The sequence below is a fragment of the Burkholderiaceae bacterium DAT-1 genome, from assembly GCA_019084025.1.
GTDB lineage: Bacteria > Pseudomonadota > Gammaproteobacteria > Burkholderiales > Chitinimonadaceae > DAT-1.
On sequence record JAHRBI010000004.1, the window covers coordinates 452,255 to 495,187 of the forward strand.

General features: G+C 54.1%; 37 protein-coding genes (1 of these 37 running past the window's edge). 15 read left to right on the forward strand and 22 right to left on the reverse strand.

Annotated features, from left to right (window positions below; translation table 11 throughout):
* Positions 1-209, reverse strand: partial view of an ATP-dependent helicase gene (locus KSF73_10770; protein ID MBV1776193.1) — the 5' portion only. The gene continues 1,846 nt to the left of window position 1, outside the view; only the first 209 of its 2,055 coding nucleotides appear in the window; it begins with the start codon at positions 207-209; its stop codon lies off the left edge, out of view.
* 97 nt (positions 210-306) lie between these two features.
* Here KSF73_10770 and KSF73_10775 point away from each other — a divergent pair, with 97 nt between their 5' ends.
* The 5 genes from KSF73_10775 (at position 307) to KSF73_10795 (ending at position 4,017) form a co-directional block, all read left to right on the forward strand.
* The gene (locus tag KSF73_10775; GenBank protein ID MBV1776194.1) at positions 307-1,833 is read left to right on the forward strand and encodes a fumarate hydratase; all 1,527 of its coding nucleotides are present in this window, start codon (positions 307-309) and stop codon (positions 1,831-1,833) included.
* 69 nt (positions 1,834-1,902) lie between these two features.
* Entirely contained in the window at positions 1,903-2,469 is a 567-nt protein-coding gene (locus tag KSF73_10780) for a DUF1415 domain-containing protein (protein ID MBV1776195.1), read from the forward strand.
* 49 nt (positions 2,470-2,518) lie between these two features.
* Positions 2,519-3,004, forward strand: coding sequence for a hypothetical protein (locus KSF73_10785; GenBank protein MBV1776196.1), 486 nt, complete (start codon positions 2,519-2,521; stop codon positions 3,002-3,004).
* A gap of 130 nt (positions 3,005-3,134) precedes the next feature.
* Positions 3,135-3,521, forward strand: coding sequence for a hypothetical protein (locus KSF73_10790; GenBank protein MBV1776197.1), 387 nt, complete (start codon positions 3,135-3,137; stop codon positions 3,519-3,521).
* 229 nt (positions 3,522-3,750) lie between these two features.
* A complete protein-coding gene (locus KSF73_10795; protein MBV1776198.1) occupies positions 3,751-4,017 on the forward strand; it encodes a hypothetical protein in 267 nt (88 codons plus the stop codon).
* On the opposite strand, the gene KSF73_10800 is transcribed toward KSF73_10795, so the two are convergent.
* Positions 3,994-4,476, reverse strand: coding sequence for a DUF1857 family protein (locus tag KSF73_10800; protein MBV1776199.1), 483 nt, complete (start codon positions 4,474-4,476; stop codon positions 3,994-3,996). The genes KSF73_10795 and KSF73_10800 overlap by 24 nt on opposite strands.
* Positions 4,477-4,494: 18 nt before the next feature.
* Positions 4,495-5,361 (reverse strand): EamA family transporter RarD, encoded by an 867-nt coding sequence (gene rarD, locus KSF73_10805; GenBank protein MBV1776200.1) that lies wholly within the window; start codon positions 5,359-5,361, stop codon positions 4,495-4,497.
* A 171-nt stretch (positions 5,362-5,532) separates the two neighbouring features.
* On the opposite strand from rarD, the gene KSF73_10810 reads away from it, so the two are divergent.
* Positions 5,533-6,330, forward strand: coding sequence for an alpha/beta hydrolase (locus KSF73_10810; GenBank protein ID MBV1776201.1), 798 nt, complete (start codon positions 5,533-5,535; stop codon positions 6,328-6,330).
* Between the two features lie 23 nt (positions 6,331-6,353).
* Here KSF73_10810 and prmB read toward each other — a convergent pair whose 3' ends face one another.
* Positions 6,354-7,259, reverse strand: coding sequence for a 50S ribosomal protein L3 N(5)-glutamine methyltransferase (gene prmB / locus KSF73_10815; protein MBV1776202.1), 906 nt, complete (start codon positions 7,257-7,259; stop codon positions 6,354-6,356).
* Positions 7,260-7,503: 244 nt separating this feature from the next.
* Between prmB and KSF73_10820 the strand changes: the two genes are divergently transcribed.
* From KSF73_10820 to KSF73_10835, 4 genes are all read left to right on the forward strand, one after another.
* Positions 7,504-8,832, forward strand: a complete 1,329-nt coding sequence (locus tag KSF73_10820) for a DEAD/DEAH box helicase (GenBank protein ID MBV1776203.1) — start codon at positions 7,504-7,506, stop codon at positions 8,830-8,832.
* Between the two features lie 506 nt (positions 8,833-9,338).
* Positions 9,339-10,136 (forward strand): HEAT repeat domain-containing protein, encoded by a 798-nt coding sequence (locus tag KSF73_10825; protein ID MBV1776204.1) that lies wholly within the window; start codon positions 9,339-9,341, stop codon positions 10,134-10,136.
* Positions 10,133-10,933 carry a hypothetical protein gene (locus KSF73_10830; protein ID MBV1776205.1) on the forward strand — a complete coding sequence of 267 codons (801 nt, stop codon included), beginning with the start codon at positions 10,133-10,135 and terminating at the stop codon, positions 10,931-10,933. The genes KSF73_10825 and KSF73_10830 overlap by 4 nt, the downstream gene beginning before the upstream one ends.
* Positions 10,926-11,738, forward strand: a complete 813-nt coding sequence (locus KSF73_10835; GenBank protein MBV1776206.1) for an SDR family NAD(P)-dependent oxidoreductase — start codon at positions 10,926-10,928, stop codon at positions 11,736-11,738. The genes KSF73_10830 and KSF73_10835 overlap by 8 nt, the downstream gene beginning before the upstream one ends.
* Before the next feature lie 95 nt (positions 11,739-11,833).
* Here the strand turns inward: KSF73_10835 and KSF73_10840 are convergent, their stop codons facing one another.
* From KSF73_10840 to KSF73_10850, 3 genes are all read right to left on the reverse strand, one after another.
* On the reverse strand, positions 11,834-12,169 hold the full coding sequence (locus KSF73_10840; GenBank protein ID MBV1776207.1) for a hypothetical protein: 336 nt from the start codon (positions 12,167-12,169) through the stop codon (positions 11,834-11,836).
* 77 nt (positions 12,170-12,246) lie between these two features.
* Entirely contained in the window at positions 12,247-13,485 is a 1,239-nt protein-coding gene (locus tag KSF73_10845; protein MBV1776208.1) for a hypothetical protein, read from the reverse strand.
* A 227-nt stretch (positions 13,486-13,712) separates the two neighbouring features.
* Complete coding sequence (locus KSF73_10850; GenBank protein ID MBV1776209.1) at positions 13,713-15,755, reverse strand: S9 family peptidase; 2,043 nt, start codon at positions 15,753-15,755, stop codon at positions 13,713-13,715.
* A 943-nt stretch (positions 15,756-16,698) separates the two neighbouring features.
* Between KSF73_10850 and KSF73_10855 the strand changes: the two genes are divergently transcribed.
* Positions 16,699-18,033, forward strand: a complete 1,335-nt coding sequence (locus KSF73_10855; GenBank protein ID MBV1776210.1) for an aldehyde dehydrogenase family protein — start codon at positions 16,699-16,701, stop codon at positions 18,031-18,033.
* An 84-nt stretch (positions 18,034-18,117) separates the two neighbouring features.
* A complete protein-coding gene (locus KSF73_10860) occupies positions 18,118-20,922 on the forward strand; it encodes an insulinase family protein (protein MBV1776211.1) in 2,805 nt (934 codons plus the stop codon).
* Between the two features lie 66 nt (positions 20,923-20,988).
* Here the strand turns inward: KSF73_10860 and KSF73_10865 are convergent, their stop codons facing one another.
* The 4 genes from KSF73_10865 to KSF73_10880 form a co-directional block, all read right to left on the reverse strand.
* Positions 20,989-21,579, reverse strand: coding sequence for an outer membrane beta-barrel protein (locus KSF73_10865; GenBank protein ID MBV1776212.1), 591 nt, complete (start codon positions 21,577-21,579; stop codon positions 20,989-20,991).
* 174 nt (positions 21,580-21,753) lie between these two features.
* Entirely contained in the window at positions 21,754-25,341 is a 3,588-nt protein-coding gene (locus KSF73_10870; GenBank protein MBV1776213.1) for a hypothetical protein, read from the reverse strand.
* Positions 25,342-25,351: 10 nt separating this feature from the next.
* Positions 25,352-26,242, reverse strand: coding sequence for an ABC transporter ATP-binding protein (locus KSF73_10875; protein ID MBV1776214.1), 891 nt, complete (start codon positions 26,240-26,242; stop codon positions 25,352-25,354).
* A gap of 276 nt (positions 26,243-26,518) precedes the next feature.
* Positions 26,519-26,833: a DUF3579 domain-containing protein gene (locus tag KSF73_10880; protein ID MBV1776215.1), complete on the reverse strand. Its 315-nt coding sequence runs from the start codon at positions 26,831-26,833 to the stop codon at positions 26,519-26,521.
* Between the two features lie 298 nt (positions 26,834-27,131).
* Here KSF73_10880 and KSF73_10885 point away from each other — a divergent pair, with 298 nt between their 5' ends.
* The 3 genes from KSF73_10885 (at position 27,132) to KSF73_10895 (ending at position 31,536) form a co-directional block, all read left to right on the forward strand.
* Entirely contained in the window at positions 27,132-29,132 is a 2,001-nt protein-coding gene (locus KSF73_10885; protein ID MBV1776216.1) for an aminotransferase class I/II-fold pyridoxal phosphate-dependent enzyme, read from the forward strand.
* A gap of 184 nt (positions 29,133-29,316) precedes the next feature.
* Entirely contained in the window at positions 29,317-30,237 is a 921-nt protein-coding gene (gene argF / locus KSF73_10890) for an ornithine carbamoyltransferase (GenBank protein MBV1776217.1), read from the forward strand.
* A gap of 81 nt (positions 30,238-30,318) precedes the next feature.
* Positions 30,319-31,536, forward strand: coding sequence for an argininosuccinate synthase (locus KSF73_10895; GenBank protein ID MBV1776218.1), 1,218 nt, complete (start codon positions 30,319-30,321; stop codon positions 31,534-31,536).
* A 106-nt stretch (positions 31,537-31,642) separates the two neighbouring features.
* Here KSF73_10895 and KSF73_10900 read toward each other — a convergent pair whose 3' ends face one another.
* The 11 genes from KSF73_10900 to KSF73_10950 all read right to left on the reverse strand — a co-directional run.
* Positions 31,643-32,440 carry an amino acid ABC transporter permease gene (locus KSF73_10900; GenBank protein ID MBV1776219.1) on the reverse strand — a complete coding sequence of 266 codons (798 nt, stop codon included), beginning with the start codon at positions 32,438-32,440 and terminating at the stop codon, positions 31,643-31,645.
* Positions 32,441-32,458: 18 nt separating this feature from the next.
* Positions 32,459-33,241, reverse strand: a complete 783-nt coding sequence (locus KSF73_10905) for a basic amino acid ABC transporter substrate-binding protein (GenBank protein ID MBV1776220.1) — start codon at positions 33,239-33,241, stop codon at positions 32,459-32,461.
* A 92-nt stretch (positions 33,242-33,333) separates the two neighbouring features.
* Positions 33,334-34,971, reverse strand: a complete 1,638-nt coding sequence (locus KSF73_10910; GenBank protein ID MBV1776221.1) for a sel1 repeat family protein — start codon at positions 34,969-34,971, stop codon at positions 33,334-33,336.
* 241 nt (positions 34,972-35,212) lie between these two features.
* A complete protein-coding gene (gene minE / locus KSF73_10915) occupies positions 35,213-35,473 on the reverse strand; it encodes a cell division topological specificity factor MinE (GenBank protein MBV1776222.1) in 261 nt (86 codons plus the stop codon).
* 1 nt (position 35,474) lies between these two features.
* Positions 35,475-36,281, reverse strand: a complete 807-nt coding sequence (gene minD / locus KSF73_10920) for a septum site-determining protein MinD (GenBank protein MBV1776223.1) — start codon at positions 36,279-36,281, stop codon at positions 35,475-35,477.
* Between the two features lie 81 nt (positions 36,282-36,362).
* A complete protein-coding gene (gene minC / locus KSF73_10925) occupies positions 36,363-37,088 on the reverse strand; it encodes a septum site-determining protein MinC (protein ID MBV1776224.1) in 726 nt (241 codons plus the stop codon).
* 137 nt (positions 37,089-37,225) lie between these two features.
* Positions 37,226-37,831, reverse strand: a complete 606-nt coding sequence (gene recR / locus KSF73_10930; protein MBV1776225.1) for a recombination mediator RecR — start codon at positions 37,829-37,831, stop codon at positions 37,226-37,228.
* Between the two features lie 83 nt (positions 37,832-37,914).
* On the reverse strand, positions 37,915-38,244 hold the full coding sequence (locus tag KSF73_10935) for a YbaB/EbfC family nucleoid-associated protein (GenBank protein ID MBV1776226.1): 330 nt from the start codon (positions 38,242-38,244) through the stop codon (positions 37,915-37,917).
* A 43-nt stretch (positions 38,245-38,287) separates the two neighbouring features.
* A complete protein-coding gene (gene dnaX, locus KSF73_10940; GenBank protein MBV1776227.1) occupies positions 38,288-40,090 on the reverse strand; it encodes a DNA polymerase III subunit gamma/tau in 1,803 nt (600 codons plus the stop codon).
* A gap of 33 nt (positions 40,091-40,123) precedes the next feature.
* Entirely contained in the window at positions 40,124-42,610 is a 2,487-nt protein-coding gene (locus KSF73_10945; protein ID MBV1776228.1) for a hypothetical protein, read from the reverse strand.
* A 126-nt stretch (positions 42,611-42,736) separates the two neighbouring features.
* The coding region (locus KSF73_10950) for a hypothetical protein (protein MBV1776229.1) at positions 42,737-42,933 on the reverse strand (197 nt) is incomplete at its 5' end.

A 42,933-nucleotide genomic window follows, 5' to 3' on the forward strand; every position in this document is an offset into this window, starting at 1 on the left:
AGTTGATTCAGCCGCCTGCGTCCGGGCTGGCTGTGCGTGAGCACCAGCATGCGATTGGGCTCGATGCCATCGCGTAACCGCTGCAGGATGGCATGCGCGAGCGTGGTGCTCTTGCCCGAGCCTGCGGTGGCAAAGACCAGCTGGGAGCGTTGTGATTCAGCGATGATGTCGCGTTGTTCGTGCGTCAGGTGGGTAGGGGAGATCAGCATGGGCGAAAGTGTACGCGATCAGCTACCGGCATGCTCGGATGTTGCGCTGCGATCTGATAAGATTGAGTGTTGCCCCGACAAACCGGAGTTAAGCCCCATGACTGTCATCCGTCAGCAGGATTTCATCGACAGCATTGCCGATGCCTTCCAGTTCATCAGTTATTACCATCCCAAAGACTTCATCGACGCCGTTTATGCCGCGTACCAGCGTGAGGAAAGCCCCGCTGCCCGCGATGCGATGGCGCAGATTCTGATCAATTCGCGCATGTGTGCCGAAGGTCGTCGCCCGATCTGTCAGGACACCGGTATCGCCGTCGTGTTCATTAAGGTGGGCATGAACGTTCAGTGGGATGCCACTTTGAGCGTGCAGGAGATGATCAACGAAGGCGTACGCCGCGCCTACAACCATCCGGATAACAAGCTGCGCGCCTCAGTGCTGCTCGATCCGGCTGGTGGCCGCAAGAATTCGAAGGACAACACGCCTGCCGTGGTTCACTACGAAATCGTGGCCGGTGATAAGGTCGAAGTGACCTGCGCAGCCAAGGGCGGCGGTTCGGAAAACAAGTCCAAGTTCGCTGCACTGAATCCGTCCGATTCTCTGGTCGACTGGATCATCAAGACAGTCCCGACCATGGGTGCAGGCTGGTGTCCGCCCGGTATTCTTGGTGTGGGCATTGGCGGCACACCGGAAAAGGCGATGCTGCTGGCCAAGGAATCGCTGATGTCGCATATCGACATTCAGGATCTGAAAGACAAGGCCGCCAGCGGTGCCGAGCTCTCCACCGTGGAAAAGCTGCGTCTGGAGCTGTTTGAAAAGGTGAATGCACTCGGTATCGGCGCACAGGGTCTGGGCGGTCTGACCACCGTGCTGGATGTGAAGATTCTCGATTACCCGACCCATGCAGCCAGCCTGCCGGTCGCCATCATTCCGAATTGCGCCGCCACCCGCCACGTGCATTTCGAGCTGGATGGCTCGGGCCCGGCCAAGCTGGATGCCCCGTCGCTGGACGACTGGCCGAAGCTGGAATACGACATGAGCGGCGGCAAGCGCGTCAACCTCGATGCGATTACCCGCGAAGAAGTCGCTAGCTGGAAGCCGGGTGATGTACTGCTCTTGAACGGCAAGATCCTCACCGGTCGCGATGCCGCACACAAGCGCATGACCGACATGCTCAACAAGGGCGAAAAGCTGCCGGTGGATTTCACCAACCGTTTCATTTACTACGTCGGCCCGGTTGATCCGGTGCGTGACGAAGTAGTGGGCCCGGCAGGTCCTACGACCGCCACCCGTATGGACAAGTTCACCCGCCAGATGCTGGAAGAAACCGGTCTGCTGGGCATGATCGGCAAATCCGAACGTGGCCCGGCTGCCATCGATGCCATTCGCGACAACAAGGCTGTTTATCTGATGGCCGTGGGTGGTTCAGCTTACCTTGTCTCCAAGGCGATCAAGGCCAGCCGCGTCATGGCCTTCGAAGACCTCGGCATGGAAGCCATTTACGAGTTCGAAGTGAAAGATATGCCGGTGACCGTGGCCGTGGATTCCACCGGGATCAGCGTGCACAACACTGGCCCTGCTGAATGGCAGGCCAAAATCGGCAAGATTCCGGTTGCGGTGAAGTAAGCGACACTGTCATCATTTCATTTGAACAGGCCCGCATCTGCGGGCTTGTTGCTATCCATAAGGCATACCATGACTCACGACGACATTATCTCCGCGACCCGTATCTGGCTTGAGAAGGCTGTGATTGGATTGAACCTGTGCCCCTTCGCCAAGGCGGTCTATGTCAAAAATCAGGTCCGTATCGTGGTCAGCGAAGCGCGACATCTCGATGCACTGCTGGAATTGCTCGACGACGAATTACTGTATCTAGCCAATGTCGATCCCGAGCAGACCGATACCACGCTGATCGTGATCCCTGACTTGCTGCCGGACTTTATCGACTTCAATGATTTTGTCGGTCTGGCCGAAGATGCGGTGGCAGATAACGGGTTGGAAGGCGTGCTGCAGATTGCCAATTTCCATCCGCAATTCCAGTTTGCCGATACCCAGCCGGACGATATTTCCAACTACACCAATCGTGCACCGTTCCCGACGCTGCATCTGATCCGTGAAAGCAGTATCGATCGTGCCGTGGCTGCCTTTCCTGAAGCCGAGGAAATCTTTGATCGCAATATCGCCCTGATGAACGAAATGGGCATTGACGGCTGGAATGCGCTGGGGATTCCGGGGCTGGACGGTAAGCAGAGCAAGGCGTAATACAGTGCGCGATCCCGCCGAGACAGGCTGGACGCAATAGGGGAGGAATATGAATCTGCAAGCGTGGCAATCGTCATTTGCGACCCTGGCCAGTGTCTGCGCAACCTTGAGTGGTCTGCTCTTTGTTGCCTTATCGATCAAACTGGGCCGGGTAGGGGCGCAAGAGCGGCCGATGCTATTGTCGGTCGCTAAAGGAAGTTTTTCCGAATTCATCGGGGCGTTACTGATTGCACTGATGATGCAGGCCCCTGATGCCAGCACCCACCCGGTGCCGTGGATGTTGCTCATTATCATGATGGCCCGCGTGTGGTGGCATATCTCGCATTTCCGTCATGCTCGCCGCAACTTGTCACTGTATATCTTGTATCGCGAATTCCTACTGCCTCTACTGTCCACATTCGGGCTGGCGCTGGCTGCATATCATGCAGTGAATGGCAGGATTTTCGGTCCGATGATCTACTGGACAGTGGTGATGATCATGTGTTCAGGGTGCCAGAAATCCTGGCGAATTTTGTTACGGGAATTGGAACGATAATAGGCTGTCTATTGTTTCGTGTAGTCACTTTTGCTGGAGTTCAGTGAGTTCGATCAAGAGTATTAATTTAGGATTGAAGTGCAATAAGAGATTGAATAATTCCAGTGAAATACATGGGCAGGAGGAGTAAATGAAAATCAGCATCCTATCTTTATTGAGTGTGGCCGCTATATTATCTGGCTGTGCCGTGATTCAAAATAAAGAAGCAAATATGCACTACTCATTCACACCAAAAGATAAGGTGATGAATATAGCGTGTACCGAAAGTAGTACGGGTGTGTGTCTGTTCAAAGTAGAAAGGCCATCCGGAGACGGATTTGATTTGTTCGAGGTTCAATCCGGTAATGTGCTGGACATTCCATTGCCCGAAAAGCCACTCGCTATTTGCGCGGCACCTGAGGTTGTGGGTGCATTCCAGGATTGGAATGCATGCAGGGAGCAGAAATGGGTGCTGACAAGTGAGGGGATCTCTAATTTGATTGCACAGGCATTGAAGCAGAAAGTCGCCGAACAATGATCTGTTCTGTAACCATATATGCGCGCCAACTTTTCTGAGCCTCGGAAAGGCTAGGTAAATCGGGATGCATACTCGAATTGAGATACTCAGTGCGGCAGTTTTCGTGCTATATCGTGGGGTGGCCCTTTTGATAAAAGGGCGAGCAGCACCTGCGCAATTCCGCAGTAGATCCTGCCAGGGACGTGACTGGCGGAGAGCGTTCCCGGCGACCAGTAAGTCTGACATTCGGATGTTTTTAGGTGCCATTTCAGATGCATTTATCTGGCGGGATGCCGATAAACTGAAGCTGAATCCCGCGGATACCTTTGCTGCAATCTACCGGTCACACTATCCACGTTGGCATTTGGGCGGGGATACGATGGAACTGGAAACGCTGGCGCAATCGTTGCAACGCCAATATGGATATGAGCTGGGCACGATGTGGCATGAACAGCTGACATTGGGCGAGGTATTTGCTAGCTTGCCAAAGAAATCAGTGCGCGACCCCACCCGGTAATTCACCGTCCACCGCCATTTCCAGAATCGTGCGGATGGTATCCATGTCCATTTGCTGGTAAGCGGATTTCAGATAGCCGGAAAGCTTGGCCTCTTCGCTGTCTCCGGTATCGGGCACGGGCGTATCGTAGGTGAAGCGCACGAACAGGTGCCCTTCCTCTGGTGATTCAATGCGCATGGTGAGCTTGCCGCCGCCGTGTACGTCGCTTGGGGCAGTTTCATAGTGCACCGCTGCGTTGTATTCAAAGCGGATGTCATCGCGCACGCGAAACTTGCCCAGCTGAATCTCGCGGACAATGTGGTCCGAATGGCGCTCAATGATATCGACCGCCTCGATGCCTTCCATAAACAGATCCGGCGCTTCTGCGCGCAGCAGCAGGCCATTCCATAGCTGAGTGCGAGTGATCATGGGGCCTTCTTCGGCCGGATTGGTGACTTCGATAATATGTTCGAACAGCATATCAACCTCGGAAACTGACTATTTACGGCTCACCAGCCAGCCCTCAAGCGCATAGAGCGCGAGCGCCGACCAGATCATCACATAGCCCACAAACTTACTGCTGCTGAAAGGCTCGTGCCACAGAAACAGGCCCAGCATCATCTGGATAGACGGACCAATGTATTGCAGCAGCCCCAGCAGCGACATCGGAATCCGCCGTGCACCAGATGCAAACAGCAACAGCGGAATGGCAGTGATCGGACCAGCCGCCAGAATCAGCAGCAGGGTGGTGGTATCGGTATGGCCCAGCGCCGCCTGACCATGCAGCTCCAGCCAGCCCAGCCACGCAACTGCCATCGGTGTGAGAATCAGCGTTTCCAGCGACAAGCCTTCCAGTGCACCCAGACTGGCGGTTTTGCGCAGCAGTCCATAGGTACCGAAGGTCGCCGCCAGACTCAGGCCAATCCACGGCAGTTGTCCCGCATCGATGGTGAGCCACAGCACCCCGGCCGCAGCCACGGCAATGGCCGCCCACTGCGCCGGCCGCATGCGTTCCTTCAGCAGGAAATAGCCGAACATCACATTCACCAGCGGATTGATAAAGTAACCGAGGCTGGCGTCCACCACATGGCCGTTATTCACCGCCCAGATGTAGATAAACCAGTTCACCGACAGAAAGCTGGCGCTGGCAGCGAAGCGTCCCAGGGTTTTCGGTGAACGCAGCGCATCCCCCAGCCACGACCAGTGCCGGCGCACGGCCAGTACCACGCCTAAAAACACCAGTGACCACAGCATCCGGTGCATCAGGATTTCATCGGGCGCCACGCCCTTGAGCGCATGAAAATACAGAGGAAACAGACCCCACATCAGGTAAGCTGATGCAGCGTAGAGAATACCGGTGCGCATGGGTGGGCAATCTGCCGCGTTTTGCCTGATACTGAATGCAGCAGGACGAGCGCAGCTATAGTTGATCAAAGAAGTCGGATTTTACCGGTAAGCATGCAAAAGCACGAGGATTGCTTGATGAGGATGATAGAAGGAAATGTTCTGATCGGCCGCGAATGCGGAGCGTATCGCATGCACTATCGGGAATGGGGTGATCCGGCGGTCAAGGATGTCGTGGTCTGTGTGCATGGCCTCACCCGCAATAGCCGGGATTTCGCCGTGCTGGCCGAGGCGCTGGTGGCGCGGGGCAAGCGGGTGATTGCGCCGGATGTAATTGGTCGCGGCGGCAGCGAGTGGCTGCGCAATCCGATGGGTTATATCGTACCGCATTATGTGCAGGACATGCTGGTGCTGCTGGCGCGGCTGAATGTCGATCAGGTGGATTGGGTGGGCACCTCGATGGGCGGCCTGATCGGGATGGGGCTGGCTGCTTTGCCGGGCAATCCGGTGAAACGCCTGCTGCTCAATGATGTCGGGCCTCTCTTGCCATTGGCTGCGATTGCCCGCATTGCCGAGTATGTCGGCAAGGCGCCACCTTTTAAGGAACGCGCCCATGCAGAAGCCTTTATCCGTGCTGTATCGGCACCATTCGGACCGCACACTGATGCTGAATGGGCCGATCTGGCCGATATGATGCTAATGCCGGACGGGCAGGGCGGCTGGCGGCTGAACTACGATCCGGGTATTGCGGCACCGTTCGCGGCGGCCATGGCGGGTGGGGATATCGACCTGTGGCCGATGTACGAGGCGATTCAATGCCCGGTGCATGTCCTGCGCGGGGCAGAATCAGATTTGCTCACCGTCGCCACGCTGGAGGCCATGTGTTCCCGTGGTCCAAAGGCCAGCGCGACAACGTTTGCAGGGGTCGGTCACGCCCCGACGCTGCGGCATGCCGATCAGGTCGAGGCGGTGGTGCAGTTTCTCGTGTGATGTGTAACCGTGGAGGCGGCTGCTTAATAGCCTGCTTCCACCAGTTCCTCGCGTGTCAGCAGAAATACAAAGCCATCACCGCTGCTGGTGGGCAGCCACGTAAACGCCAGTTCCGGATATTGTGGTTCCAGCACATCGCGGTTGTGGCCGATTTCCACCACCAGCACGCCCATCGGATTCAGGAAGCGGCTGGCGTTTTCGATCAGCACGCGGGTCGCATCCAGACCATCTTCGCCGCTACCCAGCGCCAGTTCTGGCTCGTGCAGATATTCGGCGGGCAGGGCTTCAACGGATGGCGCATCCACATAAGGCGGATTGCTGATGATCAGGTCGTAGGTTTCGCCTTCGATGTTTTCCCACAGATCGCTCTGGATCAGGCTGATGCGATTGGCGAGGCCGTAATCATTCACATTGCGCTCGGCCACATCCAATGCTTCATCGGACAGATCCACTGCATCGACTTCTGCATCCGGATAGTGCTCAGCCAGCAGTACTGCTAGACAGCCCGATCCGGTACACATATCCAGCGCGCGATGCACCAGTTCCGGATATTCAATCCACGGCGACAGACCTTCGCCCAGTAGTTCGGCGATAAAGGAACGCGGCACGATCACGCGTTCGTCCACATAGAATTTGTACTCGCCCAGCCAAGCTTCATTGGTCAGATAGGCCGATGGCTTGCGGGTGGTGATACGGGCTTCGATCAGATTCAGGATGGCATCGCGCTCGGCGGGCAGCAAACGCGCATCCAGCCAAGGTTCCAGCTCGTCCAGCGGCAGGCCAAGGGTGTGCAAGATGAGGTAGGCCGCTTCATCGCGGGCCGTGGCGCATCCGTGACCGAAGTGCAGATCGGCACGCGAAAACTGGCTGATGGCAAAGCGCAGGCAGTCGCGAACAGTAATCAAATGATTGCGGGCATCCTGAAACATGGGTTTCCTCGCAGTGTGCGATTAAAAGCAAGCCCGCCAGTTTACCGTGAAGGCTCGATCCCTGCTTGTGATTCAATGGTTCGCTTTGCATTTATTATGGCTATAAAGGGTGCAAAGTCTTTGATTTTTTGCATGAAAAGCGTATAGTTCGGCGCGCAGTGGGGCGTGTGCCCCATTTTTTCTTGATACGCCTGTTTCCGGAAGCTTCTTTCCGGTCGCCCGTACTCCCGGAGTGACGTTATACATGTCGTTTGAATCACTCGGATTGCATCCCGAGATCCTCCGCGCCGTGCTCGATGCCGGCTATGAAAACCCGACACCTGTCCAGGCTGCGGCGATCCCTGCCGTGCTCGGCGGACGCGATGTCATGGCTGCTGCGCAAACCGGTACCGGTAAAACGGCCGCCTTTACGCTGCCGCTGCTGCACAAATTGCAGCCGCACGCCAATACCAGCGCCTCGCCGGCTCGCCACCCGGTCCGCGCCCTGATCCTCACGCCCACCCGCGAGCTGTGTGATCAGGTCTTCGAAAACGTGGCGCTGTACAGTAAATATCTCCCGCTGCGCGCCACCAAGGTGTTTGGCGGCGTGGACATGAATCCGCAAACCGAAACCCTGCGCCGTGGTGTAGAAGTACTGGTCGCCACACCGGGTCGTCTGCTGGATCATGTGCAGAGCAAGAGTGTGAACCTCGGCACCGTCGACATTCTGGTGCTCGACGAAGCCGACCGCATGCTGGATATGGGCTTTATCCTCGATATCCGCAAGATCATCGGCATGCTGCCTTCTCATCGCCAGACACTGCTGTTCTCCGCGACCTTTGCCCCGGAAATCCGCAAGCTGTCGGCTGATTTCATGCGCGATCCGGTGGTGGTGGAAGTGGCACGCCGCAATGCCACCAACGATCTGGTCGAGCAGCACATCCACGAAGTGGAAGATCGCCGCAAGCGTACCGTTGTGTCGCAGCTGATCAAGCATCACAATATGGATCAGGTCATCGTCTTCTGCAAAACCAAGCAGAGCACCGATCGCCTGGCTCGCGAACTGAAGCGCGAAGGCCTGAATTGCGAAGCGATTCACGGCGACCGCACCCAGCAGGCTCGACTCGATACCATGGCCGCCTTCAAGGATGGCACCCTGCGCGTACTGGTGGCAACCGATGTGGCCGCACGCGGTCTGGATATCAGCGAACTGCCGTTTGTGGTGAACTACGAGCTGCCCAATAATCCGGAAGACTATGTACACCGCATCGGTCGTACCGGTCGTGCCGGTGCCAGTGGCATCGCCATTTCATTGGTGTCGCCGGAAGAAGAAAAGCAGCTCGCCGCGATTCGCAAGCTCACTAATAAAGAGCTGCCTGTCACGCCTGCACCGGGTGGCTACGAGCCGCGCCGCTATGATCGCAGTGACGTCAGCAACCGCCACGCCGCCGTGTTCGATGGCCGCATGCACGGTACGCCTGCCGCACTGGGCGGTCACAGCATCGGGCCGTCGTCCGTGCATTTCCCGCTGATCGCAGGCCGTACGCATCAGCGCGAGATTCCGGCGCTACTGCTGCCGCCACGGTATAAGTAAGCGTACGAGTTGAGATGAAAAAGCCGCGAGAGATCGCGGCTTTTTCGTTGTTGGACATGCTATTCCGGTAAGTAATCGCCGTCCATGCGGGCGAGCGACATTCAGGATGTGAATAGATCACGGATAACGTAGAAAATCATTTTGCCTGAATGACGATTAAAGTGAGCGCTTGATAAAATTCACTTGAATGATTAGTTGAAATGAATCGTTCAAGCTGTCTATTTTGACAGGTTGTCATGGACTGCACACGTGTTGAGAATCGATTTGCTGGCATTTACCAGTAAGCAGTTTAATTCTCAATCTAAATCAAGGAAACAATCATGAATAACATGATGCAACTGGACGATCTGGAAGTTCAAATGGCTCCTGCCGGTGCTGGCGGTGCAGTGATTGTTGAAATTATCATTATTTATGTGGCACTGGATTGCAAATAAGCTGATTCAGCAAGGGCCGATAAATCTAACGATTTATCGGTCTTTTTGTTTTGACAAATGGGTGTGCCGATCATGACACTGGATGAATGGAAATCACGATTTATTTCTGCGCTAGATGATATGGATGCACTGGCTGCATTGCAGGCTGAGTTTGTTGCCTCCGGGTTTGTTGCGCAGTATCTGGACGAAATTATTGCGGCAGGGATCAATACTGATTCTGGCAGCATCCGTCATATTGGCGAAAACACGGTTCGGCTGATCGAACATCCCCGCTTTCTGTTACATGTTGAACGGCGTGCGCCCAGCAAAAAACTGTTGAACAGTATTGCTGTCGACAGTTTTATTCATGTTATTTCGAACGGTCCGGTTTGGCTGGATATTTATGATATCGAAGGGGTTGAGGACTGGACGGTGTTTAACCCTGCAGCCCGTCTGGTACATGCCAGCAGGCAGGATGTGCGGGACATGCAGGTGCGCGAGCGGCGCGGACAGGCAATTGTCATGGACTATATCGCCGAAGCCGAGTTTTTGACAGTTGAACTGACCTTGCGACCCGCAATGGATTACCTGTGGTTTTTTGATCGCAGCGGACAGGCATTGTATCCGGCATTTACATCTGCGCTGCTATCGGGTTATGAACTCATGGCCAAAGCGGCCGCTGCAGTAGGTGAAACGCGATTGCAGCCATTTTTACTTGAACTGACGCACAGCAGTTGCCATGCAATTCGCTGGCAAGCCATTCAATCCCTGTTCCGACTGGCTCCGGAGCTTGCAGTCGACTGTCTGAAAATTGCAGTCAATGATCCACATCCCCACGTAAGACGTGCGGCCGACAAAGCGCTGGCAAAATTGGCAGGAGTTCAGGCATGACAATCGTGTATGAAAAAACGACGAACGACTTCATTGATCTGGCAACTTTTCACCATGGCATAGAGACCATTGCACACGAGCGCTTTTCCCGGGAATACGTGGATGAGTGTGCACGTCTGCTTGGATTATTAGGCAATCACCCCGACTTATTCTGGGGGCTATTCGAAAAAATGGATCAGGTGGATGACATTGGAAAGATATTCAATGCACCGCAATCCTTTTATCTAAGTGGTTCGGATAGTCACTATCTGCGGCTCAATATTTGGTTACCGCAATCCGGTCAGCCTTACGAGTCATTCGAACGGGAATTATATTCTTATCAGCTGGCGCATAATCATGATTTTCGTTTGCTGACGGTGGGTTATGCCGGGCCCGGATACTGGACGGATCTATACGAAATTCCGGCATCCGATATTCAGAATAAGCCGGGGAAAATGGTTCAGCTGAATCATCACCGGCGCGAACAGCTGACGCAGGGTAAAGTCTTATACTTTGATTCTTATCATGATGTACATGTACAGCATTATCCGGAGTCCCTGAGTATTTCGGTCAACCTGATTTTTCGCAACGAGGTGCGCCCCTATGAGCAGATTCTGGTCGATACGGGTACCGGCGTGGTTCAGGACTATCCTGCATTAAGCGCGGGCAGTCGCGCAATCAATGTCCTGAAAATGTTTGCGCTCGCCTCGCCTCAACCGTCTAATCAGGCTGTGCAGGCTATTGCCGATACGCACAAGGTTGAGCGAGTACGAGCATTTGCTGCCACCTTATTAAAGCCGGAGGCCGCACATGTTTAAAGCACTGATTACCGGTGCAACGGGTGGTTATGGCCGCGCCCTGGCCCGATATTTTGCCGGGCAGGGCTGGCATCTTTATCTGCATGGCAGGGATGCAGGCAAGCTCGCACAGCTTAAGTTGGAGGTGCAGGCGCTGGGCGGCACAGCCGAGACCCTTTGCGCTGACATGACGCATCTGTCGTCGCTTACGGCCATGGCATTTGCCATTCAGCTAAATCGCGAAGATCATTTCTATCTGCTGAATAATGCCGGTATGGGGTTCGAAGCAGCCGCTGAATTGACGGCGGATGGCTACGAGCAAGTCTGGCAGGTTAACTTTCTTGCTGCTGCAGTACTATGCCGCTGCCTGTTGCCGCGCATGGCGCAGTGCGCCCATGGCGAAATCATAAACATTGCCTCAGCGGGACAATATCCGCTCGACTTTGACGATCTCGATTCCCGTGATTCATTTCATCCGGTATTTGCCTATGGCCGCAGCAAGGCGGCCATGATTATGGATGTGAAGTATCTGGCAGCACAGCATCCTGCAGGCATCTGTATCAATGCAATCCATCCGGCTTCACTGATGCCCACCGCCTTGCTGCCACCGGTATTAAGCCCGCAAAGTACGCTGGAGCAGGGCGTCAATCAGCTCGCCTCGCTGCTGGCAGCCACGCAGTCACAGGCCTTTAGCGGCCAGTATTGGCAGGACGGGGCGATTGCTACCTCCATTGAAAGCACATTGGATATAAGTGCCATTCGCTGCCTTGGCACGATTACCGATGCGGTATACGCCTCGCTGTTCGAGGAGCAGGTGCTGGCATAGGGGAATGTCGTGTTCATTAAAAAGCCACGAGAGATCGCGGCTTTTTCTTTTGGGCGGGTGATCTGATTGCCATGCAGGGTTGGGTTGAACAGAAACTACTTTGCACGTGGCACTCCGGACATCCGATCGCCGCACCCCTCGCCGATGACCATTAGGTCGAGCAGCATGTAGAAGTCTGCCGCTCTTGCCAGATCGGCGCGAACCGCTGGGATGTACTCGGCCCGGCTCTCTATGGCCTTTGCCGCCGACAGTAGGCAATCGAGCACCTGCTTTGAAATTACGTGCTCGTCCTTGATGAGTTCAGCCTTCTCACACAGACTCGATTTGAGCGCTGCGAATGCGTCGGCGTCGTATACGTCGGCCGTCATCAGTCGGCCGACCGACTTCCGGTGCAGTTCCTGAAGGTCTGAATCAAAGTCGCTCGCGGGCATGTAGGTGTTTGTTGCTGTTCAACGTCTGAATTCACCGGCCTGCGCGGCTTTTCGCGCAGGTCCGGTGGAATGAAATGTTAGATTCTCTCAACTTGGTAGCTCCGATAGTCAGCCAGTGCAATAGAGTTGGTGGTCTCAATATCAATGTCTGGGAATTTCTCGCGAACGAGCGCAAGTAGTGCTCTTAGATATTGGTCAGCCTTATTGATCGCCTCAGAAAAGGCATCGTGTGCAGCCTTGGCCTCTTGGTCTCGATAAATGTCGTGCCGACTGTCAAATTTGTGAAGACGACCGTTGTTTGTGTCTATAAAGTATTTGCCGAAGCTGAGGCTTTTCCCCCAGGCCGCATGAAGCCCTAAGGTAGCAACTCGGAGGTCTTCATCGTATAAATAGAAATTTGAGGCATTGACCTTTCCGTTTAGTCCTTCCCAAAAGTGGAAAATGCTATCGTCAATAAAATGAAGTCGCCCGTAGTAGATGAAATTATCGAAAGTAGGTGTATGCACTTCGTTTAGCAACTTCAATATGGTTTCCCTGTCCTTCTTGGCTTCTGGTGATTCACCAGCGGGTGTATCGATAAGTCTTAGGGCCGCAGAGTGAGCGCGAATAGGACTCAAAACCAGTGCCGCCACTAGCCCGAGGGCAATCGCGAATGGAAATCCTAGTGCCGAGAGTTGTTGGCGGGCAGGCGCATCGAGAAAGGGCGCAAGTGGTGCGGCCATACAGGTTAATGCAGCAAAACTCACAATGTAGTAGGCCCAGCTATACACCGTGACTTGGCGCTGATGGTCAATTGTTGGCTTTGCCGAGACGAAACTATTGTTGCTCAATGAGACGAGGTGGCTGGCGAAACGATAGTCGTAGATACAGCCGGTCGGATCGTCTGCAGACAAGAGCCTTTCGATAATAGGAACAGGCGCCTTGATTTTGAATAGATCCAAAAAGAACTGTTGAATCTGTACGTTCTTTAACTGGGATTTTTTCTGCTCGATCATTAACAGCAATTCGCCGATTTCGCTGCGACGTGAGACTGGTGGTGACAATTTCAGCTTGAAAAGGGCGTATCCCCCATAAGCGATGCAAATAACTCCAAGTGAAAAGAGATACCAGTTCGGATCGTTCCCGGCAGCAAGATCAGCTTTCAGAAAGCCGATATCCAGTTGAATCTTTCCGTTGACGCTGAGCGGTTGTGAAAAATATAGAAATGCAAAGCCCGATACGAGAAACGCGCCGATAGCCTTGTTTTCAAAGCTTGGATTGGCAATCCGATTTATGAATCTTAGGGCAATGTTTTTGAGCGTGAGGGGTTCGTTCATGAGAAATCTAACATTAAATATAACGACCCATCGGTCAGTCATAACATTATTATAGGAGCGTCGGATTATACCCTTCAAACCTGCGCCACGCCTTGATCTTGCCAGAGCTGCGTCAGTATAACAATAGCGTCAGCGAATAATGAAGGACTGCACAATAGTTCTGATTGTCTGCTGATACGTTGGAACCGGATGACTGCTTTGCAGCGCATCCATCTATCGTCCGCTACTTACTCCACCCCCAACTCCCCCAGCACGAACGCGATATCAAACGCCGCTTCCTTCAAGCGATCATATCGCCCCGACGCACCGCCATGTCCCGCATCCATATTGGTGACCAGCAGCAGCGGGTGCTGATCGGTTTTCAGCGTGCGCAATTTCGCCACGTATTTGGCCGGTTCCCAGTACATGACTTGCGAGTCATGCAGGCTGGTTTTCACTAGCATGGTGGGATAGGGTTGCGCCCTGAGATTGTCGTAGGGCGAGTAGGCGCGCATCCAGCGGTATTGCGCGGGCAGGTTCGGGTTGCCCCATTCCTCGTATTCGCCCACGGTCAGCGGCAGCTTGTCGTCCAGCATGGTGGTGAGCATGTCCACAAAGGGCACATGCGACAGGATGATGCGGAAAAGATCGGGCCGCAGATTGGCCACCACGCCCATCAGCAGGCCACCGGCACTGCCGCCTTCGGCCACCAGCTTGTTGCGATCAGCGATGCCATCCGGGCCGGTTAGCGCCTCGGCGATGCCGATAAAATCGTGGAAGGTGCGCATCTTGTGACGCATCTTGCCTGCTTTGTGCCAGCGCTCGCCCAGATCGCCGCCGCCACGAATATGGGCGATGGCAAAGATAAAGCCGCGATCCAGCAAGGACAGGCGCACACCCGAGAAATAGGGATCAGACGCAATGCCATAGGCGCCATAGCCATCCAGCCACAGCGGGGCGCTGCCATCCAGCGGCGTATCCTTGTGCCACACCAGTGAGACAGGCACCTGCACACCATCGCGCGCCACAATCCAGCGTCGTTCACAGGCATATTGCTCGGGATCATGGCCGGACGGTACCTGCCGCTGCTTCAGTTGCGTGCGCGTGCGGGTCAATACATCGTAGTCATAGATGGTTTCCGGCCGCGTCATCGATTCGTAGCCGAAGCGATAGCTATGCGTATCGAATTCGGCGTTCACCTCGCCAAACAGCGCATAGCAGTCTTCATTCAAAGTAATGCGATGGCTGTCTCCGCTCGCCAGTACGGTGATATCCAGCTGCATCTGGCCCTGTTCGCGCAGCAGCAGCACGCGGAAATCGCGGAACAGATCGACATCTTCGAGGCAGACATCCTCATGGTGTGGCACCACTTCTTCCCAGTGCGCGCGGGTGGTGGCCGTCACAGGCGTGCGGATCAGGCGGAAATTCGGGCCGGTATCGTTGATGCGCAGATAGAAATGGTCGCCATGATGATCGACATCGTATTCCACATCCTGCTTACGGCGTGCCAGCGTTTTGAAACGGCCTTTAGGCGTGGACGCAGCCAGATAGCGGACTTCGCTGGTGGTGTGGCTGCTGATCGAATAAAGCAGATAGGCTTCGGACCGCGTCAGGTGGATATCCACGCCAAAGCGCTCGTCTTCCTCTTCGTGGATCAGCGTGTCTTCACCACTGTGAATATCCAGCCGCCACAGCTGGTTGGAGCGCTTAGTGACCGCATCTTCGGTGGTATAGAACAGCGTGGCGTTATCCAGCGCCCAGGCCACCGAGGTGACCCGCTTGCGGCGAACCTTGAGCAACTTGCCGGTCTGGAGCGATTTGATCTGCAGATCGTACTGCCGGAAGCCCTTGCTATCGGTGGTGAGGGCCAGCCACCGGCTGTCCGGGCTGATATCGAATTCGCCCAGCGACAGAAACGGCTTGCCTGCTGCCATGACATTCAGGTCGAGCAGGATTTCTTCCGGCGCATCGACCTGATCCTGCTGACGGCACATGATCGGGTATTGCTTGCCTGCTTCCATGCGCGAGTAATAGCGGAAACCATGCAGCGTAAAGGGCACCGATTGATCATCCTCGGGCATGCGTCCCTTCATTTCCTCGAACAGTTGTGCCTCCAGCGCTTTCTGTCCGGCGGTGTAGGCCTGTGCATAGGCATTCTCCGCATTCAGATAGTCGATGACGGCCGGGTCACGGCGATTGCGCAACCAGAAATAGGGATCGTTGCGGCGGTCACCATGTAGCGTATGCGTTTTCGGATGGACGGAGGCGACGGGCGGTACAGGCAGGCTCATGTGCATCAACTGTGAAATGACAGGATGCAGCAGTGTAGCGGCTTTTCTCGAGATGTGGATTGCCGCAGGCAGAAATTCCACGCTTCTGTGGATAGGCTGTGGGTAATCTGTTGGATGTCATGCTAAATCATTGATCACTCGTTGTACAAGCCTTATTCAGACTGGATTTGATGAAATGAAGCAGATTCACACAGAACCTTACCTGACATGTGGAATACGTGTGTATAACTCGGTCAGATCATTGATCTGTATGGGAAAAATATCTGTGCTTAAAAAATGGTCAGTCAGATAGTGCTTGCATCGAATAAACGGTCGGGATTGGCGATTCACCGGTCAGGTGATGCTGTTGTGGGGATGGTCATATGCCATTCCACACGGATCAACGGTCAGGATGTTGAATGCCTGTGGGCAAGCAACGCAACTCGCTGATGCAATGGAAAAAAGGCAGTCTGATTAAAAAATAGGCAATATGCGTGAGTGTCCACGGCAGAACTCGAGCAGGGTGTGAACTCCCTGTGGGTAAGCCAATTAACTATATGATCAGTAGAGGAAAAAAGTTCATGATTAAAAAATAAGCGAATTCGTATGTTCTAGCTGAATGCTTGAGAACGTGCGTACTCCAGTCAATTGGGAGGACAATTCATGCACATGATCCAGTGAAAATGCAGTGCAGGGTGTGGGGGAACTGTGGATGAGTATGGCAACTCACTGAATTGACGGAAAATCTTGGCGATGCTTAATATTTAAGCATGGATCATAAGGGGTAGGAATTCAAGGTGAGGCCGATGAACGGTTGGATATTTCTGCGATGTCATCTTGTTCATGTGATCCAACTGCCGGATTTGCACGGTTGCACGTGGGCGTACATGAGTGTCTAATCCCGTGTTTCCTGTACTGGTATTGCACGATACCAGTGATGATCTGCTTATCCCGGTTTGCTCCAATGTCCCGTCTGCCCGAATTTGTGTCGATTGATCCTGTGACTGGCGAACAATTCGCCGAACGTGCGTCGATGACGCCGTCTGAATGGCAGTCGCAACTGGTATCGCTTGAGCGAACAGCCAAACAGTGGCGATCGGTAGCGATTCAGGTACGCCTCGCTGGCTTGTTACGGCTCGCTGCACTTTTGCGTGAGAACAAGGCAGCATTATCTGATTTGTGTACGCGGGAAATGGGTAAGTTGCCGACCGAGGCTGATGATGAAATCGAGCGTTCGGCCAACTGGTGCGAATTCATGGCCAAGCGGGTTCCCGGCTGGCTGGCCGATGAGGTCAATCCAACTGGCACCATCAAGCGCGTGCCACATGGTGTGGTATTGGCCATCACCCCTTGGAATTATCCTGTATGGCAGATTTTCCGGCCGCTGGCAGCAGCTGTGGCAACCGGCAATGTGGTCGCACTCAAGCCCGCACCGAATGTTGCAGTGGTCAGCGCTGCAGTTGAGGCTCTGGTGGCCGAGGCATTCCCGATGCCGGTGATGCGCTGTCTGTGGGTGGATACTGCCGATGTAAAGGATGTCATCGCCCACCCTGATGTACATATGGTGGTGCTAACGGGCAGCGAAGCGGCTGGACGAGCTGTGGGCGCTGCTGCGGGGGCCGCGCTGAAACCCTGTGTACTGGAACTGGGGGGCAATAATCCATTCATCCTGCTGGAGGATGCGGACATCGAAGCCGCGGCGCAGGCTGCGGCCGAGAGTCGTTGCCTGAATGCCGGTCAGGCATGTACGGCTGCGAAGCGCTTCTTTGTTCACGAGCGCGTACATGATGCCTTTAAAGCTGCGCTGATTCGCGCATTCCGGACATGGCAGCCGGGTGTAAATCTGGCACCACTGGCGCGTTCGGATATCCATGTCCGGCTGACACAGCAGGTCGAGCAAAGTATCGCGATGGGGGCGAGTCTGATCGAGCTGGGTTCGCGGAAGACGCAAGGGTTGTACTTTGCGCCTACATTACTGACACATGTCTCGCCCGGCATGCCCGTATTTGATGAAGAGTGCTTCGGACCAGTCGCCGCATTGATACCCTTTGCCGATATCGATGAAGCCATCGCGCTTGCGAATCAAGTTCCACAGCGACTTGCTGCGGCCATCTGGAGCCGCGACGAAGATCGCGCGCAATCAATCGGGCTGGCGCTGGGCACCGGCGTGGTGTGTGTGAATCGCCGACCAACCAGCCGCTTCGAATTGCCTTTTGCAGGCGCGGGCACATCCGGCATGGGTAGTACGCTTGGTCAGGATGGATGCCTCGCCTTCACGCGTCCTGTCGGGATGATGTGAGCGGTAACAAATCAGGACTGCGCAGATCATCCGCAGCAATTGAAATGATCACCAGACGACATAAAGAGTAACAGGGGGAAAAGCTTGAAAACATGGTCAATGAAACTGTGTGCGGCTGGCGTGGCGCTGGCGGTGTTCAATATGGGGCAACAGGCATTCGCAGCGCCCGTCAAATCAGTCAAAGCGGCTGTTGCATTGCCCGAACTGGTTCAGGGCGCAACGGCTTCCGGTATCACCGAATATCATCTGCCCAATGGCTTGCGTGTGCTGCTGGCTTACGATCCGGCCAGTCCGCAAATCAATACGCAGGTACGCTACGGCGTCGGCAGCCGGGATGAACGTCAGGACGAGTTCGGCATGGCGCACATTCTTGAACACATGCTGTTCAAGCGGAGCCAGCAATTCCCGGATATGAAGCCCGAGCTGCAGAAGCTGGGTGTCAGCTGGAATGCCTTCACGAATATCGACGAAACCGTCTACGTAAATGGCTTTGTGTCCAATGACGAGGTACTGGACAGGATTCTGGCATGGGAAGCTGACCGCATGACCGGTGCCTTGCTGGAAGCCGATGCGCTCGACAAGGAAATGACCGTTGTCCGTAATGAATGGGAGCGGGGCGAGAATAATCCTGCGCGTGTTTTGCAACAGCGCATGACGGCCATTGCATTCGAATCACATCCCTATCATCACCCGACAATTGGCTACAAGCAGGACATTGAAAAAGTCGATGTTGTGCAACTCAAAGCGTTCTACCAGCGTTTCTATCGTCCAGACAACGCCGTGCTGGTGATTACGGGCAAGTTTGATGAAAAGCGCGTCAAGGAGACGATACGCAAGGCATTTGCCGGCGTAAAGCATCCATCAGAATCACTCAAGCGCATTGAGGTCGTTGAAGCCCCGCAGGACGGCGCGCGCTTCGTCGAGCTGCGTCGTCCGGGTACCGATGCATTCCGTGCCATTGGCTACCGGATTCCCGGGTGTACTCACCCGGATGCAGCCGCGATTACCATGGCCTCTGTCATTCTCAATATGCGTTCGGGTCGCCTATATAAGCAGCTGGTTGAAACCAAGGAGGCAAAGGGGGCAAGTCTCTCGACCGGATGTGCAGCACAACCAACGCTGGCCTACGTATGGCTGAATCTGCTCAAAGAGGGTGATGCCGATGCCGTTGAAAATAAGGCAATTCGCTTGGTAGAAGGCTTGGCCACGCAAGCGCCGACAACTGAAGAATATGCGCAGGCCAAGGCGGCTATTGCCAATCAGGTGCATCAGGCCAGTATCAGCACCGGCACACTGGTTCAGGTGGCAAGTGCGCGCGTGCATGACACCGACTGGCGCTATGGGCTGTATCAGCTGGAGCAACTGGATCGCGTGACGCCGGAAGAGGTGCAGCGCGTGATGGCGACGTACTTCAAGCCCGCTAGCCGCGTGATTGGGCGTTTCTTCCCCACAGAACATCCGGATCGTACCGAGATGACCCCGGTCGGCGATCGTGCCGCACTGGTGAAGGATTACGTCGGTAAAAAGGTGGAAGAGGGTGAGGAAATCGCTCCGACTACCGCTGCATTGGATGCGCGTACCGAGCGTTTTACACTGGCGAATGGTGTGAAAGTAGCGCTGCTCAACAAGAAAACACGCGGCAACAAGGTATGGGGTGGCATCAGTTTCCGCTTTGGCAATGTGGAGGAACGCACCGCGCAGCGACGGATCGCATCCTTGTTGCGCAATCTGCTGGGGGATGGATCTGTCTCACTGAGCAAAACCGAGCTGGATGCGCGCATCAATGCTTTGCAGTCAAGCTATAGCCTGAATGTGACATCTGGTGGGGTCAGCCTTGGCGTGAGTAGTGATCGCGAGCATTTGGTAGACTTGCTCGGTACACTTGCAGATGTACTGCACCATCCGCGTTTCCCGGGAGAAGATTTCGAGCGGCACAAAAATCGCTGGATCGATAATTTGAAATCACCCATCGTGAAACCCGAAACCGTGACCGAGGAACGGCTCGACCGGTACTTTTCGCCAATGGTACCGCAGTCCGATCCATTCCATTACTGGACACGCAAGGAAACGATTGACGCAGTCAGCGCCATTTCGCTTGACCAGGTCAAAGCGTTTTACAACGACATGCTTGGCATGAGCGAAGGTGAAATCGTATTCGTCGGCGACTTTGATACCAAGGCACTGAAAGCAGCGTTGTCCGAGCAATTTGGCCAATGGGCAGGCAAAAAGCCCTTCGTGAAGACCGCAGACCCGTATCGTGACGTTGCACCCGTACGCATGGTGACAGAAACGCCGGATGAGAAAAATGCATCCTATCGTGCGCAGGCATGGATGCCCATTTCTTACGACAGCAAAGATAGAATTGCGCTGCGATTGGCGAGTCTTCTGCTGGGTGGCGATCAGCAATCCCGTCTGTGGAAGCGTGTTCGAGAGCAGGACGGTATCACCTATGGTATCGGATCGTCCCTCTCGCTTGATCGTGACGATGAATACGCGACATGGATAATTAGTGCAACCTTTGCGCCGGAAAATCGTACCAAGATCGAAACCGCGATCCGTGAAGAACTGGATCGCGCACGTCGCGATGGCTTCACCAAGGACGAGCTGGAACGTGCTCGGGAAGGTGAGTTGCGCAATCTGGCTCAATTACTGGGCTTTGATTCGGCAAGGCTGGGTCTCCTTCAAAGCACCTTGCGCTGGAATGACCCCTTAAGCAAATTCGACAATGAAGTCGAGAAACTTAAAGCGGTGACACTAGACGAGGTGAATGCCGCCATGCGCACCTGGTTTGATCCACAGAAATTGTCGGTTTCGATTGCCGGTGATTTTGCTAAACACGAAGGTAAACTTGCTGGCGAGCGCTTGGAAGATTTAAAGCTGGAGCAGTAAGTTTATTTAGGTGCACAAATATAGCAGGCCTCCGCAATGGAGGCCTGTTTCATGTATCAGGCAAAATTAAAAGTGATATTCATACCCGATATTTAAAGAACTCAATGAGAGACTTGGTGACACATTACCGATTTTCGAATACTCGACACGAATAATCGAATTGTCGTCTACTTTGAAACGGCCACCAATACCGTACACAAACCGGGTGCGACGGTCAGACTCGGACAAGGCGGCTTGCAGCACCTGGCCGTTCACAGATGTATATCCGCTGGTTTCACGTTCATATTTTACCTGGCTTGCACCAAGACGCAGGAAGAGATCACCTTTGTGCTTGAAATTAAACGCACGGATAATACTCACCTCATTGGATTCGGCTGTTTGCGAGATATGCGCCTGCGCGCGGACATTTCCCAGCTCGATGCTTGTGTCCACGGCACCTTTGCCGAAGTCGCGGTGTCCCAGTTCAAGCTCGTAACGATCGGTAATTTGCATGCCGCCACGCAACATCCAGCCCCAGGATTCATGGCTGGCTTCGAGTCCGCCGCGCTGGTCAAGAAATGTACTGCGCACCACATCGCCTCCGACATACATATCCTGTGCAAAAGCAGATGTTCCTAATGTCGCAATAAATGCCATTCCGATCAGACCGATTTTCATTTGGTTTCCTCCCTCAGTGTTTAATCAGTGATGTGATCGTATCGTGCCAAGTTCATGCTGAATAGCGGCTGAATACCAAACTGCAGATGGATGTGATAAAGCGTGATTTTTGAGGAATGAATGAAAAATGGCCGGATAAACCGGCCATTGAATCGTGTGAGTATTGGGTATGGCTTATTGAATAGTCACAACTTTGCGGTTATCAGCCGGCACGCGATCAATCATGATATTGAAAGGGTCAACGCCGACTTCATAAGGCTTGTTTTTCACAACAACCTTAAGCTCATGATCACCACCACCCAGCGCACGCTTTTCGCGGAACAGGACAGTTTCATCCTTTTCCTTGCCGCCTTCAGCGCGAGAGAACACGGCAATATCGACGGGTTCGTCAAATGTGCGTGCACTTTCCTTGCCCTGACCATCTGATTCCAGCTTGGCGGTATGCACCTTCATGGTCACTTCCCACTTTCCATCAGCCAGCTTTTTGGCCGAAGCCTCAGTGATACGATTGTCGTAGAAGGTAATCTTCTCGAACAAATCCGTAATCAGCGACTGCTTGTCCGCTGGTGTTTCAGCACGGATATAGCGCAGCAGATCAAGTGAGGTCGGGTAGGGCGCAGCCTTGAATGCATACTCGGCCAAGAAGTTGCGAAGCGCCTTATTCAGGGCCGCTTCCCCGATTTCATCGCGCAGGCGATAAAACACCAGCGAACCCTTGCGATAGTGGATGTACTGCTGGTTTTCTGCACGATACAGGGGCTGCTCTTCAATCACTTCGCCACCACGGCCGCGCAGATAGCCATCCAGTTCGTACTTGAGGAAGCGGCGCATATGGTCGCGACCGTACTCTTTCTCCATCACCATCAATGCCGAATACTGCGCCAGTGATTCGATCAGCATGGTCGAACCCTGCATGCCTGCACCCACTTCCTGATGGCCCCACCACTGATGCGCCATTTCATGCGCGGTGACGTAGTAGACGTAGTCGAGGTCTTCCTTGTCACGCAGATCGGCGATAAAACCGATGCCTTCCGAGAACGGAATCGTATTGGCGAAAGACTGCGCAAACTCGGCGTAGGATGGGAACTCCAGGATACGTACCTGCTTGTGCTGATACGGGCTGAACTGCGTGGTGAAATAATCCAGCGACTTCTGTACCCCGTAGATCATCCGGTCTACGTTGTAGGCATGCTTGGGATCGTGATAAATCTCGATCGGCAGGCCGTGCCATTCGCCTTTTTTCACCTGATAGCGCGCAGACTGGAACGAGGCAAAGTTCACCATCGGGCGATCCATCACGTAGTGATAGTAACGGCGACCATCCTTCTCCCATTGTGCTTTCAGATAGCCCGGGGCGAGCGCAATCTGGTCGGCAGAGGTAGAGACAGTGGCATCAAAGGTGATGAAATCCGATGACGCGCCAAAGAGACTGTTGTTGCGGGCTTTCACGTCTTCCAGCTTGGCCATGCGCTGCGGTTCACCCAAACCGCGTTTCTTGCGCTCGTTACGATCTTGTAACTGGCCATTTTCGTCGTAGCCGAATTGCGGGAAATAGGTACTGTTGTCGAAGAAAGTACCGTTATGCTGGATACGATTATTATCTCCGCGATTGGAGAAGCCCGTTGGCTGCACCCGCAGATCAAAGTCCATATCGATACCCGCACCCGGCGCGACAGCCTGCTTTAGTTTGAGAATATCAAAGCCGGATTGCTGGTCGTGAACTTTGACATCATGCGCAGGAATCGCTGTCCAGTTCAGCGACACATGCTTGTCGCTGACGTAATTGATGTAGAGCGTATCAATCGGCGCGCTGGTTTTGTTTTCAAGACGATAATGCCCGCGGATAAATGCGCCGCGTGTTTCCGGGAAAATGTCGACATTGACTTTGACGTCCGTTACTTTCAGCAGCGGTGCATCAATATACTGGCGATATTTCTTTTCGTACTCGGCCTTGCGATCCATTTCGATATCGCCCGGTACATATTCATTCAGCACATTGGTATTGTAGAAAATCCAGGCCCCGCTTCCGACAATTACCAGTACGCTGGCGGCAAGTCCCAGGGCAGTACCGCCGCGCAGTCGCTGACGGGCCAGACTCATGCGCGACTTCCAGTCATCCGATACACCGCGTACCCACAGGGCATTGGCGAGGAACAGACCCGCAAACACAAAGGCAAACCAGTACACCCTGAACCACGCCCAGCCGGTCAGGAAGTGGCCGTAGCCATTCATGTCTGAATAGGGATGCTGTGAGGCCGCACCGAAGTTGTAGAGGTTGTGGTCAAAGTGCAGAAAGCCGAGTACTGCCTGGATAACCATCACCAGAATGATTACCAGATAGCCAATGAAGCGGTTGTTCGTCAGAACTTGAAGCACAATTCCCAGTAATCCAAACAGCATGAATCCACTGGCATCGATCAGTAGATGCTTGGCGTAAAGCGCATACTCGATCGCAGCACCACCCTTGACCAACTGGATACAGGCAGCCGTGATTCCGCCTACTGCAAGGAATACCAGTGTGATCAGACCCATGGATAGCGATTTGGCGAAGAGCGGCGCCCAGCCTGCCAGGGGCGTGGCGTCCGTTACTTCATGCATTTTGGCTTGTCGTTCTTTAAAGATCAGTTCGCCACCGAAGAAGGTCACGATGATGACCAGCATAAAGCTGTAAGAACCCGACAGATACTGCAGCATGACACTTGTTGTGGCGTATACCGTGGTGCCAAATACTCGTCCGGACAATGCCGCAGATGTCACAAAATTTGCCACAGCCAGAATCAGCATCACCACAAACGGCGCACTCTTCAGAATACTCAGCGTATCAAACCGCAGGATCTGCATGCATTGTGCAAAAGAGGTGAATGCACCTGTGTGTGGTGTGATGCGCGGAATCACAGTGGTGCGGGTAGCCTCCGGTACAACTGATTCTGTACGAGCCTTGCCGAACAGCTTTTTACCGGTGCCGGCACGCTGCGGTTTGAACAGCACCACGGTGGCGGCAAACAAGGCCAGCGATACACCCATCCACAGTACGCGGTTGTACAGCAGGAAAGAGGTGAGGGCGGGCAAGGTGGTATTCGCTTCTGCCACCGTGTAGTAACGTGTCATGCGGGCAAATGCGCGGACACCAAACGGATCCAGCAGCACGGCCACCCATTCATTGCTGATATCGCGGGTAAACACACCGGCCATGATCCAAAGGACAAAAAACGCCAGCACCCCGACATAAACATAAATTAGGGAACGGGTGGTAGCTGCCAGCAGCATCAGCAGCGACCCGATCATCAGCAGGTTAGGCAGAATAAAGACGCCCATGGCCCACAGATAGGGATGCCATGAAAACGGGCCGACCCGCGCTGCATCTACCCAGGGCATCTTCACGCCCAGGATCATGCCAAAGATCACCAGTACAAATATGGACGTACAGGCTAGCAAACCCGCTGCAAATCGTCCGATCAGGTAGTCACGCTTTTTCATCGGCGTGGCAAAGATCATGTCGGAGATGCCAAATTCGCTGTCGCGTAGCACTGATCCTGAGATGAATACAGTGACGATGAACATAGACAGGACGGAGAGTACTGTCATCAAATTGACGATCACGGTGGGCGCGTTACGTTGCACGTTCCCAATCGAGCCACCCACCTGAATGGCATCACTACTGGTCGCACCAAAGGCGATCAGCGCGAATATCACGGCCGAGACCCACAGCAGCGGTTGCCGCAACTGGTACTTCAAATCAAATCGGAAAAATTCTAGCCACATGTCCGGCTCCTTACGCAGCAACGCTGGATTGAGCTGCGGCATGGCGCAGTTGCAGGAAGTAGACGTCTTCCAGATCTGGCTCGATCAGGGTGAAGCCTTCCTCGGGCTGCGTCTCGGCAAATACATGCAGACGTGGCACACCGGCCACCAGACGGCTGGAGAGCACGGTCATCTTCTCTTGGTATTCGGGCAGGGCTGTCTTGCTGACCGATTTCTCCCACACCTTGCTTTTCAGTGCATCAATGGCCTGATGGGGTTTACCGGAAACACGCACCTGACCTTTGACGATGACTGCCATGTTCGGACACATATCGGTGACATCTTCAACAATATGGGTCGACAGAATAATGACAACTTGCTCGCCGATTTCGGCCAGCAGGTTGAGGAAGCGGTCACGCTCCTCAGGGTCGAGACCTGCGGTCGGTTCATCCACAATCACCAGCTTCGGATCACCCAGCAGTGCCTGAGCAATGCCGAAGCGTTGGCGCATGCCGCCGGAGTAGGTGCCCAGTTTGCGATTGCGTGCATCCCACAGATTGGTCTGGCGCAGCAGCCCTTCAACCACTTCCTTGCGCTCGCCGCGTTTGGTCAGGCCTTTCAGGACAGCGAAGTGATCAAGCAGGTCAAGCGCAGAAACCTTCGGGTAAACACCAAAATCCTGAGGCAGGTAGCCGAGCTGGCGGCGCAGTCCTTCTTTATCTTTCAGGACATCGAGACCATTAAACGTGATCGAGCCGCTATCCGGCTCCTGCAACGTGGCAATGGTTCGCATCATGGATGATTTGCCTGCACCATTCGGTCCCAGCAGGCCAAAAAGCCCATTGGGTATATCCAGATTAATATCGCGTAGCGCATGTACGCCATTGGAATAGGTTTTATTCAACCCTTTAATCTGCAGCATCGTGCTTCCCCTCTTCATCCGAGTGAATGATTGTTAGACTTAAATCGGATACTAGATCCGGATAGTCTGTATCATCAGGTGAGCGGGTTTGGTGTGCAAATATACTGCGATGAACTGCAAGAAACGTGGTTTGAATACCGACAATGCGGGTTCGGGCGTGACAATCGGAATCGATGGGCAAGGCTCAGATCAGAGCGAGAAAACGGAGCAGGCAGGCTGAAAGGGGGCATGCCTGTCACGAGAACCGGAGAGAACCGGTCTCGCGATTAGACCTCATTAGCCGAGGAACTGATTCGGGTAATGTTCGTCGAGCAGCTGACGGCAGTCAACCACACGCAGATCGTTGTCCTTGGCAAAGGACATCAGAAAATTGAACACGCGCGGATCGATCTTTTCCAACTGCTTGTCGATCGCCACACAGCGGATGTTTTCCATCACCATCGGACGCACATAGGGCGCATACGACAGTTTCTGGTCCATCCCGAAGGTCGACAGGATGCCGGACAGGCGCTCGGCCCAGTCAGATGGACGGAATTCCCGTCCGTTCTTGGTCAGGCCCTGGATAATTATTTCGTATGGATTGCAAATCATGCGGCTGGCAATTCTGTTCTGTTACTTGGGTCTGGCTATTTTATTCAGGCCACAGCAAGGCCGACCGGTAATTTTACTACGAAAAGCATGCTGCGGTGCACATTTACTTAAAAAAAGACGAATGTCCAATGTCATAACTCACCTCCTTGGCAAGCAAATTGTGCAGGTACTGCGCTGGCAGCAACAGGGAAAGCCGGCGGACTCTACCCGGTGCAAACCTTCAGCTATGCTTCATCCCGTTCAATAACAAGCATAGTCGGTAATTTGAATGCCGACAGGACAAGGGACAAGATCAAACATGCCCAAACCAACCACACGCATCCTGCTGATCGTTGAAGAGAAGCTGGTGCTTAAAGAATTGTGCAAGGGACTCAATGCCGCCGCCCGTCAGCTGGGCAATCCGTTCGGGGTTAACTTCGCAGGCGTCAGCACCGCCGAAGAAGCCATGACCGCGATTCGCGAGGATGGTGACATCCAGGCCGTGATTGTCGACGACAAGCGTTACACCCTCGCGAATGGAAAAGGCCGCAAGGCGGCACAGGTACAGCAGCTGTCTGCGCTGGATCTGGTGCACACCATCCACGACCTCCGCCCCGAGCTCGATATCTATGTGATGATCGACCAGAGCAATGAAAATCAGGTGATCGATACCTTGCTGGCCGAAGCCGTTGATGGCTATTTCTGCCGAGAGGAACGCGATTACGCCGGCTGGTACCGCATTCTTAATGCGCAACTGCAGGAACGCGCCCGCACGCCGTTCTATGATCGCCTGAAACAATACGTTTTTATGGCCAAGGATGCCTGGCATACACCGGGCCACTCCTCGGGTGATTCCCTGCGCGGCAGCCCCTGGGCCGAAGATTTCTACGAGTTCATGGGCGAGCACATCTTCAAGGGCGACTTGTCGGTATCAGTCCCGATGCTGGATTCGCTCCTGCATCCAACCGGCATCATCGAAGAAGCGCAGCAGGTCGCGGCCAAGGCATTCGGTGCCGAACGTACCTTCTTTGCCACCAATGGCACCTCAACCGCCAACAAGGTCATCCTGCAGACGTTGATTGCCCCCGGCGACAAACTGCTGCTCGATCGCAACTGCCACAAGTCCGTGCATCATGGCGCGGTGATTTCCGGTGCACTGCCGATCTATCTGGATTCCAGCACCAATACCGAATATGGCCTGTTCGGGCCAGTGCCCAAGGCGACCATCTTCAAGGCGATTGAAGAAAATCCCGATGCCAGCGTCCTGATCCTGACGTCTTGTACCTATGATGGCCTGCGCTACGATCTCGCCCCGATCATCGAGGCCGCGCACAAGCATGGCATCAAGGTCATCATCGATGAAGCCTGGTTTGGTCACGCACGTTTTCACCCGACATTCCGTCCGACCGCGCTGGAATCCGGCGCGGATTACGCGACCCAGTCGACGCATAAGGTGATGAGTGCCTTCTCTCAGTCCTCGATGATTCATGTGAATGATCCGGACTTCAACGAGCATGTGTTCCGCGAGAACTACAATATGCACACCTCCACCAGCCCGCAATACAGCATGATTGCGAGTCTGGACGTAGCGCGCAGCCAGATGAGCATGGAAGGCTACAAGCTCTTGTCGCGCACACTGGCGCTGGCACAGGAAACCCGTGACCTGATTAACTCCACCGGTGTATTCCGCGTGCTGGAGCTCGAAGATCTGCTGCCGGAAGAAGTGCGCAACGATGGTGTGAAACTCGATCCCACCAAGATTACCGTCGATATTTCGGCCTCCGGCTACACCGTGGATGATCTGCAGAAGGTGCTGTTCGAGCGCTTCAATATCCAGATCGAAAAATCGACCTTCAATACCATCACGCTGCTGCTGACCATCGGCACCACCAAGAGCAAGGTGTCGCGCCTGTATGACGCGCTGATGCGCATTGCCCGCGAACGTCGTGCCGCAGGTCGACTGTACCGCACCCCCAATATCCCGCACTTCACCAGCCTGAAATACCTGCCGCGCGATGCCTTCTATTGCGAAGGCGAACTGGTGCCGCTGCTGGACGAGGCCGATCAGGTGAACCAAAAGCTGGCTGGCCAGATTTCTGCCGACCAGATCGTCCCGTATCCGCCCGGTATTCCGGTGCTGGTGCCGGGGCAGGTGATCACGCCGGAGATTATTTCCTATCTGGTGACGCTACTGCGCAGCCAGAAACAAGTCGAGCTGCACGGCGTGGTGTTCGATGGCTGGCTGCCCTGTATCCGGATTCTACGAGATGACGAGCAGCAAGTACTGCGGCCGCTGGCGTTGGAGAAGGCTGCAAAGTAGGAGGCACGTTTGTCAGGGCTGATTCGCCGGGTGGTCTGCCCCGGCGTCAGCCTGCGCGTCCGATTTTAATAATTTGGCGCAAACTTATAAATTTGCGTCCCAAATCTATAAACTTAGCTTGACCAAATGGTGCAAGCTAGGCGAAGCTCAGGGTTTTCCGTCCCACAACAGTGAGCTTTTCATCATGACAGTGAAGCATTTCCTTCAGTTCAGCGACTTTACCCGTGACGAGTTCGAACATCTGTTCGCTCGCACCAAAGTACTGAAGGATCGCCACTACCGACGAGAGCTCTATCAGCCGCTCGTGGGGCGCACACTGGCCATGATCTTCGAAAAGACCTCCACGCGTACCCGCGTGTCCTTCGAAGCAGGCATGAACCAGCTCGGCGGCCATGCCATGTTCCTGAATTCCAAGGATACCCAGCTAGGGCGTGGCGAGCCGGTTGAAGATGTGGGCCGCGTCATTGGCCGCATGTGCGATATCGTCATGATCCGCACCTTCGAGCAGCATATTGTCGATACCTTCGCCAAATATTCGCGCGCGCCGGTGATCAATGGCCTGACCAATGAATATCACCCGTGCCAGATTCTGGCTGATATCTTTACCTACATCGAACATCGCGGTTCGATTGAGGGCAAGACCGTGGCGTGGATCGGTGACTCCAACAATATCTCGCACACCTGGGCGCAAGCCGCAAAAATCTTCAATTTCAAGCTGCATCTGGCCTCGCCCAAGGGCTATGAGATGAAGTTTGCCCCGAACGAGCAGCTTGGTTCCGAACATTTTGTGCAGATGCATGATCCGCGCGAAGCGGCGGAAGGCGCGGATATTGTCTCGACCGACGTCTGTGTATCGATGGGCTTCGAGCGTGAATCGCTGCAGCGCCGTGTGGATTTCCTGAATTACAAGGTCAGTCAGGACATCATGAAGCTGGCCGACAAGGATGCGGTGTTCATGCACTGTCTGCCGGCGCATCGAGGCGAGGAAGTGGATCCGGATGTGCTGGATGGTCCGCAATCCATCGTCTGGGATGAGGCCGAAAACCGCATGCATGCCCAGAAAGCACTGATCGAATACCTGCTGCTTGGCCGCGTCAACGATTGATTGACCTCGCTTAATACTCCGTACTTTTAATCGTGAGAGGCTGGTGAAGCGTCCCGCCTCTCAATGCATGGGAAAACTCAAATGTCAGATATCAAGAAAGTTGTGCTTGCCTACTCCGGTGGTCTCGATACTTCGGTGATTCTCAAATGGCTGCAGGATACCTATCAGTGCGAAGTGGTGACCTTCACTGCCGATATCGGCCAGGGTGAAGAGCTGGAACCTGCACGCCAGAAGGCACTGAAGTTCGGCATCAAGCCGGAAAACATCTACATCGACGATCTGCGCGAAGAGTTCGTGCGCGATTTCGTGTTCCCGATGTTCCGTGCCAATACCGTGTACGAAGGCGAATACCTGCTGGGTACCTCCATTGCCCGCCCGCTGATTGCCAAGCGCCAGATTGAAATCGCCAACGCCACCGGCGCCGATGCTGTGAGTCATGGCGCCACCGGCAAGGGAAATGATCAGGTACGTTTCGAGCTGGGTTATTACGCACTGAAGCCGGGCGTGAAGGTGATTGCACCGTGGCGTGAGTGGGATCTGCTCAGCCGCGAAAAACTGCTGGCCTATGCCGAAGCGGCCGGTATTGCCATCGACATGAAGCACAAGCAGGGTGGGGCGCCGTACTCCATGGATGCCAACCTGCTGCACATCAGCTTCGAAGGCCGCCATCTGGAAGATCCGAAGGCAGAAGCCGAAGAAGGCATGTGGCGCTGGACCGTGAGCCCGGAGGCCGCACCCGATGCACCGGAATACATCGACCTGGAATTCAAGAGCGGTGATCTGGTTTCCATCAATGGCATCGCCATGAAACCGCACGAATTACTGGCACGTCTGAACGAACTGGGTGGCAAGCATGGCATCGGCCGTCTGGATCTGGTGGAAAACCGCTATGTCGGCATGAAGAGCCGTGGCTGCTATGAAACCCCGGGCGGCACGATTCTGCTGCGCGCGCATCGCGCCATTGAATCCATCACGCTCGATCGTGAGGTGGCACATCTGAAGGATGAACTGATGCCGCGCTACGCCAAGCTGATCTACACCGGCTACTGGTGGAGCCCGGAGCGTCGCGCCCTGCAGGCACTGATCGACTACTCGCAAACCTATGTAAATGGCTGGGTACGTATCAAACTGTACAAGGGCAATGTCACCGTGGTGTCACGTGATTCCGGTGATACCCTGTTCGATCAGACCATCGCGACATTTGACGATGATGGCGGTGCATACAACCAGAAGGACGCAGAAGGCTTCATCAAGCTGAATGCCCTGCGGATGCGGATTGCGGCGCGCAAGGGGCGTTGATTCGCTGCCTCGTAAAAATGGGAAACCCGGCTTCACAGCCGGGTTTTTTCATACGCAATTTGTCCGCTAACGAATCACCTAGTGGACAATACCAGAGGTGAGCAGCCTAGTGACCGCCGCTTCCCTCATACTTCTCTTCCAGCTTGCTCACACCCCACGCCATCATCAACGTGAGTACCAGATAGCTCGCGGCAATGGCCAGATAGGGCTCCCAGAAACGGGAATAGGCACCCGCAGCTGTTCGCGCTGCATAGACCATCTCGCTCAGGCCAATCGCGGATACCAGCGACGAATCCTTGAGTAGCATGATGGCTTCGTTGCCTAAAGGCGGCAGCATGCGGCGAAAGGCCTGCGGGACGATGATATGGCGCATGGTTTGCCAGTAGTTCAGCCCCAGCGAACGTGCAGCCTCAGTCTGACCCTTGTGAATGGACTGAATGCCTGCGCGGAAGATTTCTGTGATGTAGGCACCGGCATTCAGTGTCAGAGCCAACAGGCCGGACATAAATGCCCCATAATCCTGACGCAGTGTACGTGCCAGATCTCCAGAAATTAGCAGCCCGTCAGCTGGGTGAACCAGCATGGGGAGCGCCGCAAAATGAATCAGCAGAATCTGAACGAATAGTGGAGTGCCACGGAAAAAAGTAACGTAGGCAGCAACTGGCCAGCGCACGCCAAAGCGCACGATATGCTTCCACTTTCCATGACGCACGTCAGCTACGCGGCCCAAGCCGGCAGCGAGTCCGATCAAGGTACCCAGGATCACAGCAATGGCTGTAATCTTGATGGTCATCCAGGCACCTTGCAGAAAGAGCTCGCGATACTCCCAGATAATATCCAAACGTACATTGGCCAGGGCAGGGATGGCATCCTGCGCCGACTTCCAGAAACTCAGAAAATCCATCCAGCTAGCCTCTGATCCTTACTTCGCCACGGTAAAGTAGCGCGCATAAATCTGATCGTAGGTGCCATCAGTCTTGATTTTACGCAGACCTGCGTTAATGCGTTCAAGCACGGCTTGGTTTCCCTTTTTGACCGCGAAGCCATAGAACTCTTTGTTGAAAGATGCGTCATCGACCAGTTTCAATTTGGCATCAGCATTGTTCTTTAGGAAGTTGATCACCACGCCGTTATCGGCAATCACCGCATCTACGCCGCCGTTTTGCAATTCCTTCAGTGCCAGCGGCGTGCTCTCGAAGCGGATGATATCGCCGCTGGTTTTGCCTAGTGTCTGCTGTGCCACCTCATCGCCGGTTGTACCGGTCTGAACACCGACCTTCTTTCCTTTTAGATCGGACACTTTGGTGAGTGGGTTATTTGCATTCACCACAATCAATTGTTGAGCTTCAAAGTATGGCTCGGAGAAATCCATGGTTTGTTTACGAGCCTCAGTGATCGTCACCGCAGAAGCCACAATGTCACGATCGCCCGATGCCAGTGTCGCAAAAATGCCTTCCCACGGTGTATTGACGAATTCGACCCTGACTCCACCTTTTTCAGCGGCAGCCTTTAAAACATCAACATCAAATCCCACTACGCTGCGATCTTCCGCTTGGGATTCAAAAGGCGCATAAGCCGCATCGCTAGCAACTTTCAGTACCTGACTGGCGCTAGCTTGCTCCTGCCCAGCGTCTTTCTTGCCACAGGCACTGAGTGCGATGGCAAGGACGGTTGCAGAAAGAACAAGGCGACGGCGTGCATTCATCTGGTTGGATCCCAAAAGCTAGAAAAATTGGAGGCGTCGACTATACCGCGATGATGCGGTACAGGCAAAAGCCAATCATGAGGGTGTTGCGGTCAACTCGCCTCTGCCTTTTTTAGTTCGGCCGGACTCAATTGACTCTTGATTTGTTTCAGGCGCTCTTTGGCTGCATCATCATGTTCGGCAGCACGTTTCATCCACTTGTAAGCCTGAACCGCATCCTGACTGACACCGCGTCCATTGAGGTACATGAGTGCAAGGTTGTACTGTCCAGTCGTGATGCCGGATTCGGCAGCTTCACGCGAGAGCCGTGCGGCTTCTTCATCATTCTTGCGAACGCCACGTCCCGTCATGTACATAAAGCCTAGGTAAGCCTTGGCCTCGGCAAAATCCTGCTGAATCGCTCGCTGATACCAGGCAACCGCGACCCCATTATTTTCATGAACACCCTTGCCCTGGCGGAAGCGCAATCCAAGCTGAGTCTGTGCCGCCGGATTACCGCCTTCTGCCAGTGTTTTGAGTTCATCCAGAGGCGTTTGGTCAAAGTCGGCGGTTTTGCTGCCCGCAGCGGCACGAGCCATGGCTTCGGCGGTTTCCTTACTGGCGACATGTGCTGCCGGGGAGGGGGTGGGCTGTGTTTGCGCGGTGGGCTGAGTCGTATCAGCAGCCACCGGAGCGGGCTCTTGAACCGTGGGCGTGATTGCTGATGCAGAAGATATCTGCGCAATCTCGGTATGTTCCGTCGATTTGTTCGGAGTGTGCTGGCTGATTGTGCGCCCACCCATCCAAACGGTGCCAGCTACAAGTAAAATGCCGGTACCGGTCGCGATATAGCCGAGGTGATCCCCGATGCGACGTTTAACTTTGCTTGATCGAGCTGCGGCGGGTGCCATGGCAGGGGGCGGTGACAATGGATCGGAACCGCTGCGTAATGCGGGCATTGGATGCATTGTGACGATCGAACCAGTGGGTGGCGGAGCCGCAACTGCAAAGGTCTCTGGTGATATTTCCAGTGATTCAAACGCTTTAATGCAGGCATCCAGTGACGAATAACCACCATGCAGCACTGACTTCTGCATTTTGCGGATCAGTGAAGGCAGTTGTTCCTGGTGGACATCCTTGTAGTAGTCAATGCGGTGCAGCGAGATTTGTCGGAACCAATGCCCCAGTGCATGCAGATCGCTGCGCCAGTCGATGCTGTTGACGGTCAGATCGGGCATCAAGACCGATTCATAGCGATCCCACGCGGACGAGGATAAAGCCTTCCAGTTGGTGGCGGTGGGCTCACCGCAAATACGGGCAAATTGATTGAAATCTTTCTGAATCGCTTCTCGCATGGCGGGCGATAAATACGTCGCATCCGGGCTGTCCAGATCAATAAACAGCGGCTTTTCGATGCGATCACGGGCAGTACGGGCGACAGAGAAATCGATGACACACAGGCTGCCGTAGTCAATTTCATCTCGCTCATTCTGCTTGAGAATCAGCGTGTCCGGCCGGAGTCCACCGTGGACGATGCCATGCTTGTTCAGCTGGGCAAGTAGCTTCAGACAGGCGAGAATCAGGCGAATCAACTCGCTTGATCGCTGGAAGGGATGCTCCAGCTCACCTGTAGGCGCAGATAGCCAGTGAGTGAGTGGCGCGCCACTGGCTTCGCTTACGATCGCACGTCTTTCAAGGTCGACTGCGAGAAACCGGGTGCAGTGAGCCCGGTCTCGCAGCAGAGATTGCATAATACGTGTTTCATGGCACAGCCAGTAGTCCGCTGCCGGAAATGACGGTGATAGCAATTTGCACCAATGTTCTGACCCGCGCGGGCTCTGAAAATGCTCGAGCTGGACCAGACGGTTGGCAGGACCAAGGGGTTCAGCCTGGAATGACATTTCCTTCCATCTCCTCGCTGTGGTGCGTCATTCGTCGTTTTTCATTATTGCTTTAAAATGACGCATTTACCGGATCAGTGTTGCATAAAGCTTACTTGCGCACGCTTTCTGGTAACACAATATTTACCTCCAGCACATCCACATCATCCTGACGCTCCAGAGACACCTTGATGTCATCTTGACTGACTGCGACGTATTTGGAAATTACCGCCATCAGTTCCTGTTGCAATTGTGGTAAATAATTGGCGCCATCACGACCCGCACGCTCATGTGCCAGGATGATTGACAAGCGTTCACGCGCCACATTGGCAGTCTTCTTTTTGCTGCCCAGCAAGTAGTCCAGAAACGACATATCAACCTCCAAACAGGCGCTTGAGCCAACCCTGCTTGGGCATTTCGACAAAGCGCAGCGGCTTGTCCTCTCCGAGGAAGCGGCTTATCACATCTTTGTAAGCCTCTGCCACATCACTTTCGCTGTGAATGACAGGCGAACCGCTATTGGATGCTTGCAGGACAGCCTCCGATTCCGGTATCACGCCAATCAGCGGGATACGAAGCAAGCCCTGAATATCGTCCAGTGACAACATCTCGCCAGCATCTACACGCTTGGGTGAATAACGGGTGATCAGAAGATGAGCCTTGATTTGCTGACCTTCTTCGGCCTTTTTGGATTTTGCATCGAGAATACCCAGAATGCGGTCGGAGTCACGCACCGACGATACTTCTGGGTTGGTCACGACGATCGCTTCATCTGCATAATAGAGCGCGAGCAGTGCACCTGTTTCGATGCCTGCAGGAGAATCGCAAATGATGTATTCAAAGCCATCAGCAATCATTTCCTGAATGACTTTCTCGACACCTTCTCTGGTGAGTGCATCCTTATCACGAGTTTGCGAGGCGGGCAGGACATACAGATTGTCGCAATGCTTGTCCTTGATCAGTGCCTGACGCAGCGATGCTTCGCCGTGAATCACATTGATGAAGTCATAGACGACACGGCGCTCGCAACCCATGATCAAATCGAGGTTACGCAGACCCACATCAAAATCAATGACCGCAGTTTTGTGGCCGCGCAGCGCAAGGCCGGATGCAAAACTGGCGCTGGTGGTCGTTTTGCCTACACCACCCTTGCCTGAGGTGACTACAACGATCTTAGCCACAATATTCCTTCCTGAATGACAGATATTCCATTTGCCGAACAGTGACTTGCCTGAACTCAGTCACGCGTCCGGGTATTTCGATTAAACCTGGATGGGCTCAATAGAGAGCTTGTTTCCATCCAGACGTGTCTGTGCGGGCTTGCTGGCAATACTGACTGGCAAGGCCTCTTCAATGTTGCGGTAAATGCCTGCAATGGATAGCAATTCGGCTTCCATGCACTGCGTAAAAATTCGTGCAGATGTATCACCCCGTGCACCTGCGAGTGCACGGCCGCGTAACTGACCATAAACGTGGATATTGCCATCGGCGATCAATTCAGCGCCCTGACTCACGTAATTCAGCACAATCAAATCGGCGCCTCGCGCATAGATTTGCTGCCCACCTCGTACTGGCCGATCAATGATGAGTGTTTTAGGTGCCGCAACTGGTGTGGGAGCCGGCGCTGCCTCTTCTGTACGTTTGGAGGCTGCTTCCTTCGCCGGTGTGCCTTTCAGCAGCGGGAGTCCGCCCAGATTCGCCGGGATGTGCTCAATGGCGCGAACGCCCAGTGGCCGCAGTGTATGGCGCTCCAGCACTTCACGGATGTGCGGGACAAAATGATCCCCGACAGCGCGATTCAGCTGCGACAAATCGATCAGAACGGGCTCATCACCAAAGAAGGCGCGCTGCTTGGCCAGCGTACTCTCCAGAGAGGGGATCAGCGTATCCAGTTCTGGATTGAGCGGTGTAAAGGCAAGCATGTTGAGCGAAGCACTTTTAAATTCAAAAGCCTGCTCATTGCCAGAGTTTGTAGTCTTTGCCTTCATCTATCAGAATTTCAGATATTTCGTATGCTTGATTACATGCGGATTGCATGCAGTGTAACGGTTTCGCGGTTTTTGCGACACATGTCCAGCACAGTGTGGGATGGATGCATCAGTTCCCGGCATGCCTGTCAGAAACATCAGTTCTCAACGGGTCTGCGCTCAATCAATGCCTGTGCCAACGTTCCGCTATCTACATGCTCCAGTTCACCACCCACTGGCAGCCCGCGTGCGATTCGGCTCACCTGCAAACCGGCAGCACGCAGCGCCTCTCCCAGATAGTGGGCAGTCGCCTCGCCTTCAACGGTGAAATTGGTCGATAAAATCACTTCCTCGACAATGCCATCACGTGCCCGACCAAGAAGCTGATCGAAATGAACGTCCGCCGGACCAATGCCATCCAGCGGAGAAAGCCGCCCCATCAGCACAAAGTAGAGGCCCTTGTATGCCAATGTCTGCTCAATCATGAGCAAATCTGCAGGCATTTCCACAACGCACAGTTTGCTTCTATCCCGTGCAGAATCACTGCACAGGTCGCAAATCTCTGCCTCTGTATAGTTATTGCAGCGCTGACAATGTCTGAGTGTCATTAGTGCATATTGGATTGAACGCGCTAACGAGCCTGCTCCTTCGCGATCGCGCTGCATCAGGTGATAAGCCATTCGCTGTGCGGATCGTGGTCCGACGCCGGGTAAAACCTTGAGTGCGTCAATCAAAGCATCGAGTGCAGCGGGTTGCCGGGACATGATAGCTTTCAAATTAAGGTAATCGTGAGTACGCTGAAAATGCCGAAGGCCCTTAGCGGGCCTTCTTCATGCAACGATCCGGATCAGAACGGCATTTTGAAGCCCGGCGGCAGGTTCAAACCAGCGGTAAATCCAGCCATTTTGTCTTGAGTTGTTGCTTCGGCTTTGCGCAGCGCATCGTTAAATGCAGCAGCGATCAAGTCTTCGAGCATTTCCTTGTCGTCATCAATTACGGATGGATCAATGTTGACGCGGCGAACCACGTGATGACATGTCATGGTGATCTTGACCATGCCTGCACCAGATTGACCTTCCACTTCAACATTGCCCAGCTCTTCCTGAGCTTTCTTCATGTTGTCCTGCATTTGCTGGGCCTGTTTCATCAGGTTACCCAGTCCACCTTTGCCAAACATAATTGCTCCTGAGAAAAGGTCGGTGTATCAAGTGGCAGCACTGTCAGGAGGCTGCCGAATCCTGTGCAACGATGCTGTCCGGCTTGATGGTACCGCCAAACTCTTGCATGAGTGTTTGCACGAAATGATCGTCGTTGAGTGCAGAAACAGCTGCATCCAACTGAAACTGTCTGAATTGTTCGCGCTTGGCTGCAGGCGTAGCATCCGCTTCTCCACCAAGTTCAACATTCAATCGAATGCGGCGGCCGACAAGGCGTTCCAGTTCGTCCGCTAGTTTTAACTGATAGGATTCACCGGCCATCGCAGCCTTTGACTGTGGCACCGTGAGCCAGATTGCGTCGTGATCCTGCCTGAGAAGTTGCGCATTCATTGCCAGCATATTGGCTAGCCCGCCTGATTTCATGCGACCTACAAGCGCTCCCCAATCGCCGTTCGGGACAAGCTCACCCGAGGCCGGTATCGACTCAGCCATATCGCCTCGACTGGCTTGTATATCATCCAGGCTAAGGGGCTGTATATGCTCTTCTAATGCGTCCTCCCATGGGGGAATAGCATCAGGCAGTGGGGCTGGAGGCGGAATGACTGCTTCCGCTATCGCAGGTGCCTGGCGAATGGGGGCGGGTGCAGCTACTGCCTCTGCGCGGTGTTGTGCAATTGAGGAGGGTACGATAGCCACTGCCGCTTCATTCAGCAACTGAGTGGCAGGCGGTGGATTGGCCGAACCATGCTCTGTTGTGCGTCGTCCTCCGGGGGGGGGATGATCGCTTGGCGCAAATGCAAGCATGCGCAACAGGCACATCGACATCCCCGCGAACTCATCGGGTGCGAGCGCTAGATCGCGCCTGCCGTGGATGGCGATCTGGTAATACAGCTGAGCATCTTCCGGGCTCATCTGGCCAGCCAGCTGCTGTATGGCGGCCAGCTGCGGTGTATCGTTACCCAAAGCGGCAGGTACCGACTGACAAAGGGCCACAAGATGCAGGATGGATGCCAGCTCCTGCAGTGCCGAGTCAGCCGCGATGCCGCGCGCCGACAACTGCTCGGCCGCAGTGATCATGGCAGCGCCATTGCGATGTGCAATATGTCCGAGCACCTCAAAGAGCGCGCTGCGATCAACGGCGCCCAGCATGGCATGAACACCTGCTGTCTCAACATGTCCGGAACCATAGGCGATGGCTTGATCTAGCAGCGACAGCGCATCCCGCATACTTCCAGCTGCAGCATGACCTAAAGCAATAAGCGCTTCTGGTTCATACGGAATGCCTTCTGCATCCAGTACTTTTCCCAAATGCGTGGATACCTGCTGGGGTAGCATCTGGCGGAGCGAAAATTGCAAGCAACGCGAGAGCACCGTTACCGGCACTTTTTGCGGATCGGTAGTTGCGAGAATGAATTTGACGTGTCCGGGTGGCTCTTCAAGGGTTTTGAGCATCGCATTGAATGCGCTTTTCGAAAGCATGTGCACTTCATCGATGATGTAAACCTTGAAACGACCCTGAGTCGGAGCGTACTGAGCGTTGTCCAGTACCTCACGGATATTGTCGATACCGGTATTGGATGCAGCGTCAATTTCCAGTAAGTCAACAAATCGTCCTGCATCGATTTGGGTACAAGTACTGCATTCACCGCACGGGTGCGCGGTAATGCCGGTTTCACAGTTCAGCGATTTCGCTAAGATCCGCGCAATGGTGGTCTTGCCCACACCCCGTGTACCGGTAAGCAGATAGGCATGATGCAACCGCTGGTTTTCCAAGGCATTGGAGAGCGCCTTGACGACGTGCTCCTGCCCGACCAGGGTTGCAAAGGAACGAGGGCGCCATTTGCGCGCGAGAACTTGATAGGCCATGGCGTCGATTCTATCAGATCACCCGCTAACGCGTTAACGAGACGCGCCGGAAACGCTACTGCCTGTCGCATCCACGGGTTTAGCTGTGCATTCGGGATTGCTCGGTACGGTGACCTCAAACAACCGGCCATCTACCCAGTGAATGCGCGCTTTGAGTCGCCTCGATTCATTCATGTTGCTGACTTTCAGGCAGACGCCCTTGTCGCAAGGGGATAGATTGACAGGATTACCTTTATTGTTGGTGGTGGCATCCAGATCGCTGCTCGCCCACTCAATCAGTTCAAGCTGCCTGCCGGGTATCAAGTCGGGGGTGTTGCATGCGGGGGCTTCGAGCTGCGGGAATGAAACAACGGATTTCTTCAGCGATTGCCAATCTCCCGTCAGTCCGGACGGCTCATGCGCAACGCGGAATAAGATGGGGTTGCTCACGGATGGCAGTTGAACTGCCGTGAAGTTGACGGGTGAACGAGTACGAAGTTCGTTACGCGCCAGATTAGCCATCAAGGGAACTTGAATGGGTTTCTCTGCAGTGGCAGGATCATCTTGAAACTTCAGCTGCAGCGCATAGTTTCCGTTGATGAGCTGATACCCACCGTTGGCCTTGAGTGAAATCGCGATGCCCGAGTCTGCCGTCACCAATGAGTCGTTTAAGCCCAGATTCCATTGCCGTGCCAGTGGAGATAGCAGCGTAACCATGCCGTCTCTTGCAGAGATGCTGACATTGGGGCGAGCGCCAAGCTTGGTTAATTGAACATCCATGCTGGCAGGCTCGTTGTTTACGTGGACGATCTTGATTTTAGTTGGAAGGGAATCATTCTTGCGGGCATCCGCAGAGCACATAAAGGTGGCAACCGTACCATCGGAGGGCGCGTTGCTATCCTGTCGCTCGCATCGTGACTTTCCTGCCTGTAGATAATCGACACGTTTCAGATTGTTACCACGCAGTTCGATTAGGTTTTCCAGATCAAAGTGGGTGGCTTTGCTGATATGAGCGCGAGGCTTCAGAATCCGAACAGGCAGCACTTGCTTGTCCACGCCATACTGCCCGATAACCAATTGCGCCTCGCCAGGCAATGCTTGAGATAAATCGACACTTAAGTCGTTACCAGCATCCGGTGCGGTTGAGGCAACATCCACCCCATTCACTCGAAGGGACATGCTTTCGATGCATGCATCTACTTCATTGCTGTTTATCCCGAGTTGAGTCTTCTCTCCGGAAATCAGCGTATCAAGCCCAGTGACATGGTGTAGCAAACTTGCTGTAGCGGGCACTGCGACTTTAAATGCAGGGACGCTCGCGCTTGCGAAACTGTATTTACCTTTGAGCGACGCATGCATAACCTGACCATCCATGGTAATGCTGCGCGCTATACGATTGAAGTCAAATCTCATCTTGCCCAGATCGGGTCTGAAACTGAAATCGCTAATATTGAGAATTGCCTCTCCGGACTCGCTATCCGCCAGAACCAGCCGCCAGTCGTGCCAGTAATTACTCAAGGGAAGCGCACCTTTGATTGCCAGGCGAATTTCACCGTGACTCAGGCAGGCGATCCCTTTGCCAGCAGCACTGATGGTCGGTTGCTTGCCGGTAAACCAGCTGGGAACGTATACATATGCTGTTTTTACATCCCCGCTACGAAAGCGCATGCCAGAGTACAGCTGAATGAGCTCCTTTCCCTCCTGACGCTGGCCCGAGGATGGAGCAAAGTCATAGTTGTCACCATATTTATTGGCGAGATAGGTTCCAGCCTCGGTGACAATCTTCATATTCGCGAAGATATCCAAGGGTAACTTTGCCGCGCTCGCGTCTGGGCCCGCCGAGGCCCATTTCGTATCGGTAGAGGGAAGGGCAAGATCCTTGCTTGTCACAATGCTGACGGCTACGCACTTGGTATTGACTACATTATCCCGGAAGCAGGCGGGATCGATCTCCCGAACCCCGAATCGCGCAGCCAGTTCACGCGTGGCGCCGATGGCCTGATCGGGCTGGCGCGACTGCAGCATGCTATCCAGACCCGACTTCAATGCATTGATCGCCAGATTGATCTGGTCAATTTTCTGTAACTCGAGAAAACGCTGAGGATCGGTACGGATGGCATCAATGATCAGCGAGGCGGATTCTGAAAAGCTTGTATATATACCAAACAGAGTTCGAACCTGTGGCGCCAGGACAATAACTGGCAGCTGATTGTCCGCAGTGATGTCCAGTGCGATCTCTTTGGGTGGGTTCGACAAATCGAACTTCTTCGCCTCAACCTTGCTGCCAGCAGGAGACACTGCGGCCAGTACCATTAGCCATTTCTCATCTGCCTTACCATCCTTGTCAGGAACGATGATGAGCTTGTCGCCCTTTTGCAGCTGATCAACCAGATAGATAGGCAGCCTGCTGTCACTGCGTTGCACGTACGCACCAAACGCCGGGCCGGGGTGACTCGATTCGATGCTTGTTACTTTATTGTCTGCGGCCAATGTGGCGGGTAGCAATGCCGCTGTAAGTAAGAAAGGCAGGTATTTCAGCATGAGATTCCGGGAAAACAGCAGTTAAGAGTACTCAGGAGTGCATTGTAACTCGCCATAAATCGACCGGTAGTATCTAAATTGGGAGTGAAGTACTGAATTTGGCAGCATCACTGAGAGCGTTATGTCTCAAAGTTTAAAAAATTCCTCCCATGCAAAACAGCCACTTACGTACTTTGCGTCAAAAAACTGTAAAAGGGGTGTTGACTGGTTTTTAAAAGCCACGTATAGTTCGGCCTCTCGCTGAACGCGACGCAGCAAACGAAACGAATGCAGCGAAGCGAAAAAATCAGCACCGCTCTTTAACAAGATACAACCGATAAGCG

Bases quoted from the DNA above. Each gene is read 5' to 3' on its own strand.
- prmB (MBV1776202.1), bottom strand. From the start codon at position 7,259: ATGTTTCAGGATGCCCGCAATCATTTGATTACTGTTCGCGACTGCCTG.
- KSF73_10830 (MBV1776205.1), top strand. From the start codon at position 10,133: ATGACAATCGTGTATGAAAAAACGACGAACGACTTCATTGATCTGGCA.
- recR (MBV1776225.1), bottom strand. From the start codon at position 37,831: ATGTCCCGGCAACCCGCTGCACTCGATGCTTTGATTGACGCACTCAAG.
- KSF73_10800 (MBV1776199.1), bottom strand. From the start codon at position 4,476: ATGCTGTTCGAACATATTATCGAAGTCACCAATCCGGCCGAAGAAGGC.
- KSF73_10875 (MBV1776214.1), bottom strand. From the start codon at position 26,242: ATGCTGCAGATTAAAGGGTTGAATAAAACCTATTCCAATGGCGTACAT.
- KSF73_10855 (MBV1776210.1), top strand. From the start codon at position 16,699: ATGTCCCGTCTGCCCGAATTTGTGTCGATTGATCCTGTGACTGGCGAA.
- minC (MBV1776224.1), bottom strand. From the start codon at position 37,088: ATGAAGGCAAAGACTACAAACTCTGGCAATGAGCAGGCTTTTGAATTT.
- KSF73_10910 (MBV1776221.1), bottom strand. From the start codon at position 34,971: ATGCAATCTCTGCTGCGAGACCGGGCTCACTGCACCCGGTTTCTCGCA.
- KSF73_10905 (MBV1776220.1), bottom strand. From the start codon at position 33,241: ATGAATGCACGCCGTCGCCTTGTTCTTTCTGCAACCGTCCTTGCCATC.
- KSF73_10870 (MBV1776213.1), bottom strand. From the start codon at position 25,341: ATGTGGCTAGAATTTTTCCGATTTGATTTGAAGTACCAGTTGCGGCAA.
- KSF73_10825 (MBV1776204.1), top strand. From the start codon at position 9,339: ATGACACTGGATGAATGGAAATCACGATTTATTTCTGCGCTAGATGAT.
- KSF73_10845 (MBV1776208.1), bottom strand. From the start codon at position 13,485: ATGAACGAACCCCTCACGCTCAAAAACATTGCCCTAAGATTCATAAAT.
- KSF73_10795 (MBV1776198.1), top strand. From the start codon at position 3,751: ATGTTTTTAGGTGCCATTTCAGATGCATTTATCTGGCGGGATGCCGAT.
- rarD (MBV1776200.1), bottom strand. From the start codon at position 5,361: ATGCGCACCGGTATTCTCTACGCTGCATCAGCTTACCTGATGTGGGGT.
- KSF73_10945 (MBV1776228.1), bottom strand. From the start codon at position 42,610: ATGCTGAAATACCTGCCTTTCTTACTTACAGCGGCATTGCTACCCGCC.
- KSF73_10780 (MBV1776195.1), top strand. From the start codon at position 1,903: ATGACTCACGACGACATTATCTCCGCGACCCGTATCTGGCTTGAGAAG.
- minE (MBV1776222.1), bottom strand. From the start codon at position 35,473: ATGTCGTTTCTGGACTACTTGCTGGGCAGCAAAAAGAAGACTGCCAAT.
- KSF73_10785 (MBV1776196.1), top strand. From the start codon at position 2,519: ATGAATCTGCAAGCGTGGCAATCGTCATTTGCGACCCTGGCCAGTGTC.
- KSF73_10810 (MBV1776201.1), top strand. From the start codon at position 5,533: ATGCACTATCGGGAATGGGGTGATCCGGCGGTCAAGGATGTCGTGGTC.
- KSF73_10820 (MBV1776203.1), top strand. From the start codon at position 7,504: ATGTCGTTTGAATCACTCGGATTGCATCCCGAGATCCTCCGCGCCGTG.
- KSF73_10885 (MBV1776216.1), top strand. From the start codon at position 27,132: ATGCCCAAACCAACCACACGCATCCTGCTGATCGTTGAAGAGAAGCTG.
- KSF73_10895 (MBV1776218.1), top strand. From the start codon at position 30,319: ATGTCAGATATCAAGAAAGTTGTGCTTGCCTACTCCGGTGGTCTCGAT.
- KSF73_10790 (MBV1776197.1), top strand. From the start codon at position 3,135: ATGAAAATCAGCATCCTATCTTTATTGAGTGTGGCCGCTATATTATCT.
- KSF73_10880 (MBV1776215.1), bottom strand. From the start codon at position 26,833: ATGATTTGCAATCCATACGAAATAATTATCCAGGGCCTGACCAAGAAC.
- KSF73_10835 (MBV1776206.1), top strand. From the start codon at position 10,926: ATGTTTAAAGCACTGATTACCGGTGCAACGGGTGGTTATGGCCGCGCC.
- argF (MBV1776217.1), top strand. From the start codon at position 29,317: ATGACAGTGAAGCATTTCCTTCAGTTCAGCGACTTTACCCGTGACGAG.
- KSF73_10935 (MBV1776226.1), bottom strand. From the start codon at position 38,244: ATGTTTGGCAAAGGTGGACTGGGTAACCTGATGAAACAGGCCCAGCAA.
- KSF73_10900 (MBV1776219.1), bottom strand. From the start codon at position 32,440: ATGGATTTTCTGAGTTTCTGGAAGTCGGCGCAGGATGCCATCCCTGCC.
- KSF73_10865 (MBV1776212.1), bottom strand. From the start codon at position 21,579: ATGAAAATCGGTCTGATCGGAATGGCATTTATTGCGACATTAGGAACA.
- KSF73_10775 (MBV1776194.1), top strand. From the start codon at position 307: ATGACTGTCATCCGTCAGCAGGATTTCATCGACAGCATTGCCGATGCC.
- KSF73_10840 (MBV1776207.1), bottom strand. From the start codon at position 12,169: ATGCCCGCGAGCGACTTTGATTCAGACCTTCAGGAACTGCACCGGAAG.
- dnaX (MBV1776227.1), bottom strand. From the start codon at position 40,090: ATGGCCTATCAAGTTCTCGCGCGCAAATGGCGCCCTCGTTCCTTTGCA.
- KSF73_10850 (MBV1776209.1), bottom strand. From the start codon at position 15,755: ATGAGCCTGCCTGTACCGCCCGTCGCCTCCGTCCATCCGAAAACGCAT.